Annotated in this window: 39 protein-coding genes and 1 pseudogene (1 of these 40 only partly in view); 24 read left to right on the forward strand and 16 right to left on the reverse strand. The window is 59.5% G+C overall.

Going from position 1 to position 41,610, the window contains the following annotated elements:
• Positions 1-1,597, reverse strand: the 5' portion of a protein-coding gene (kup, locus tag C1N62_RS17485; RefSeq protein WP_137764815.1) for a low affinity potassium transporter Kup. The gene continues 272 nt to the left of window position 1, outside the view; the window shows 1,597 of its 1,869 coding nt (coding positions 1-1,597); it begins with the start codon at positions 1,595-1,597; its stop codon lies off the left edge, out of view.
• Positions 1,598-1,860: 263 nt separating this feature from the next.
• Between kup and ravA the strand changes: the two genes are divergently transcribed.
• The 17 genes from ravA to glmS all read left to right on the forward strand — a co-directional run bounded on the left by ravA (position 1,861) and on the right by glmS (position 20,103).
• Entirely contained in the window at positions 1,861-3,369 is a 1,509-nt protein-coding gene (gene ravA, locus C1N62_RS17490) for an ATPase RavA (protein WP_137764816.1), read from the forward strand.
• A gap of 3 nt (positions 3,370-3,372) precedes the next feature.
• Positions 3,373-4,833, forward strand: coding sequence for an ATPase RavA stimulator ViaA (gene viaA / locus C1N62_RS17495; RefSeq protein WP_137764817.1), 1,461 nt, complete (start codon positions 3,373-3,375; stop codon positions 4,831-4,833).
• A gap of 81 nt (positions 4,834-4,914) precedes the next feature.
• On the forward strand, positions 4,915-5,376 hold the full coding sequence (gene asnC, locus C1N62_RS17500) for a transcriptional regulator AsnC (RefSeq protein WP_137764818.1): 462 nt from the start codon (positions 4,915-4,917) through the stop codon (positions 5,374-5,376).
• Positions 5,377-5,467: 91 nt separating this feature from the next.
• The gene (gene mioC, locus C1N62_RS17505; protein WP_137764819.1) at positions 5,468-5,911 is read left to right on the forward strand and encodes an FMN-binding protein MioC; all 444 of its coding nucleotides are present in this window, start codon (positions 5,468-5,470) and stop codon (positions 5,909-5,911) included.
• A gap of 387 nt (positions 5,912-6,298) precedes the next feature.
• Positions 6,299-8,188: a tRNA uridine-5-carboxymethylaminomethyl(34) synthesis enzyme MnmG gene (mnmG, locus tag C1N62_RS17510; RefSeq protein ID WP_137764820.1), complete on the forward strand. Its 1,890-nt coding sequence runs from the start codon at positions 6,299-6,301 to the stop codon at positions 8,186-8,188.
• A 120-nt stretch (positions 8,189-8,308) separates the two neighbouring features.
• Complete coding sequence (gene rsmG / locus C1N62_RS17515) at positions 8,309-8,929, forward strand: 16S rRNA (guanine(527)-N(7))-methyltransferase RsmG (RefSeq protein WP_137764821.1); 621 nt, start codon at positions 8,309-8,311, stop codon at positions 8,927-8,929.
• A gap of 635 nt (positions 8,930-9,564) precedes the next feature.
• A complete protein-coding gene (gene atpI / locus C1N62_RS17520; protein ID WP_137764822.1) occupies positions 9,565-9,948 on the forward strand; it encodes a F0F1 ATP synthase subunit I in 384 nt (127 codons plus the stop codon).
• A 38-nt stretch (positions 9,949-9,986) separates the two neighbouring features.
• Positions 9,987-10,769 (forward strand): F0F1 ATP synthase subunit A, encoded by a 783-nt coding sequence (atpB, locus tag C1N62_RS17525; protein ID WP_137764823.1) that lies wholly within the window; start codon positions 9,987-9,989, stop codon positions 10,767-10,769.
• Positions 10,770-10,818: 49 nt separating this feature from the next.
• Positions 10,819-11,058, forward strand: coding sequence for a F0F1 ATP synthase subunit C (atpE, locus tag C1N62_RS17530; protein ID WP_004093904.1), 240 nt, complete (start codon positions 10,819-10,821; stop codon positions 11,056-11,058).
• Between the two features lie 61 nt (positions 11,059-11,119).
• Entirely contained in the window at positions 11,120-11,590 is a 471-nt protein-coding gene (gene atpF, locus C1N62_RS17535) for a F0F1 ATP synthase subunit B (protein WP_137764824.1), read from the forward strand.
• 14 nt (positions 11,591-11,604) lie between these two features.
• Positions 11,605-12,138, forward strand: coding sequence for a F0F1 ATP synthase subunit delta (gene atpH / locus C1N62_RS17540; RefSeq protein ID WP_137764825.1), 534 nt, complete (start codon positions 11,605-11,607; stop codon positions 12,136-12,138).
• A 12-nt stretch (positions 12,139-12,150) separates the two neighbouring features.
• Positions 12,151-13,692, forward strand: coding sequence for a F0F1 ATP synthase subunit alpha (gene atpA, locus C1N62_RS17545; RefSeq protein WP_137764826.1), 1,542 nt, complete (start codon positions 12,151-12,153; stop codon positions 13,690-13,692).
• 62 nt (positions 13,693-13,754) lie between these two features.
• Positions 13,755-14,618, forward strand: a complete 864-nt coding sequence (gene atpG / locus C1N62_RS17550) for a F0F1 ATP synthase subunit gamma (protein WP_137764827.1) — start codon at positions 13,755-13,757, stop codon at positions 14,616-14,618.
• Between the two features lie 32 nt (positions 14,619-14,650).
• The gene (atpD, locus tag C1N62_RS17555; protein ID WP_137764828.1) at positions 14,651-16,033 is read left to right on the forward strand and encodes a F0F1 ATP synthase subunit beta; all 1,383 of its coding nucleotides are present in this window, start codon (positions 14,651-14,653) and stop codon (positions 16,031-16,033) included.
• Positions 16,034-16,062: 29 nt separating this feature from the next.
• Positions 16,063-16,476: a F0F1 ATP synthase subunit epsilon gene (locus C1N62_RS17560; RefSeq protein ID WP_168195903.1), complete on the forward strand. Its 414-nt coding sequence runs from the start codon at positions 16,063-16,065 to the stop codon at positions 16,474-16,476.
• A 255-nt stretch (positions 16,477-16,731) separates the two neighbouring features.
• The gene (glmU, locus tag C1N62_RS17565; protein WP_137764830.1) at positions 16,732-18,102 is read left to right on the forward strand and encodes a bifunctional UDP-N-acetylglucosamine diphosphorylase/glucosamine-1-phosphate N-acetyltransferase GlmU; all 1,371 of its coding nucleotides are present in this window, start codon (positions 16,732-16,734) and stop codon (positions 18,100-18,102) included.
• Positions 18,103-18,273: 171 nt separating this feature from the next.
• Entirely contained in the window at positions 18,274-20,103 is a 1,830-nt protein-coding gene (glmS, locus tag C1N62_RS17570) for a glutamine--fructose-6-phosphate transaminase (isomerizing) (protein WP_137764831.1), read from the forward strand.
• 24 nt (positions 20,104-20,127) lie between these two features.
• Here the strand turns inward: glmS and C1N62_RS17575 are convergent, their stop codons facing one another.
• From C1N62_RS17575 to C1N62_RS17595, 6 genes and pseudogenes are all read right to left on the reverse strand, one after another.
• Entirely contained in the window at positions 20,128-20,712 is a 585-nt protein-coding gene (locus tag C1N62_RS17575) for a molecular chaperone TorD family protein (protein WP_137764832.1), read from the reverse strand.
• A 10-nt stretch (positions 20,713-20,722) separates the two neighbouring features.
• Positions 20,723-21,292 (reverse strand): ATP-binding protein, encoded by a 570-nt coding sequence (locus C1N62_RS17580; RefSeq protein ID WP_240775710.1) that lies wholly within the window; start codon positions 21,290-21,292, stop codon positions 20,723-20,725.
• A gap of 114 nt (positions 21,293-21,406) precedes the next feature.
• Positions 21,407-21,595 (reverse strand): annotated as a pseudogene (locus C1N62_RS23630) (hypothetical protein); the annotation flags it as partial.
• A 6-nt stretch (positions 21,596-21,601) separates the two neighbouring features.
• On the reverse strand, positions 21,602-22,462 hold the full coding sequence (locus C1N62_RS17585; RefSeq protein ID WP_137764834.1) for a DmsC/YnfH family molybdoenzyme membrane anchor subunit: 861 nt from the start codon (positions 22,460-22,462) through the stop codon (positions 21,602-21,604).
• A complete protein-coding gene (locus C1N62_RS17590; protein WP_137764835.1) occupies positions 22,455-23,084 on the reverse strand; it encodes a DMSO/selenate family reductase complex B subunit in 630 nt (209 codons plus the stop codon). The genes C1N62_RS17585 and C1N62_RS17590 overlap by 8 nt, the downstream gene beginning before the upstream one ends.
• On the reverse strand, positions 23,081-25,459 hold the full coding sequence (locus C1N62_RS17595) for a DMSO/selenate family reductase complex A subunit (protein ID WP_137764836.1): 2,379 nt from the start codon (positions 25,457-25,459) through the stop codon (positions 23,081-23,083). Before C1N62_RS17595 ends, C1N62_RS17590 begins: the two co-directional genes overlap by 4 nt.
• 339 nt (positions 25,460-25,798) lie before the next feature.
• Between C1N62_RS17595 and pstS the strand changes: the two genes are divergently transcribed.
• The 5 genes from pstS (at position 25,799) to phoU (ending at position 30,393) form a co-directional block, all read left to right on the forward strand.
• A complete protein-coding gene (gene pstS / locus C1N62_RS17600; RefSeq protein ID WP_137764837.1) occupies positions 25,799-26,839 on the forward strand; it encodes a phosphate ABC transporter substrate-binding protein PstS in 1,041 nt (346 codons plus the stop codon).
• Between the two features lie 81 nt (positions 26,840-26,920).
• Positions 26,921-27,877, forward strand: a complete 957-nt coding sequence (pstC, locus tag C1N62_RS17605; protein ID WP_137764838.1) for a phosphate ABC transporter permease PstC — start codon at positions 26,921-26,923, stop codon at positions 27,875-27,877.
• Between the two features lies 1 nt (position 27,878).
• A complete protein-coding gene (gene pstA, locus C1N62_RS17610; protein ID WP_137764839.1) occupies positions 27,879-28,766 on the forward strand; it encodes a phosphate ABC transporter permease PstA in 888 nt (295 codons plus the stop codon).
• A gap of 59 nt (positions 28,767-28,825) precedes the next feature.
• Positions 28,826-29,602 carry a phosphate ABC transporter ATP-binding protein PstB gene (pstB, locus tag C1N62_RS17615; protein WP_137764840.1) on the forward strand — a complete coding sequence of 259 codons (777 nt, stop codon included), beginning with the start codon at positions 28,826-28,828 and terminating at the stop codon, positions 29,600-29,602.
• Between the two features lie 56 nt (positions 29,603-29,658).
• Positions 29,659-30,393 (forward strand): phosphate signaling complex protein PhoU, encoded by a 735-nt coding sequence (gene phoU / locus C1N62_RS17620; RefSeq protein WP_137764841.1) that lies wholly within the window; start codon positions 29,659-29,661, stop codon positions 30,391-30,393.
• A gap of 3 nt (positions 30,394-30,396) precedes the next feature.
• On the opposite strand, the gene C1N62_RS17625 is transcribed toward phoU, so the two are convergent.
• Positions 30,397-31,026, reverse strand: a complete 630-nt coding sequence (locus C1N62_RS17625) for a TetR family transcriptional regulator (protein WP_137764842.1) — start codon at positions 31,024-31,026, stop codon at positions 30,397-30,399.
• A 228-nt stretch (positions 31,027-31,254) separates the two neighbouring features.
• Between C1N62_RS17625 and C1N62_RS17630 the strand changes: the two genes are divergently transcribed.
• The gene (locus C1N62_RS17630; RefSeq protein WP_137764843.1) at positions 31,255-33,111 is read left to right on the forward strand and encodes a bifunctional sugar phosphate isomerase/epimerase/4-hydroxyphenylpyruvate dioxygenase family protein; all 1,857 of its coding nucleotides are present in this window, start codon (positions 31,255-31,257) and stop codon (positions 33,109-33,111) included.
• Here the strand turns inward: C1N62_RS17630 and yieH are convergent.
• On the reverse strand, positions 33,108-33,785 hold the full coding sequence (yieH, locus tag C1N62_RS17635) for a 6-phosphogluconate phosphatase (RefSeq protein WP_137764844.1): 678 nt from the start codon (positions 33,783-33,785) through the stop codon (positions 33,108-33,110). The two genes, C1N62_RS17630 and yieH, sit on opposite strands and share 4 nt — an antisense overlap.
• Positions 33,786-34,018: 233 nt before the next feature.
• Here yieH and C1N62_RS17640 point away from each other — a divergent pair, with 233 nt between their 5' ends.
• On the forward strand, positions 34,019-35,353 hold the full coding sequence (locus tag C1N62_RS17640) for an NCS2 family permease (protein ID WP_137764845.1): 1,335 nt from the start codon (positions 34,019-34,021) through the stop codon (positions 35,351-35,353).
• A gap of 54 nt (positions 35,354-35,407) precedes the next feature.
• On the opposite strand, the gene C1N62_RS17645 is transcribed toward C1N62_RS17640, so the two are convergent.
• From C1N62_RS17645 to rpmH, 7 genes are all read right to left on the reverse strand, one after another.
• A complete protein-coding gene (locus C1N62_RS17645; protein ID WP_137764846.1) occupies positions 35,408-35,977 on the reverse strand; it encodes an NADPH-dependent FMN reductase in 570 nt (189 codons plus the stop codon).
• 90 nt (positions 35,978-36,067) lie between these two features.
• Complete coding sequence (locus C1N62_RS17650) at positions 36,068-36,793, reverse strand: 4'-phosphopantetheinyl transferase superfamily protein (RefSeq protein ID WP_137764847.1); 726 nt, start codon at positions 36,791-36,793, stop codon at positions 36,068-36,070.
• Between the two features lie 285 nt (positions 36,794-37,078).
• Positions 37,079-38,443, reverse strand: a complete 1,365-nt coding sequence (gene mnmE, locus C1N62_RS17655) for a tRNA uridine-5-carboxymethylaminomethyl(34) synthesis GTPase MnmE (protein ID WP_137764848.1) — start codon at positions 38,441-38,443, stop codon at positions 37,079-37,081.
• A 90-nt stretch (positions 38,444-38,533) separates the two neighbouring features.
• The gene (yidC, locus tag C1N62_RS17660) at positions 38,534-40,174 is read right to left on the reverse strand and encodes a membrane protein insertase YidC (protein ID WP_137764849.1); all 1,641 of its coding nucleotides are present in this window, start codon (positions 40,172-40,174) and stop codon (positions 38,534-38,536) included.
• A gap of 2 nt (positions 40,175-40,176) precedes the next feature.
• Positions 40,177-40,434 (reverse strand): membrane protein insertion efficiency factor YidD, encoded by a 258-nt coding sequence (yidD, locus tag C1N62_RS17665; protein ID WP_137764850.1) that lies wholly within the window; start codon positions 40,432-40,434, stop codon positions 40,177-40,179.
• Complete coding sequence (rnpA, locus tag C1N62_RS17670) at positions 40,398-40,757, reverse strand: ribonuclease P protein component (protein ID WP_137764851.1); 360 nt, start codon at positions 40,755-40,757, stop codon at positions 40,398-40,400. The genes yidD and rnpA overlap by 37 nt, the downstream gene beginning before the upstream one ends.
• A gap of 18 nt (positions 40,758-40,775) precedes the next feature.
• Complete coding sequence (gene rpmH, locus C1N62_RS17675; RefSeq protein WP_004093983.1) at positions 40,776-40,916, reverse strand: 50S ribosomal protein L34; 141 nt, start codon at positions 40,914-40,916, stop codon at positions 40,776-40,778.
• Positions 40,917-41,610 lie beyond the last annotated feature (694 nt).

Here is a 41,610-nt window from a genome sequence, read left to right on the forward strand (position 1 = left end):
AGGTGGGCGAGAGCTGCTCAATGCTGACGCGACGGACGTTATGCACGAAGGGCGCGTCCTCGGTGCGCAGTGTCAGCAGCACCACACGCTCATGCAGCACCTTATTGTGCTTCAGGTTATGCAGCAGGGCGAAGGGGATGACATTGATGGCGCGCGACATATAGACCGCAGTGCCCGGCACCCGCACCGGCGGTGACTTCTCCAGCGAGGCGATCATCGCCTCCAGCGAGTTGCCGTGCTCATGCATCCGGCGCAGCAGGCGGAAGCGCTCGCTCTTCCAAGTGGTCATGATGACGAACATCACCAGCCCCAGCGTCAGCGGCAACCAGCCGCCGGAGAAGAGCTTGGCGGCATTGGCGGAGAACATCGGCACATCAATCACCAGCAGGATCACCAGTAGCGCGCCCACCAGCACCAGATTCCAGTTCCAGTTCTTGCGCGCCACCACACAGGAGAGGATGGAGGTCAGCACCATGGTGCCGGTCACGGCAATGCCGTAGGCCGCGGCCAGGTTACTGGAGTGCTGGAAGCTGGCAATCACAATTACCACCGCCACGTAGAGCGTCCAGTTGATCACCGGGATGTAGATCTGGCCGGACTCCATCTCCGAGGTATGGATGATGCGCATCGGCGGCAGGTAGCCCAACCGCACGGCCTGACGCGTCAGGGAGAAGACGCCGGAGATCACTGCCTGCGAGGCGATGACCGTCGCCAGCGTTGCCAGCACCAGCAACGGCACCAGCGCCCAATCCGGGGCCAACAGGAAGAAGGGGTTTTTGATCGCCGAGGGGTTCTGCAACAGCAGCGCGCCCTGACCAAAGTAGTTCAGCACCAGAGAGGGCAGTACCGCGATGAACCACGCCAAACGGATCGGTTTTTTGCCGAAGTGGCCCATATCGGCATACAGCGCCTCCACCCCAGTGATGGAGAGCACCACCGCGCCGAGCGCAAAGAAGGAGAGCGCCTTGTGATCAATAAAGAAGCTGACCGCCCAGGCCGGGTTCAGCGCCTGCAACACGTCCGGGTTGCCCATGATGCCGCGCACGCCCAGCGCCGCCAGCACCAAAAACCAGACCAGCATCACCGGGGCGAAGAACTTGCTGACGCTGCCGGTACCGTGCTTCTGGATCATAAACAGCAGTGTCAGCACCACAATCGAGCAGGGGACGATATACGCCTCCAGCGATGGCGCGGCGATCTCCAGCCCCTCAATCGCGGACATCACCGATACCGCCGGGGTGATCACGACCTCACCATAGAAGAAGCTGCCGCCAATCAGGCCCAGAATGACCACCGTGGCCGTCAGGCGGGCGGAGGTGTGCCGCCCGGCCAGTGACATCAGGGTCAAAATCCCCCCCTCCCCGGCGTTGTCGGCCCGCAGGACATAGGAGAGGTACTTCAGCGAGACGACCAGAATCAGCAACCAGAAGATCAGGGAGAGGAAGCCGAATACCACATCGGGACGCACATCAAAGCCGTAATGCTCAGAAAAACACTCCCTCAGGGTATAGAGGGGACTGGTACCGATGTCGCCGTAGACCACCCCAATGGCGGCCAGGGTCATGGCTGACAGTGACTTTTTATGCTCTGTGCTCATAACTCGTTTCTTTTGCTAGAACATCCATAAGCGATGCGTGCGCCAGTTCCAGAACGCCCACCAAAAAGCGCACAGTATGCATGAATTACCGCTAATGCCCATCGATAAATCGCGGCCTTTACTGCCAGAACCGCAGCGAGCGCCAACTCAATGAGGATAGAAAATTACTGCGAATCAACAAGCTACTGGCGCAAAAAATAACAGTGGATTAATCGCGGGCGGCAAACCAGAATGCCTTAACCGAAAGAAAATGAAGGGTAATTATGGTGCACACAACGGGACTGGCTGAACGCATCGCGCGGCTCAGCAATGCGCTTGAGAGCGGACTGTATGAACGTCAGGATGCCATCCGGCTCTGCCTGCTGGCGGCGCTGTGCGGCGAGAGCGTTTTCTTGCTGGGGCCGCCGGGCATCGCCAAGAGCCTGATCGCCCGCCGCCTGAAGTACGCCTTCCGCCATGCCCGCGCCTTTGAGTACCTGATGACCCGCTTCTCAACGCCGGAAGAGGTGTTCGGCCCGCTCTCCATTCAGGCGCTGAAAGATGAGGGGCGCTACCAGCGCCTGACGCGTGGCTACCTGCCAGAGGCGGAGATTGTCTTTCTCGATGAGATTTGGAAAGCCGGCCCCGCCATCCTCAATACCCTGCTGACTGCCATCAACGAGCGCCGCTTCCGCAATGGCGACGATGAGACTGCCATCCCGCTGCGCCTGCTGGTGGCCGCCTCGAATGAATTGCCGGAGGCTGACAGCAGCCTGGAAGCGCTCTATGACCGGATGCTGATCCGGCTGTGGCTCGACAAGGTGCAGGACAAACAGAACTTCCGCGCCCTGCTGACCCAACGCGCCAGCGAAAAAGAGAACCCAGTGCCGGAGAACCTCGCCATCACGGATGAGGAGTTCCACCAGTGGCAGCGGGAGATCCCGGCCATCAGCCTGCCGGACAGCTGCTTTGAGCTGATTTTCCAGCTGCGCGAGCGGCTGGATGCGCAGGAGGAGTCGCCCTATGTCTCTGACCGCCGTTGGAAGAAAGCCCTGCGCCTATTGCAGGCCAGCGCCTTCTTCAGTGGCCGGCAGGCCATCACCCCGGTCGATCTGGTGCTGCTCAAGGATTGCCTGTGGCATGACCTGAACGCCTACACCGCGTTCCAGCAACAGCTGGAGCAGTTGCTCACTACCCAGGCCTACCAGCAGCAGTCACTGATCCTGCAAATCCACCAGTTGCACCAACAGTGGCTACGCGAGCAACAGCAACTCAGCGATAGCAAGGCGATCAAGGTCAGCAAAAAAGCCGCCATCTTCAGCCGCACGCCGCACTACGTACTGGAGCTGGCGGGCGAAGAGAAGACGCTGACCCTGTTGCTGCACACCCCGCTGCACCTGCATGAGATCCAGGTGACCCACCTGCTGGTGGAGCGCGACGAGCTGGACAACTGGCTACAGAAGGGCGGCGCGATGCGTGGCAAACTCAACGGCATCGGCTTTGCCCAGACGGTGGAGCTGGAGGTGGATGAGAAGCTGCAACTGGCGGTACTGGATGTCAGCCGACAGCGTTCGGTGCTCTCACTGCCGGGCACGCAGTCAGCCGCCGTCTCACCGGAGATTTTGGCCCAGCTGGACACGCTAACTGAGAAACTGGCCCAGCAGCGGCGACTGTTTGCCTCGCACCAACCCTGCCTGTTTGTGCCAGCTGCCTGGCTGGCGAAAATTGAGGGGAGCCTGATGCAGGTGGCGGAGCAGATCAAGAAACAGCGCCAGACTTTCAGCGGGAAATAGCCGATGCTGAGCCTGCATACGCTGGATATGCTGCTATCGATCAACCAGAGCGAGCTGATTGAGGAGATCATCATCGGCCTGCTGGCCACGCCGCAACTCGCCCTGTTCTTCGAGAAATTCCCGCGGTTGAAACGGGCGCTGCTCAAGGATCTGCCCGCCTGGAAGCAGCGGCTGGCGCGGCGAGTCGATGAGGCCACGGTGCCGCCAGCGCTGACCAAGGAGTTCTACTTCTATCAGCGCAGCATGACCGAAAGCCCCGCCCAATTTTACCAACACCTGCCCGGCATCGTGCGCGATCTGCGGGCGATGGACTCCCCCTTCGCCCCAGAGGCAGAGGTGCTGCTGGAGGGGATAGATCCCAGCCAGAGCCACAGTGACGGCCTGCAAACCCTCTTTATACAACGCTGGCGCATGAGCCTGACCCTTCAGGCCATTACCCTGCACCACCAGTTGCTGGAGCAGGAGCGCGAGCAATTGCTGGCCGAGCTGCAACAGCGGCTGGCGATGAGTGGCGCGCTGGTGCCGCTGCTGGCGGAAAATGACAGCGCCGCGGGCCGGCTGTGGGACATGAGTCGTGGCGAGCTGTATGCCGGCAACTACCGGCAGCTGCTGGACTATGGCGCCTTCCTGCAACAGCAACCGGAGCTGAATCGGCTGGCAGAGCGGTTGGGCCGCAGTCAGGCAGCCAAAAGCGTACCGCAGGACAACGCTGCGATGGAGCCTTACCGCCAGCTGGTGCGGGAGCCAGCCACCGTGCCGGAGCAGGTCAGCGGCCTGCACCAAAGCGACGACATCCTGCGCCTGCTGCCGACCGAACTGGCGATGCTGGGGCTGAGCGAGCTGGAGTTTGAGTTCTATCGCCGGCTGCTGGAGAAGCGGCTGATGACCTACCGGCTCCAGGGCGACGCCTGGCAGGAGCGCACCATGATGCGGCCGGTCACCCACCACCACCATGAGGAGCAGCCGCGCGGGCCGTTTGTGGTCTGCGTCGATACCTCTGGCTCTATGGGCGGTTTCAATGAACAGTGCGCCAAGGCGTTCTGTCTGGCGCTGTTGCGCATCGCCCTGGCGGACAAGCGACGCTGCTTCGTGATGCTGTTCGCCACTGAGATCGTGCAGTATGAGCTGACGGACGCCAGCGGGATCGAGCAGGCGATCCGTTTCCTCGGCCAGCACTTCCGCGGCGGCACGGATCTGGCAGCCTGCCTCTCTGCCACGCTGAAAAAGCTGGAGGATCGCGAGTGGCACGATGCTGACGCGGTGGTGATCTCCGATTTCATCGCCCAACGTCTGCCGGATCCGCTGGTGGATAAAGTGCGAGGCCATCAGCAGAAACGGCAGCAACGCTTCCATGCCGTCGCGATGTCTGCCTATGGCAAGCCCGGCATCATGCGCATCTTCGACCACATCTGGCGCTTCGACACCAGCCTGAAGAGCCGACTGGTGCGGCGTCTGCACCGCTAGCCAGCGCCTGATAACCATAGCCCTGCCGGTCGAGATCCACTATCTTCTCCCCATTGCATGTCATCACGCAGAGGTGGAAAAGTGACAGAAGTGTACCAAATCGACAATCTTGATCGCGGCATCCTGAATGCCCTGATGGAGAACGCGCGCACGGCCTATGCGGAGCTGGCAAAGGTGTTCAACGTCAGCCCCGGCACCATCCATGTACGGGTAGAGAAGATGAAGCAGGCCGGCATCATCACCGGTGCCTGCATCCAGGTAAACCCCAAGCAGCTGGGCTATGACGTCTGCTGCTTCATCGGCATTATCCTCAAGAGCGCCAAAGATTACCCCTCGGCGCTGAAAAAGCTGGAGAGCCTGGAGGAGGTGGTGGAGGCGTACTACACCACCGGGCACTACAGCATCTTCATCAAGGTGATGTGCCGATCGATCGACGCACTCCAACAGGTACTTATCAACAAGATCCAAACCATCGATGAGATCCAGTCCACCGAGACGTTGATCTCCTTGCAGAACCCGATCATGCGTGCGATCGCCCCCTGACGAGAAAAAGTTCATACCCATATTGTCCACAGGTAGATCCCAACTGATTCACAGCGTACAATACGCCCTCTTTATATCAGGTGGGATCATTATGGCTGACATTACCCTGATCAGTGGCAGTACCCTTGGCAGTGCTGAATACGTCGCCGAACATTTGGCCGAAAAGTTGGAAGATGCCGGTTTCTCCACAGAGACCCTGCATGGCCCGGCACTTGATGAGCTGCCACCGGCGGGCATCTGGCTGCTGGTGAGTTCAACGCATGGCGCGGGTGATCTGCCTGATAACCTGCAACCCCTGCTGGAGGAGATCGAGGAGCAACAACCCGATCTTTCCCCGATCCGTTTTGGCGCAGTGGGTCTTGGCAGCAGCGAATATGACACCTTCTGTGGCGCGATCAAAACGCTGGAAACCGCATTGATCGCCCGCGGCGCCAAAAAGATCGGCGATCGCCTCGAGATCGACGTGACGGAGCATGAGATCCCCGAAGACCCCGCCGAAGCCTGGCTGATCGATTGGGTAAAATTACTCAAATAAGGTCAAAGATCACGCGATCAGTTGTGGATAACTACCGTTAAAAGCAGGGTAAAACCGGTAGTTATCCCGATAACAACCTGGCCTTCCAAAAGTGCCTGTGTATAAAACCGCGATCAGATCCCAGCTTATACGTTCCAGGATCACCGATCATTCACAGCTAATGATCGTCTATAACGCCCTGTATCCCATCAGGAATCGGGAGTTATGCACAGAGGATCGCGATCCTAATAAGAGATCTAATAAAGAGATCTTTAAATAAAAAAGATCTTCTTTTAATTACCTGCGATCCCAGGATCCTAAGTCGCTTGGTTGCAAGACCAAACTTAAGTAGAATCCCCCACCCCAGGGCAAACCACGATCATTCGCATAACCGCGAGGTGCAGTACCATGTTTTATCCAGACCATTTTGACGTCATCATCATCGGTGGTGGCCACGCCGGTACCGAGGCGGCCATGGCGGCTGCCCGTATGGGACGACAAACCCTATTGTTAACGCATAACATTGATACGCTTGGACAAATGTCCTGTAACCCAGCGATCGGTGGCATCGGAAAAGGACATCTGGTTAAAGAAGTGGACGCCCTCGGCGGGTTGATGGCCACGGCGATCGATCACGCTGGCATCCAGTTTAGGATACTAAACGCGAGCAAAGGCCCGGCCGTTCGCGCCACCCGCGCTCAGGCGGATCGCGTGCTCTATCGTCAGGCGGTACGCACTGCGCTGGAGAACCAGCCCAACCTGATGATCTTCCAGCAGGCGGTAGAAGATCTGATCGTCGAGAACGATCGGGTGGTGGGCGCCGTGACCCAGATGGGCCTCAAGTTCCGCGCGAAAGCGGTGGTGCTGACCGTGGGTACCTTCCTGGATGGCAAGATCCACATCGGCCTGGAGAACTACAGCGGTGGCCGTGCTGGCGATCCTCCGTCGATCCCGCTGGCCCGCCGCCTGCGTGAGCTGCCGCTGCGCGTGAACCGCCTCAAGACCGGCACACCACCGCGTATCGATGCGCGCACCATCGACTTCAGCGTGCTGGAAGCGCAGCATGGCGACCACCCGGCACCGGTGTTCTCGTTCATGGGCAATGCCTCCCAGCACCCACGCCAGATCCCGTGCTACATCACCCATACCAATGAGCAGACGCATGAGGTGATCCGAAACAACCTGGATCGCAGCCCGATGTACGCCGGGATCATCGAAGGGATCGGCCCGCGCTACTGCCCGTCGATCGAAGACAAGGTGATGCGCTTTGCCGATCGCAACGCCCACCAGATCTTCCTGGAGCCGGAAGGGCTGACCAGCAACGAAATTTATCCGAATGGCATCTCCACCAGCCTGCCGTTCGATGTCCAGATGCAGATTGTCCGCTCCATGCGTGGCATGGAGAATGCCCGTATCGTGCGTCCGGGTTACGCCATCGAGTATGATTTCTTCGATCCGCGTGACCTGAAGCCGACGCTGGAGAGCAAGTTCATCCACGGCCTGTTCTTCGCGGGCCAGATCAACGGCACCACCGGCTATGAAGAGGCGGCGGCGCAGGGCCTGCTGGCTGGCCTGAACGCCGGCCGTTACGCCAACGAGGATGAGGGCTGGTCACCACGCCGCGATCAGGCTTACCTCGGCGTGCTGGTTGATGACCTGAGCACCCTCGGCACCAAAGAGCCGTACCGCATGTTTACTTCGCGTGCCGAGTACCGCCTGATGCTGCGTGAGGACAATGCCGACCTGCGCCTGACGGAGAAGGGGCGTGAGCTGGGTCTGGTTGATGACACCCGCTGGGCGCGCTACTGCGAGAAAGTGGAGCAGATCGAACAGGAGCGCCAGCGTCTGCGCAGCCTGTGGGTGCACCCGCACGCCGAGCAGGTGGAGCAGGTCAATGCGCTGCTGAAAGCACCGCTCTCTCGTGAGGCCAGCGGTGAGGAGTTGCTGCGCCGCCCGGAGATGACCTACCAGCAGATGGTCTCCATGTCGGCGTTCGCCCCGGGGCTGAGCGATCCACAGGCGGCGGAGCAGGTTGAGATCCAGGTGAAGTATGAAGGCTACATCGCCCGCCAGCAGGATGAGATCGAGCGCCAACAGCGCAACGAGAACACTGTGCTGCCAGCGGATCTGGATTACCGTCAGGTCTCCGGCCTGTCGAATGAAGTGATCGCCAAGCTGAACGATCACAAACCCAGCTCCATCGGTCAGGCGTCACGCATCTCCGGCATTACGCCAGCCGCCATCTCCATCCTGCTTGTCTGGCTGAAGAAACAGGGCCTGCTGCGCCGCAGCGCCTGATTCTGCCCGCCGCCAGCCTGAAAGCTGGCGGCGGCCTCTTTGCCTTCGCTGCGCTCTGCACTATCATCAGTGGCAAGCTTCATCTCTTGCCATGCTCTACGCTTGCCAAAGGAATTTCCCGTGCTGCAAAAACTCGACTCGCTGCTTAATCAGGCCGGCATTGTGTTGCCCGATCAGCAGAAAAACCAGCTGCTGGCCTATGTGGGTATGCTGGATAAGTGGAACAAAGCCTATAACCTGACCTCAGTGCGTGACCCGGCAGAGATGTTGGTGCGCCACATCCTCGACAGTATCGTGGTCAACCCGCACCTTCAGGGAAGCCGCTTTATCGATGTCGGCACCGGGCCGGGGTTGCCTGGCATCCCGTTGGCGATTGTGCGCCCCGATTCCCACTTCACGTTGCTGGACAGCTTGGGCAAGCGCGTGCGCTTCCTGCGCCAGGTACAGCATGAGTTAGGACTTACTAACATTACGCCAGTGCAGAGCCGTGTCGAGGCGTTCCCAGCTGAGCCGCCGTTTGACGGCGTCATTAGCCGCGCATTCGCTTCACTGGATGATATGGTCTCCTGGTGCCACCATCTGCCTGCGGCGCAGCATGGGCGTTTCTACGCGCTTAAGGGCGTACGTCCAGATGATGAGTTGGCTGCCATCGAGGGCAGGGCAGGGGTGGAGCAGATTGTTCGCCTGACGGTGCCCGGTTTGGAAGGTGAGCGGCATCTGGTAATATTGAAGCCTGAATAATTTGAGCGATATCAAAAAAAGATAAATCATCTAACCGTTGCCGCCGTTAACATAAGCGTGCTAATTAAAAAAGTGACGGCGGTCTAATTAACGTACATTTCACAGTTTGATAGCAGTGCTATTTTTGACGGCCAAAAACTCGGACAAAATAAGCAAAAGTGGTAATGAGAGTCATTCTCAAATCACTGGGGGGAATGTAAATTTTTCGTTGCTTATTTTTAGGTTGAAATGTCAAAGAAAGGTTTAATTTAGGTATTTGCTTTGTATTTAAAGCGTAACGTAATAGCGCCTTGATTTCTATGGTTTTAAAAAAAGCCGCTTTTGCGCGTTCGACGGCGAAGCAAACCGACTCGGCGGATTCTGCCGCTATTTTGTGTGATCTTGAGCACACTTATATGAATAGTCCGGTGATAATCAGACAATTATTATCTTCGCCATAGGCAATAGTTTCCTTAGGAAAATAGCCACACAGGCGTGGATTTAAATAATTGTTCACCTTTTCGCTACTTATCGATTGAATTCGCTTGAGTGAACCGTATAATTTGCTCGGTTTTTGCTGCTTGACTCTGCCATCCAATGGCAGTTTTATACGACACTCAGCATACCTCCACTGAGTTACGGAGAGAACAAACGTCATGTCTGCATCCCTTTACAGCGGGAAGGTTGCCAGAAAACTGCTGTTGGTGCAGTTACTGACCTTTGTTCTGCTCAGTGCCGTATTCGGGCTAAAAGGCCTGGAATGGAGTGTTTCTGCTTTAGCCGGCGGGTTATCCGCCTGGTTACCGAACGCACTGTTTATGCTGTTTGCGTGGCGCCACCAGGCGGATACGCCACTCTCTGGACGCGTCGCCTGGTCGTTCGCCATCGGAGAGGCGTTGAAGGTTGTCATCACCATTGTGTTGTTGATAATCGCCCTGGGAGTGCTCAAGGCGGTGTTTATCCCGCTGGGTGTAACCTATCTATCGGTGTTGTTCACGCAGATATTGGCACCAGCCGTGATTAACAGTTACCGCGCATAGCGGTTTTTGTATCTAACTACAAAAGGGTAAGAGGCATCATGTCTGCATCAGGAGAAATCTCTACTCCTCAAGAGTATATCGGTCACCATCTGACTCAACTTCAGGTGGGGACGGGATTCTGGTCGATAAACATCGATTCGATGTTTTTCTCCGTGGTCCTCGGTCTGCTCTTTCTGGTTATTTTCCGTAAAGTAGCAAAAAACGCCACCAGTGGCGTCCCTGGCAAACTGCAAACAGCAATTGAGCTGGTTGTCGGGTTTGTCGATAGCAGCGTGCGTGACATGTATCACGGCAAGAGCAAAGTGATTGCACCGCTCGCACTGACCGTCTTCGTCTGGGTCTTCCTGATGAACATGATGGATCTGCTGCCTATCGACTTGCTGCCTTATATCGGTGAACACGTCCTCGGGCTTCCTGCCCTGCGCGTGGTGCCTACCGCTGATGTGAACGTCACATTGTCGATGGCGCTGGGCGTATTCATTCTGATCCTGTTCTACAGCATCAAAATGAAAGGGGTTGGCGGCTTCGTTAAAGAGTTGACGATGCAGCCGTTCAACCATCCGGTATTCATTCCAATCAACTTGATTTTGGAAGGTGTCAGCCTGCTGTCCAAGCCTGTTTCTCTGGGTCTGCGACTGTTTGGCAACATGTATGCGGGTGAGTTGATCTTCATCCTGATTGCCGGATTGCTGCCGTGGTGGTCACAGTGGGTTCTGAGTGTGCCGTGGGCCATTTTCCACATCCTGATCATTACGCTGCAAGCCTTTATTTTCATGGTTCTGACGATTGTTTATCTGTCGATGGCTTCTGAAGAACACTGATTTTTCTTTCAACAATACTGCGTTTAACTGAAACAAACTGGAGACTGTCATGGAAAACCTGAGTATGGATCTGCTGTACATGGCTGCCGCTGTGATGATGGGCCTGGCGGCAATCGGTGCTGCGATCGGTATCGGCATCCTGGGTGGTAAATTCTTGGAAGGCGCTGCTCGTCAGCCTGACCTGATTCCTCTGCTGCGTACACAATTCTTCATCGTTATGGGTCTGGTTGACGCCATCCCGATGATTGCGGTTGGTCTGGGCCTGTACGTGATGTTTGCTGTCGCGTAGTAGAGATTTTTCTCTACAGTGAAACCACACAAACTATTAACTTTAAAAGAGGCATTGTGCTGTGAATCTTAACGCAACAATCCTCGGCCAGGCCATCGCGTTCGTCCTGTTTGTCTGGTTCTGTATGAAGTATGTATGGCCGCCAATTATGGCTGCCATCGAGAAGCGTCAGAAAGAGATTGCTGACGGTCTCGCTTCAGCAGAACGTGCCAAAAAAGATCTGGACCTCGCGCAAGCCGATGCGACCGACCAGCTGAAAAAAGCCAAGGCAGACGCCCAGGTAATCATTGAGCAAGCCAACAAGCGTGGCTCTCAGATTGTCGAAGATGCAAAAGCCGAAGCAGAGCAGGAACGTAACAGAATCGTGGCGCAAGCACAGGCTGAGATCGAAGCCGAACGTAAGCGCGCTCGTGAAGAGTTGCGTAAGCAAGTCGCTGTACTGGCAATTGCTGGCGCCGAGAAGATCATTGAACGTTCCGTGGATGAAGCTGCTAACAGCGACATCGTTGATAAACTGGTCGCTGAACTGTAAGGAGGGAGGGGCCGATGTCTGAATTTGTCACGGTAGCTCGCCCCTACGCCAAAGCAGCATTTGACTTTGCCGTTGAGCACCAATGTATCGACCGCTGGCAGCAGATGCTGGCGTTTGCCGCAGAAGTGACGCGCAACGAACAGATTAAAGCATTGCTTTCCGGTGCTGTTGCACCGGAAACGCTGTCTGAAACGTTCTTTGCCGTATGTGGTGATCAACTCGACGACGCCGGTCGCAACCTGATTAAGGTCATGGCCGACAACAAACGTTTATCCGTCCTTCCTGAAGTGTTAGAGCAGTTTATTGCACTGCGCGCCTCCCTCGAGGCGACGGTCGAAGTCGAAGTGATTTCCGCCACCACACTGAATGACGCCCAGCAGGCAAACATTGCCGCTGCGATGGAAAAACGTCTGTCACGCAAAGTTAAGCTGAATTGCAAAATTGATAAGTCTGTATTGGCCGGCGTAGTAATCCGCGCAGGCGACATGGTGATTGATGGCAGCGTACGCGGCCGTCTCGAACGCCTCGCAGACGTCTTGCAGTCTTAAGGGGACTGGAGCATGCAACTGAATTCCACCGAAATCAGCGAACTGATCAAGCAGCGCATTGCTCAGTTCAATGTAGTGAGCGAAGCTCACAATGAAGGTACTATTGTTTCCGTCAGCGACGGGATCATCCGCGTACACGGTCTGGCCGACGTTATGCAGGGCGAGATGATCGCACTGCCGGGCAACCGTTACGCTATCGCACTGAACCTGGAGCGCGACTCCGTTGGTGCCGTGGTCATGGGCCCGTATGCGGACCTGGCTGAAGGCATGAAGGTGAAGTGCACCGGCCGTATCCTGGAAGTACCGGTTGGCCGTGGCCTGCTGGGCCGTGTGGTCAACACCCTGGGTGCGCCAATCGACGGTAAAGGCCCGATTGAAAATGACGGTTTCTCCCCGGTTGAAGTTATCGCCCCTGGCGTTATCGACCGTCAATCCGTTGATGAGCCGGTACAGACTGGTTATAAGTCCGTTGATGCCATGATTCCAATCGGCCGTGGCCAGCGTGAGCTGATCATCGGCGACCGTCAGACCGGTAAAACCGCGCTGGCGATCGATGCGATCATCAACCAACGTGACTCCGGCATCAAATGCGTCTACGTCGCCATCGGCCAGAAAGCGTCCACCATCTCCAACGTGGTGCGTAAACTGGAAGAGCACGGCGCGCTGGCTAACACCATCGTGGTTGTGGCTACCGCATCTGAATCCGCTGCACTGCAATACCTGGCACCGTACGCCGGTTGCTCCATGGGCGAATACTTCCGTGACCGCGGTGAAGATGCGCTGATCGTATACGATGACCTGTCCAAGCAGGCCGTTGCTTACCGTCAGATCTCCCTGCTGCTGCGTCGTCCGCCGGGCCGTGAAGCCTATCCGGGTGACGTGTTCTACCTCCACTCCCGTCTGCTGGAGCGTGCTGCGCGTGTTAACGCCGACTACGTTGAAGCATTCACCAAGGGTGAAGTGAAAGGTAAAACCGGCTCCCTGACCGCGCTGCCGCTGATCGAGACTCAGGCTGGTGACGTTTCCGCGTTCGTTCCGACCAACGTAATCTCCATTACCGATGGTCAGATCTTCCTGGAATCCAACCTGTTCAACTCCGGCATCCGTCCTGCGGTTAACCCAGGGATCTCCGTATCCCGTGTGGGTGGCGCAGCACAGACCAAGATCATCAAGAAACTGTCCGGTGGTATCCGTACCGCGCTGGCACAGTATCGTGAACTGGCAGCCTTCTCCCAGTTCGCCTCTGATCTGGATGAAGCAACGCGTAAGCAGCTGAACCACGGCCAGAAAGTAACTGAACTGCTGAAGCAGAAACAGTACGCGCCGATGTCCGTTGCCCAACAAGCCCTGGTGCTGTTTGCGGCCGAGCGTGGCTTCCTGGAAGACGTTGAAGTGCCTAAAGTGGTTGCTTTTGAAGCTGCCCTGCTGGCCTTCGCTGACCGCGAGCACGCTGATCTGCTGAACGAAATCAACCAAACTGGCAACTTTAACAACGAGATTGAAGGCAAGCTGAAAAGCCTGCTGGAAACCTTCAAAGCAACCCAGTCCTGGTAACGCCTGAACGGTCCTGCTGTTCTTCTGAGCAGCAGGCCGTCTGGCAATGAGGAGAAGCAGAGATGGCCGGCGCAAAAGAGATACGTAGTAAGATCGGAAGCGTACAAAACACGCAGAAGATCACTAAAGCGATGGAGATGGTCGCCGCCTCCAAAATGCGTAAATCGCAGGAGCGCATGGCAGCCAGCCGTCCTTATGCAGAGACCATGCGCAAAGTGATTGGTCACCTTGCGCTGGGTAATCTGGAATACAAACACCCCTACCTGGACGACCGCGATGTGAAGCGCGTTGGGTATCTGGTGGTGTCTACTGACCGTGGTCTGTGCGGCGGCTTGAACACTAACCTGTTCAAGAAAGTGCTGTCAGAGATGAAAGGTTGGTCCGAAAAAGGCGTACAAGCCGATCTCGCTGTGATTGGTTCGAAAGCAGCCTCTTTCTTCGGCGCTGTAGGCGGCAACATTGTTGCCCAGGTGACCGGTCTGGGCGACAAGCCCTCCCTGTCCGATCTGATCGGGCCGGTGAAAGTGATGCTGCAAGCCTACGACGAAGGTCGTCTGGACAAGCTGTACATCGTCAGTAACAAGTTTATCAATACGATGTCCCAGGTTCCGCAAGTTCTTCAGTTGCTGCCGCTGCCGCCCGCGGAAGAGGGCACGCTGGAGAAGAAATCGTGGGATTACCTGTATGAACCCGATCCTAAGTCGTTGCTGGATACCCTGCTGCGTCGCTATGTGGAATCGCAAGTTTATCAGGGCGTCGTGGAAAACCTGGCCAGCGAGCAGGCCGCACGAATGGTCGCGATGAAAGCCGCAACCGACAACGGCGGTAGCCTGATCAAAGAGCTTCAGTTGGTATACAACAAAGCCCGTCAGGCCAGCATCACTCAAGAACTTACCGAGATCGTCTCGGGGGCCGCTGCGGTTTAAGCTAGGTTTACGAATTACGTAGAGGATTCAAGATGGCTACTGGAAAGATTATCCAGGTAATCGGCGCCGTAGTGGACGTCGAGTTCCCTCAGGATGCCGTACCGAACGTGTACGAAGCACTTGAGGTTGAAAACGGCGCTTCCAAACTGGTGCTGGAAGTTCAGCAACAGCTGGGCGGCGGCGTTGTGCGTTGTATCGCAATGGGTAGTTCCGACGGTCTGCGTCGCGGGTTGAAAGTCACCAACCTGGGCCACCCGATCGAAGTACCGGTTGGTAAAGCAACCCTGGGCCGTATCATGAACGTATTGGGTGAACCAATCGACATGAAGGGCGACATCGGCGAAGAAGAGCGTTGGGCTATCCACCGTTCTGCTCCGAGCTACGAAGAGCTCTCCAGCTCCCAGGATCTGCTGGAAACCGGCATCAAGGTTATCGACCTGATGTGTCCGTTCGCTAAGGGCGGTAAAGTCGGTCTGTTCGGTGGTGCGGGTGTAGGTAAAACCGTAAACATGATGGAGCTGATCCGTAACATCGCGATCGAGCACTCCGGTTACTCCGTGTTTGCAGGCGTGGGCGAGCGTACCCGTGAAGGTAACGACTTCTACCACGAGATGACCGACTCCAACGTTATCGACAAAGTATCCCTGGTGTATGGCCAGATGAACGAGCCGCCGGGTAACCGTCTGCGCGTGGCACTGACCGGCCTGACCATGGCTGAGAAGTTCCGTGACGAAGGTCGTGACGTTCTGCTGTTCGTTGACAACATCTACCGTTACACCCTGGCCGGTACTGAAGTATCCGCACTGCTCGGCCGTATGCCGTCTGCAGTAGGTTACCAGCCGACCCTGGCTGAAGAGATGGGCGTTCTGCAAGAGCGTATCACCTCTACCAAGACCGGTTCTATCACCTCCGTACAGGCCGTTTACGTCCCTGCGGATGACTTGACTGACCCGTCTCCGGCAACCACCTTCGCCCACTTGGACGCAACCGTGGTACTGAGCCGTCAAATCGCCTCTCTGGGTATCTACCCGGCGGTTGACCCGCTCGACTCCACCAGCCGTCAGCTGGATCCGCTGGTAGTTGGTCAGGAGCACTACGATGTGGCTCGTGGCGTGCAGTCCCTGCTGCAACGCTACCAGGAACTGAAAGACATCATCGCGATTCTGGGTATGGACGAGCTGTCTGAAGAAGACAAGCTGGTTGTAGCCCGTTCTCGTAAGATTCAGCGCTTCCTGTCCCAGCCGTTCTTCGTGGCAGAAGTATTTACCGGTGCACCGGGCAAATACGTCTCCCTGAAAGACACCATCGCGGGCTTCAAAGGCATCATGAACGGCGACTACGATCACCTGCCAGAGCAAGCGTTCTACATGGTTGGTTCCATCGACGAAGCCGTGGAAAAAGCCAAGAAACTGTAACGCTTTCATAGGAGGCTGACATGGCTGAAATGACTTACCATCTGGATGTGGTCAGTGCGGAAAAGGGTATGTTTTCCGGTCTGGTCCAGAAAATTCAGGTGACGGGTAGCGAAGGTGAGCTGGGTATCTTCCCGGGCCACGCGCCGCTGCTCACTGCCATTAAGCCTGGCATGGTGCGTATTGTTAAGCAGCACGGTGAAGAGGAGTATATCTACCTCTCCGGCGGCATCCTCGAGGTGCAACCGAACAGCGTAACCGTGCTGGCTGACACCGCCATTCGTGGGCAGGATCTTGACGAAGCTCGCGCGCTGGAAGCTAAGCGCAAGGCGGAAGAACATATCCATAGCTCTCACGGTGACGTCGACTATGCTCAGGCATCGGCGGAACTGGCCAAAGCGATCGCAAAATTGCGCGTCATCGAGTTGACCAGAAAAGCAATGTAATGCATTACGGAAGCGGCCTACGGGCCGCTTTTTTTTCGCCTTTAAAAAAGCGCCCCCTGCCCTCTTCTTTCCGATTATTCCTGAAAAAAATCCCCCGCTTTACCGACACTTTGCGGCAAAATTCGTTATTGTTATCGTCAGGCGTGCAAGCCTTGCGCAGCGCGGCTTGTGCAGCATTTTCACTGAAAAATATGTAGTAATTCTGTCACCGAACAGGTTTACTTTTGACTTCTCAATAAGGCTACCAGATTGCTTATGTCGAACAGCTCACTGAGCGTGGTTATCCTTGCCGCTGGCAAGGGAACGCGCATGTATTCCGATCTTCCCAAAGTCCTTCATCCCCTGGCCGGCAAGCCAATGGTTCAACATGTGATTGATGCGGCAACGAAACTGGGCGCGGCACGGGTTCATCTGGTGTATGGGCATGGCGGCAACCTGTTGCAGGAGAAACTGCACCACGCGCCGCTGAATTGGGTGTTGCAGGCTGAGCAGCTGGGCACCGGCCACGCCATGCAGCAGGCCGCGCCGCACTTCGCCGATGAGGAAGAAGTGCTGATGCTCTACGGCGATGTGCCACTGATCTCGGTGGCGACGCTGCAAAACCTGCTGCGCGCCAAGCCTGAGGGCGGCATCGGCCTGTTGACGGTCAAGCTAACCGACCCCACCGGCTATGGCCGCATCGTGCGGGAGAATGGCCGCGTGACGGGCATCGTGGAGCAGAAAGACGCCACCCCGGCGCAGCAGGCGATTGATGAGGTGAACACCGGCATTCTGGTGGCCAAGGGCGCTGACCTGAAACGCTGGCTGGCGAAGCTGGAGAACAACAACGCCCAGGGCGAGTACTACCTGACAGACATCATCGGGCTGGCCCACGCGGAGGGGCGACTGATCGAGACCGTCCACCCGGCACGCCTGAGCGAAGTGGAGGGGGTGAACAACCGCCTGCAACTGGCGCGGCTGGAGCGGGTCTATCAGGCGGAACAGGCGGAACAGCTGCTACTGGCCGGCGTGATGCTGCTGGACCCGGCGCGCTTTGACCTGCGCGGCACGCTGGAGCATGGCCGTGACGTGGTGATTGACGCCAACGTGATCGTCGAAGGTCAGGTAAAACTGGGCAACCGGGTGAAGATTGGCGCGGGCTGCGTGCTGAAGAACTGTGAAATTGGCGATGATTGCGACATCAGCCCCTACACGGTCATTGAGGATTCGACGCTGGCCAACGCCTGCACCATTGGGCCATTTGCCCGCCTGCGTCCCGGCAGTGAGCTGGCGGAGAGCGTCCACGTCGGCAATTTCGTTGAGGTGAAGAATGCCCACCTCGGTCAGGGCACCAAGGCGGGCCACCTCTCCTACCTGGGCGACGCGGAGATTGGCGCGAACGTCAACATTGGCGCGGGCACCATCACCTGCAACTATGACGGCGCGAACAAACATAAGACGGTGATCGGCGATAATGTTTTCGTTGGCTCCGACACCCAATTGGTCGCACCGGTCAGCGTGGGCAACAACGTCACCCTGGCGGCGGGCACCACCGTCACGCGCAATGTACCGGACAACGGTCTGGTCTTGAGCCGCGTGCCGCAGGTGCACAAACCGGAGTGGCAGCGCCCGGTGAAAAAACGCTGATCCCCCCTGCCTCGGGTGCGCCCGAGGCGGTTTTGGCCTGTGTACTGCCTGAAGTGCACAGGCCAAAACATAATAATCCCCACTCTACAGGCTCGGGGAACCCGGCAACGCCGGGAAATCAGGTCGAAGACATCGTAGGCCATTGAGTGGCCTTAATAGGAATTAACATCCATGTGTGGAATTGTTGGCGCAGTAGCGCAACGTGATATCGCTGAAATCCTGGTCGAGGGATTGCGTCGTCTGGAGTACCGCGGGTATGACTCCGCAGGGCTGGCTGTCGTAGACAGCGAAGGCCGCATGGCGCGAGTGCGCCGGGTCGGCAAAGTACAGAAGTTGGCCGAGGCGGTGGACGCAGAGCCGCTGACCGGCGGCACCGGCATCGCCCACACCCGTTGGGCGACGCATGGCGAGCCGTCTGAATCCAATGCCCACCCGCACGTCTCTGACTACGTCAGCGTGGTGCACAACGGCATTATTGAGAACCATGAGCCGCTGCGTGAGCTGCTGATGGAGCGCGGCTACCGCTTCGTGTCCGAAACTGACACCGAGGTGATCGCGCATCTGGTGCATTGGGAGCTGCAACAGGGCGGTTCGCTGATGCAGGTGGTCCAGCGCGTGATCCCGCAACTGCGCGGTGCCTACGGCACCGTGGTGATGGACAGCCGCGACCCGAGCGTGCTGGTGGCCGCCCGTTCCGGCAGCCCGCTGGTGATTGGCCGTGGCGTGGGTGAAAACTTCATCGCCTCTGACCAGTTGGCCCTGCTGCCCGTAACCCGCCGCTTCCAGTTCCTGGAGGAGGGCGACGTGGTGGAAGTGACCCGCCGCAGCGTGACCATCGTCGACAAGCAGGGCAAACCGGCGACCCGCCCGGAGATTGAGTCCAGCGTGCAGTATGACGCCGGCGACAAGGGCGCCTATCGCCACTACATGCAGAAAGAGATCTACGAGCAGCCGCAGGCGATCAAAAACACCCTGGCGGGCCGCTTCAGCCACGGTCAGATCGACCTGAGCGAGCTTGGCCCGCAGGCCGACGACCTGCTGGCACAGGTGCAGCATGTGCAGATCATTGCCTGTGGCACCTCCTATCACTCTGGGATGGTGGCGCGCTACTGGTTCGAGTCGCTGGCTGGCGTGCCTTGCGACGTGGAGATCGCCTCCGAGTTCCGCTACCGCAAATCGGCGGTACGCCCCGGCAGCCTGATCATCACCCTCTCCCAGTCCGGCGAAACCGCCGACACGCTGGCGGCGCTGCGCCTCTCCAAAGAGCTGGGCTACCTTGGCTCGCTGGCGGTGTGCAACGTGGCTGGCTCCTCGCTGGTGCGTGAGTCCGATCTGGCGCTGATGACCAAGGCTGGCACCGAGATTGGCGTGGCCTCTACCAAAGCCTTCACCACCCAGCTGACCGTGCTGCTGATGCTGGTGGCGCGTCTGGGCCGCCTGAAAGGGATGAACGAGAGCGTGGAGCACGAGGTGGTGCACGCGTTGCAGGCGCTGCCGGCGCGCATTGAGCAGATGCTGTCACTCGACAAGTCCATTGAGCCGCTGGCAGAAGGCTTCTCTGACAAGCACCATGCGCTGTTCCTTGGCCGTGGCGATCAATACCCGATCGCGATGGAGGGCGCGCTGAAGCTGAAAGAGATCTCCTACATCCACGCCGAAGCTTACGCGGCCGGTGAGCTGAAGCATGGCCCGCTGGCGCTGATTGACGCCGATATGCCGGTGATTGTGGTGGCACCGAACAACGAGCTGCTGGAGAAGCTGAAGTCCAACATTGAAGAGGTGCGCGCACGCGGCGGCCTGCTCTATGTCTTCGCCGATCAGGATGCCGGTTTTGCCGACAGCGAAGGGATGAAGATTATTCCGCTGCCGCACGTGGAAGAGATTGTCGCCCCGATCTTCTACACCGTACCGTTGCAGTTGCTGGCCTACCACGTCGCGCTGATCAAGGGCACGGACGTTGACCAGCCGCGTAACCTGGCAAAATCCGTGACCGTTGAGTAATCCGCAACGCGAAAAAAAGCCGGCTCAAGCCGGCTTTTTTGATCCTGCCATCAGGGTCTGGAGGGTGAGGTGCGTCAGTTCCGCCAGCGCCAGATAGAACCCCTCCCCACCATGCTGCCGCAGGCGGCAGATAAACAGCGGTAACCAATGCAGGTGATCGCGCAGCAACTCCAATAGCGCAGCCTCGCGCCCTTCGGCGGCCAGCACCGCTGCCTGAAACAGCAGCAGCCCCAGATGATCCTCCGGTTCCGGGCTTGCCGTATGCAGGCGCAGCCCCTCACGTTGCAAGAAACCGCGCAGGGCGAGCGTGGAGTCGCCACGCAGCACCCCCTCCGCATCCAGATAAACAGATCCCCACGGCGGCGCGGGTAGGGCTTCCGGCCCGGCAAACAGCCGTTGCCAGTCGCTCGCCACGGTGGCGGCAGTGGGCGTCAGGTGGGGCAACAGCGCCTCCAGCGCGGGATCATCGCCACCCGGCCACACCGCGCGCCATGCCGGTTCGGCAAAAAAGTGCCGCACCGCATTGACCTCCGGGCTATCGGACGGCAGGTAGAAACAGCAACCCAGCGCATTCAGGACGTGCGGCAGGGTGATTGATGTATCAGACATGGTGTTCTCATCAGGTGGCATGACGCATCCCGTGGGCGTGGCGTCGGCAAAGTGGACAAAGCGCCTCCTCCGGCGATCTGTGCCGAAAAGATTGGCGGCACTGGCGGCAACGGCAGGTATGGAGCGAATGGGTTTCTGGGCTGGTAGCTGCCGCCCAAGGCTGTAGGGCGATCGACTGGTTGAAGCAGACCGACAGGCAGGCACGGCAACCGGTGCAGCGTTGGGTATTGATCTGTAACGTCTTATCGGTGAACTGGATCGCCTGTTCCGGGCAGATGCGCCCGCAGGCACCGCACAGCGAGCACGTCGCCAGATCCAGCGTCACCTTAAACCAAGCGATGGCCGGAAAGGCGTCGCGCAAGGCCCGCTGTCCGCCGACGATCCGTCCCACCGATCCCGTTTTTTTCGCCCACCAGCGCGAGGGTGGCGGATCGGCCGTTTCCGGCGGGTAGATCACCTGCCAGCTCGGTTCGCCGATCTGTTTTAGCAGAAGATTTAACCGGGCAACCGGCAGCAGCCAGCGGCTCGCCATGTCCGGGATCGCGATCTGCCGGATGCCGTATTGATCGTGCCAAAGCAATAATTCTTCCCTCGATGCCACCCTCGGATCACCCTGGCTAAACAGGCAGTTATCTTTGTATCGCCTTTCTATTGGGGATAGGGAGTCAATGGCGTCGGTGGGACATACCACGACACAGTGGCTGCAATAAATACAGCGATCGGCGTCCAGTCGCGGGGTGTTTCCAATCAGGGTGATGGCTGCCACCGGGCAGTGCTGTATGCAGGCGTCGCACTCCCCGTGGCGGGTCTGATGGCGGATGCAGCGATCCCCGATGCCGGGTGGCATCGGGGAGGCTGACGCCAGTAACGAGCGTAAGCGCATGGCAAATCAGTGCAGGGTGAAGAAGGCGTAGCGGGAGGCGACATGCGCCAGCATCACCAGCCCGGCGGCCATCGACAGCAGGATGCGTGACGGCGACTGCGCGCGCGGATTGTTGCGGTAGAGCATCCACAGCAGCATGGTCAGGCCGCCCAGCAGCAGGATCCAGCTCAACAACCGCAGGGCCGCGCCATGCTGGAAGGCCAGCTGCATATCGAACGGCAGCGTCACTGGCTGGCTGGCCAACCGCTGCGCCATCTGGTGCAGGTAATCCGGCATCACCAGCAGTTGGCAAGCGGCGCTCGCGGCGGTCAGCAGCAGGGTCGTGACCAACAGGCGGCGCACCAGTGGGGCGCTAAGCACCGCCCGGCTGGCGAACAGCAGCGCCAGCACTGCCCCCAGCGCAATCACGGCGCTATAGAAGGAGACGTGCGTATGGATGTGCATCCACCCGATCACCGTGCTGTGGAAGTAGATCTCCGCCATGCAGTAGACGTCCGCCAGCCCGACCAGCCCACCAATCGCCAACAGGGCGGGCTGGATGCGGCGGGTCAGCAGCGCCAGCAGCGTTACCAGACACATAATGCCGAGGTAGAGGCTGGCAAACAGGATCTCCCGGCTGAGCCACGAGGTGCCGACGTGGCGCAGGGCGTGGAAGGCGTTCAGCGGATAGCCGAGGTGCGCCACCGATGCCAGCAGGCCGGTGCCGGCCATCAGGCACACCATCAACAGCAGTGGCCGTAAGGTGGTGAAGTGCTGTTCCTGCGCCAACTCCTGCGCCATCCAATAGCTGTACCAGGCGCCGAACAGGGTCAGCCCCACCGAGGCCTGCACCAGCAGGGTGAAGATCAGTAATGGCCACTCACTCATGGCGCGGCTCCTCCTGTTGTGCGCCGAGATGGGCGCGGATCACCAGATTGGGCTGCGTCAGCGCCGGGTCAGGCAGCCCCCGCACGCCGTTCAGGTTGCCATATTTGGCGCGCAGCTCCTCAATGGGGCCGAATTTAATGGCCCCCAGCGGGCAGGTGGCGACGCAGACCGGCGACTGCCCCTGTGCCAGCAAATCGACGCAAAAATCGCATTTCGACATCTGGCCGCTTTCGGCATTGAACTGCGGCGCGCCGTAGGGGCACGACCATGCGCAGTAACCGCAGCCGACGCACTTGTCGGTATTGACGCGCACGATGCCGTCGCCGGGGCGCTTGTGCATGGCAGTGGTGGGGCAGTTTTTGGTGCAGGCGGGGTCGCTGCAATGGTTGCAGGAGATGGAGAGCGTATAGGCGTAGACGTTCTGTTGCAGCCCGCCGTGGCCGGTCGCGACGAAGCCGCCGCCCTCTACCTCATACACGCGCCGGAAACGCCGCCTCACCTCCAGGTTGTTTTTGTCCTTGCAGGCAACCTGGCAGGCTTTGCAGCCTGAACAGCGGGAGGAGTCGATGAAAAATCCCAACTGCCGGTCGCTGACCGGCGGGAAGTCCTGAAATGTACTCATGCTCTGTTTACCTCGACCAGCATGGTCTGGTGGGAGTTGCCTTTCGCCAGCGGCGTGATGCGCGCTGAACTCAATACATTCGGGCAGCCGCCGCGATCGATGCCCTGTGCATCGGGTTGCCACCAAGCGCCAGCCTGCATCGCCACCACGCCGGGCATGATGCGCATGGTCAGGTGCGCCGGGATCACCACCACCCCGCGGTCATTGGCGATGCGTACCTGATCGCCCGGCTGGATGCCACGGGTGGCGGCGTCCTGCGGGTTGATCCACAGCACCTGCTCCTGTACCTCTTGCATCCAAGGGTTGGGGTACTGGGTGGAGTTGGCGCGGTTCTTCCCTTTCCAGGTGATCAGTTGCAGCGGGTAGTGCGTGCGCAGCGCATCCTCCGGGCCTTCGTGGGCGGGCACATAGTGGGAGAGCGCCGGGATCTCCGGGTGCTGCATCTCATACAGCCGCTGCGAGAAGATCTCAATCTTGCCCGACGGGGTAGGGAAGGGGTGCGCCTCTGGGTCGGCAATGTTCTCTGCGAAGGCGACGTAAGGCTCGCTTTTGAACAGGTGGCGACGCTGCACGCAGAGCTGCTCAAAGGTGGGGAAGTTCTCTTCCGGCATCGCCTGACGGGTGGTTTCAACAATATGCGCGATCCACTCCTGCTCAGTGCGGCCCTCGCTGAACTGCCGCTCGACGCCCAGTTTCTCCGCCACCTCACGCAGCCACTCGTAGTCAGAGCGCCGTTCAAAGTCCGGGGCCACCAGCTTCTCTGACAGAATGATGTAGTTGCCGGTGCCCCAGGTCTCGCCGATGTTCCAGCGCTCCATAAAGCTGGTTTCTGGCAGCAGCAGATCGGCGTAGCGCGCGCTCGGGGTGAGGTAGAGATCGCTGACGACGATGAACTCAATCTTGGACTCATCCTCCAGCACCCTTACCGCCTGATGGAGATCGGGGTTCTGGTTGGCGAGGTAGTTACTGCCGAGTGAGAAGAGCGCGCGGATATTGCTCTCCAGCTGCTCCGCCCCTTTCAGCCCCATCTCCGGGGTGATCTGGCTGGCATCCTCGGCGGCCTGTACCCAGTTCATGATGGAGATTTTGGCCTGCACCGGGTTATCCAGGCTGGTGGCATCGGCCATGAACTTGCGGTTGCCGATGCCGCCGTAGCCAGCGGCCCAGCCGCCATGCACACCGACGTTGCCGGTCAGGGTGGCAAGCAGCGTGGAGCCGCGCGCCGTGCGCTCGCCGCAGTTGTGGCGCTGCGGCCCCCAGCCCTGAATCAGCGCGGCAGGTTTGGTGGTGGCGTACTCCCGTGCCAGATGGCGAATTGTCTGCGCCGGGACGCGTGTGATCTTTTCCGCCCATTCCGGCGTCTTCTCAATGCCATCTTTCAGTCCAAACAGGTAGGCCATCAGGGACTCATTCGGCGGCACGCCCTCTGGCATGGAAGCCTCATCAAACCCGAGGGTGTAGCGCGCAATGAACGCCGTGTCGTGCAGGTTCTCGCTGATGATGACGTGCATCATGGCGTCCATCATCGCGTTGTCGGTGGTCGGCAGCAGCGGGATCCACTCATCGGCCAGCGAGGCGGCGGTGTCGGAGTAGCGCGGATCAACGACCACAAAGCGCGTGCCGTTGGCCTTCATCTGCTGGTAGTAGTGGTTAGTGTGGCCGAAGACCGTCTCATTCGGGTTGTGTCCCCACAGGATCACCAGTTTGGTGTCCGCCAGCGTGTCGAGCGAACTGCCGCTGGCGTGGGTGCCGTAGGTGTAGGGCGTGGCGGCCGCGGTGTTGCCCATGCTGACCGAGTGGTAGTGCTCGAGGTAGCCGCCGGTCAGGTTGAACAGCCGACGCAGCATCTTGTCACCCGAGAACGCGCCGCCGCTGACGGCGGTGTTGGTGTGGGCAAAGCGCGCCGCTGGGCCATACTGTTCAGTGATGCGCTTCAGATTGTCGGCGATCAGGGTAGTCGCTTCGTCCCAGCTGATGCGCTCGAATTTGCCCTCGCCACGCCGTCCGACCCGTTTCATCGGGTACTTGAGGCGATCGGGATGATAGACAAACTTGCGGTAGCCGCGGCCGCGCACGCAGGCGCGCATGATTGGCATCTCCGGGTCCAGCTCGTTATCCGGGCGGGTGGTAATGCGCGTCACCATGCCCTGCGAAACATGGGCGCGGATGTCGCATTTGCCGCCGCAATCGAAGGTGCTACAGGTCGGTACGACACGGGTGGCAGGGGCAGGGGAGGCGAGGCCCGTCGCTGGCGCGGCGGTGACCTTGTTGCCGGCGATAAAAGGCACCGCCAGCAGGGCGCTGCCTGCCTGCACGAAACGTCGCCGGCTGAGCGCCAGGCCGCCCTTCAGGCCAGATGGCTTGTGTGTGGTCATAAGCTGCTTCCAAAAAAGGAAAGAGCTTAGCCATCACGCTGGTGTGGGGTGTTGATGGCAATCAAACCAAGCCGGAGTGCCGCCGGTGAAAGGGCAGAAAAGTGGGTGGCGGCGATACATTGATTTATCTAATGAATTTCTGGAGATTGTATTATTTTTAATTAATATCTTTGCCGCGCCCCGCCTAAGCCGGGTAATGGGGCTGATTGAAAATCATCCGTCACAAAACTGTCATACTAACTACATTTTACTGTCACCAAACTGTCCTATTTTCCCTCCTGCAGCGATTCACATACTCAAAAAACGGCCTAAGCCGGATTGCCATCCCCAGGAGAGATTATGAAACTGATGCGTACCACCGTCGCCGGTATTGTGGCAGCGACCTTTTCGTTCACGACAATGTCCGCCTTCGCCGCAGCCAGCCTGACCGGCGCCGGCGGCACCTTCCCGGCTCCGGTGTATGCCAAGTGGGCCGATAGCTACCAGAAAGAGACCGGCAACCAGGTGAACTACCAGGGGATCGGCTCGTCAGGTGGCGTGAAGCAGATCATTGCCAAGACCGTAGATTTCGGTGCCTCTGATGCCCCGATGGCGGAAGACAAGCTGAACAGCAGCGGTCTGTTCCAGTTCCCGACCGTGATTGGCGGCGTGGTGCTGGCGGTGAACCTGCCGGGCCTGAAATCGGGCGACCTGATGCTGGATGGCGCCACCCTGGGTGACATCTACCTGGGCAAAATCAAGAAGTGGAACGATCCGGCCATCAGCAAACTGAACCCCGGCGTGAAACTGCCAGACCAGAACATCGCCGTGGTGCGCCGCGCTGACGGTTCCGGCACCTCCTTCGTCTTCACCAGCTACCTGGCGAAGGTGAATGGCGAGTGGAAAGAGAAAGTGGGCGCGGGCAACACCGTGAACTGGCCGACCGGTCTGGGCGGCAAGGGCAATGACGGCGTTGCCGCCTTCGTCCAGCGTCTGCCGGGTTCCATCGGTTACGTTGAGTATGCCTACGCTAAGCAGAACAAACTGGCCTACACCAAGCTGGTGAACGCCGATGGTCAGGCTGTCTCCCCGACGGAAGAAGCGTTCAGCGCGGCCGCCAAGGGCGCAGACTGGAGCACCTCCTTCGCGCAGGATCTGACCAACCAGAAGGGTGGTGACGCCTGGCCGATCACCTCCACCACCTTCATCCTGATCTACAAGAACCAGCCGAATGCCCAACAGGGTGCCGAAGTGCTGAAGTTCTTCGACTGGGCATACAAGAACGGCAACCAGATCGCCAACGATCTTGACTACGCTACCCTGCCGGAGCAGGTAGTCACGCAGATCCGCGCTTCCTGGAAAGAGAGCATCAAAGACAGCAGCGGAAAAGCCCTGTACTGATCCGGCTACCGCGGCCCGGCTTCGCCGGGTTACCAAGCCCGGCCTGCGGCCGGGCCATCTTGTTAATGAGAAGAGCGTCGTATGGCTGAGTACAAGCCGGCTATTAAGCCACCGAGCAAAAACGGTGACATCCTGTTTGGGGCGCTGGTCAAGCTGGCCGCCCTGATCACCCTGATGCTGCTCGGCGGCATCATCGTCTCGCTGATCATCTCCTCCTGGCCAAGCATCCAAAAATTTGGGTTCGCCTTCCTCTGGACCAAGGAGTGGGACGCGCCTGCCGAGCAGTTCGGCGCGCTGGTGCCGATCTACGGTACGGTCGTGACCTCCGTGATCGCCCTGATTATCGCGGTGCCGGTGAGTTTCGGCATCGCCCTGTTCCTGACGGAACTGGCCCCCAACTGGCTGAAGCGCCCGCTGGGTATCGCCATTGAGCTGCTGGCGGCCATCCCCAGTATCGTGTACGGCATGTGGGGCCTGTTCGTGTTCGCCCCGCTGTTTGCCACCTATTTCCAGGAGCCGGTGGGCAACGTGCTCTCCAGCATCCCGTTTGTCGGCGTGCTCTTCTCCGGCCCGGCCTTCGGTATCGGTATTCTGGCCGCTGGCGTGATCCTCGCCATCATGATCATCCCGTACATCGCGGCGGTGATGCGTGACGTCTTCGAGCAGACCCCAGTGATGATGAAAGAGTCGGCCTACGGCATCGGCTGCACCACCTGGGAAGTGATCTGGCGCATCGTGCTGCCCTACACCAAAAACGGCGTGATAGGCGGCGTGATGCTGGGGCTGGGGCGTGCGCTTGGTGAAACCATGGCGGTGACCTTCATCATCGGCAACACCTACCAACTCGACAGCCTGTCGCTCTACATGCCGGGCAACAGCATCACTTCGGCACTGGCCAACGAATTCGCGGAAGCGGAATCCGGCGTGCACACCGCCGCGCTGATGGAGCTGGGCCTGATCCTGTTCGTGATTACCTTTATTGTCCTGGCGCTGTCGAAAGTGATGGTGATGCGTCTGGCGAAGAATGAGGGCCGCTAGCATGGCGACGATGGACATACAACAAAGCGCGGCGCTGCGTGAGTCACGCCGCAAAAAACAGGCATGGCGCCGCCAGAAGAACCGCTTCGCGCTGTTCCTCTCCATGAGCACCATGGCCTTCGGCCTGTTCTGGCTCTGCTGGATCCTGTTTACCACGCTGGTGCGCGGGTTTGACGGCATGTCGATGGCACTGTTCACCGAGATGACGCCGCCGCCGAACACCGCCGGCGGCGGGCTGCTGAACGCCATTATCGGCAGCGGCCTGCTGATTGGCTGGGCGACGCTGGTGGGCACGCCGCTGGGCGTGATGGCGGGCATCTACCTGGCCGAGTATGGGCGCAAATCCTGGCTGGCTGAGGTGATCCGCTTCATCAACGACATCCTGCTCTCCGCGCCCTCGATCGTGGTCGGCCTGTTCGTCTATACGCTGGTGGTGGCACAGATGGGCCACTTCTCCGGCTTGGCGGGCATTTTGGCGCTGGCGCTGTTGCAGATCCCGATTGTTATCCGCACCACTGAAAACATGCTGAAGCTGGTGCCGGACAGCCTGCGCGAGGCGGCTTACGCCCTCGGCACGCCGAAATGGAAGATGATCTCGGCCATTACACTGAAGGCCTCGGTCTCCGGCATCATCACCGGCGTCCTGCTGGCGGTGGCGCGCATCGCTGGCGAAACCGCCCCGCTACTCTTCACGTCGCTCTCCAACCAGTTCTGGAGCACCGACCTGATGCAGCCGATCGCCAACCTGCCGGTCACCATCTTTAAGTTCGCCATGAGCCCGTTCGCGGAGTGGCAGGAGCTGGCATGGGCCGGTGTCCTGTTGATTACCCTCTGCGTCCTGCTGCTGAACATTGTGGCGCGCGTGATTTTCGCCAAGCAGAAGCACTGATTGGCCACCCTATTCGCCCGGCGCGCCAAGGCGGCGCCGGCAAACTGAGAGACAGAGAGATGAGCATCGCAACTGACGCCACCGCAGGCAAAATCCAGGTCCGTGACCTCAACTTCTACTACGGCAAATTCCACGCGCTGAAAAACATCTCGCTGGATATCGCCCAGAACAAGGTGACGGCGTTTATCGGCCCCTCGGGCTGCGGCAAATCGACCCTGCTGCGCACCTTCAACAAGATGTACCAGCTCTACCCAGACCAGCGCGCCGAGGGCGGCATCCTGCTGGATGGCGAAAACATCCTGACCGACAAGCAGGACATCGCCCTGCTGCGCGCCAAGGTGGGCATGGTGTTCCAGAAGCCGACCCCGTTCCCGATGTCGATCTATGACAACATCGCCTTCGGCGTGCGCCTGTTTGAAAACCTCTCCCGCGCGGACATGGACGAGCGCGTGCAGTGGGCGCTGACCAAGGCGGCGCTGTGGAATGAGTCGAAAGACAAGCTGCACCAGAGCGGCTACAGCCTCTCCGGCGGCCAGCAGCAGCGCCTGTGCATCGCGCGTGGCATCGCCATCCGCCCGGAAGTGCTGCTGCTCGATGAGCCATGCTCGGCCCTTGACCCCATCTCCACCGGCAAGATTGAGGAGCTGATCACCGAGCTGAAGCAGGACTACACCGTGGTGATCGTGACGCACAACATGCAGCAGGCGGCACGTTGCTCAGACCACACCGCTTTTATGTACCTGGGTGAGTTGATCGAATTCAGTGATACTGACACCCTGTTCACGTCTCCGGCGCAGAGACAGACCGAAGACTACATTACCGGCCGCTACGGCTGATCCCGCGCCAGGTACAGGGTTGCGCGTCACCTTTTGCAGGTTAACAGGACTAGCACATGGACAATCTGAATCTCAATAAACACATTTCCGGCCAGTTCAACGCCGAGCTGGAGCACATCCGCACCCAGGTTCTGACCATGGGCGGGCTGGTGGAGCAGCAACTGACCGATGCCATCACCGCCATGCACAATCAGGATGGCGATCTCGCCCAGCGCGTGATTGAGGGCGACCGCCAGGTGAACATGATGGAGGTGGCCATCGATGAGGCGTGCGTGCGCATCATCGCTAAGCGCCAGCCCACCGCCAGCGACCTGCGTCTGGTGATGGCGATCATCAAGACCATCTCGGAGCTGGAGCGCATCGGCGACGTGGCGGACAAAATCTGCCGCACCGCGCTGGAGAAGTTCTCCCACCAGCACCAGCCGCTGCTGGTCAGCCTGGAGTCGCTGGGCCGCCACACCGTGCAGATGCTGCATGACGTGCTGGATGCCTTTGCGCGCATGGATCTGGATGAGGCGATCCGCATCTACCGCGAGGATAAAAAGGTCGATCAGGAGTACGAAGGGATCGTGCGCCAGCTGATGACCTACATGATGGAAGATTCGCGCACCATTCCGAGCGTGCTGACCGCGCTGTTCTGCGCCCGCTCGATTGAGCGCATCGGCGACCGCTGCCAGAACATCTGCGAATTTATCTTCTACTTCGTGAAAGGGCAGGATTTCCGCCACTTGGGCGGCGATGCGCTGGATGTGCTGCTGGCCGGCGACAAGGACAATACGCCGGCAGATTGATGCCTACAGGGTGACGAACCGTAGCGTCACCTGCACCGCCATCCGGCGGAAGTGGGCGATGTAGTTCTCATCCTGCGAGTTGCCTTCGAACAGCGTGTCGAAGGTGTACTGGTTGGCAGCCTGATGGAAGCTCAGGCTGCTGATCAGGCGGTGCACGTCGCGCGCCGCCACATCCGCCTTGAACAGCCCACTTGCCTTGCCCCTACTCAAAATATCTTCCAGCACCGTCAGCGCGCTGCGGTTCAACGCCTTGATCTGCGTCGACTGGCGGATGTAGCGCCCGCGCATCATGTTCTCCATGCAGATGATGCGGATGAAGTCGGCGTTCTGCACATGGAAGTTAAAGCTCGCCTCCACCAGCCGCACCAGCGCCTCCGCTGGCGGCAGCGTGGCGAGGTTCAGCCCCACCTCATGCTGGCGGATCTGGCTGTAGACGTGCTCCAGCACGTTGATATAGAGCGTCTCTTTGTTCTTGAAATGGTACACCACCATCCGTTTGGTGGTGCCCGCCTGCTCGGCGATCTTCTCCATCCGCGCGCCATTCAGCCCTGACTCGGCAAACTCGGTCAGCGCGCTGTGAAAAATGCGGTTTTTCAATCCCACCGGATCATTTTTACGTCCGACGACGGGCATCTCTTGGCTGCTCAGACTCGGCTCCTCGCGTGGTCATTAACACTCTTTTCTCTGGGGAGAAAGAGTAACGATTCTGGCCGGGCGATACAAACGAAACGCCCGTCGCCGTACGTCGCCTTGACTAAACGAACCCTCTGGTTCAAAACTTAATGCATATGCTGCGGCCTTCCACCCCTGATGCGCGCCAGCCGGTTTTGGTTCCTATTCGTATGAAAAAAGGGGAAATCTATGCTTCGCTCTATCGCCACGGTGTCAGTGTCCGGTTCATTGCCGGAAAAAATGCAGGCCATTGCTGACGCCGGTTTTGATGGCATTGAGATCTTTGAGAACGACCTGCTCTACTATCCCGGCAAACCGGCGGAGATCCGCCAGCGCGCGGCGGATTTGGGGCTGGCGATCACCCTGTTCCAGCCGTTCCGTAACTTTGAGGGCAACCCGCGCGACCAGTTGCCAAACCACCTGGAGCGGGCGCGGCGCAAGTTTGAACTGATGCATGAGCTGGGCTGCGACACCATGCTGGTGTGCAGCAACGTCTCGCCGGAAAGCAGCGCCGAGCGCGAGGTGCAGGTGGCCGATCTGGCGCGGCTGGCGGCGCTGGCGCAGGAGCACCAGATCGCCCTCGGCTATGAGGCACTGGCTTGGGGGGCGCACGTCAACCACTACCAGCAGGCGTGGGATCGGGTGCGTGAGGTGGACAGCCCGGCGATGGGCATCGTGCTCGACAGCTTCCATGTGCTGTCGCTGGGAGACAACCTCGACCGGCTGGGAGAGGTGCCGCTCGAGAAGATCACCTTCGTGCAGATGGCCGACGCGCCGCTGCTGAAGATGGATACGCTGGAGTGGAGCCGCCACTTCCGCTGCTTCCCCGGACAGGGCGGGCTGCCGCTGGAGAAATTTGCCACCCAGTTGACGCAGCGCGGCTACCGTGGGCCGTGGTCGCTGGAGATCTTCAATGACACCTTCCGCGCCGAACCGGCCGCGCCCACCGCGCGGGATGGCTACCGTTCGCTGCTCTATTTAGAGGAGCAGACCCGCCGTGCGCTGGAGCAGGCGGGCGAGCCAGCGCCCGACGAGCTGTTCACCGCCCCCGCCGCGCCGGGCTACCACGGCGTGGAGTTCATCGAGTTCACCGTGAATGAGCGTGAGGCCGCGCCGCTGGCGCAGGGCCTGACGCAACTGGGGCTGGAGAAGCGCGGCGAGCACCGCTCGAAAGCCGTTTCCCTCTACCAGAATGGCGCGGCGAGCGTCATCATCAACCGCCAGCCGCACAGCATGGCCGCCGACTGGCACGAGCGCCACGGGCTGTCGATGTGCGCGCTGGCGCTGCGGGTGGATCAGGCGGCCCCGCTGTTGCAGCGGGCGCAGGCGTTTGGCTACGCCCTCTTCCCGCCAGAATGCGGCCCCAATGAGCGCCCCATTCCGGCGCTCTGCGCGCCGGATGGCAGCCTGATCTATCTGGTGGAAGAGGATGGCTGGTCACAGGATTTCCAGTTGGAGAGCGCGCCAGCGGCGGGCTGGCAGGGCATTGACCATCTGGCGCTGGCGATCCCAGCCGCCATGCGCCAGAACTGGGTGATGTTCCTGCGCAGCGTGCTCGGCTTTACGCTGGATGAGACGCAGGAGCTAAACGACCCGTTTGGCATTGTGCGCAGCCAGGTGGCGCATGACCCGGAGAACCGGGTACGCCTGCCGCTCAACATCTCCCAGAGCGAGGAGACGCTGATCGCCCGCGCCGTGGCCTCCTACCGCGGGGCGGGCCTGCAACATGCGGCCTTCGCCACCACAGAGATCTTTGCCGCCGTTGAGGCCGCCCGCGCCCGTGGCCTGACCCTGCTGCCGGTGCCGGAAAACTACTATGAGGATCTGGCGGCGCGCTTTGGCCTGTCCGCTGAATTCCTGCAACAGTTGGAGGCGCACCAAGTGCTGTATGACCGCGATGACGAAGGCGGCGAGTTGCTGCACGCCTACACCCGGCCCGCGGCGGAGGGGCGTTTCTTCTTCGAATTGCTTGAGCGCCGTGGCGGCTACCGGCAGTACGGTGCCGCCAATGCTGGCGTGCGGCTGACCATGCAGCAGCAGCCCTAGCGCGTCAGGCGGTAGCCCTGCTGGCGCCACAGGCCCGGCAGGGCGTGCATATCGTGGAACGGCGTCACCAGCGGGTGGTCAATCACCGGGTTACGCGGATCGGCGCAGTAGTAGAAGACCGGGATGCCAGCGGCAATCCCGGCTTGCGCGCCATACAGCGAGTCCTCCACCAGAATGCAGCGACTGATGTCCACGCCCATCTGGCGCGCGGCGTGGTGTAACAGCGCCGGATCGGGTTTCCAGCGCTGCACGTCATAGCCGCTGAACAGGCGGTGGCGATCGCCATCCACAAAGAACGGCAGCAGGCCGGTCAGGCCGAGGGAGTGCTGCATCTTGCTCACCGGGCCATTTGACACCACACAGATCGGCGCGCTGATCTGCGCCAGCAGCGGGGCCACGCCGTCAATCGCCACCAGCTCCTGTTCAAACAGCTGCGCGATGGTCTGGCGGTAGAACGCCTCCATCTCGCTGACCTTCGGCTCCATGCCGTGGCGGCGGCAGACCTGATCGATAATCTCGTAGAGTTTGATGCCCTTGTAGCGCGTCATCGCCTCCTCCAGCGGCAGCGTGATGCCATAGTGGGCGAACATCAGCACAAAGCCCCGGCAGCAGAGCGTTTCGCTGTCTACCAGCGTACCGTCGCAATCAAAAAACACGCACTCAATGTCTTTCATCCCTCTCTCCTTCAGTTGGCCGGATGCCAGCGGGAAATAACAGCACTTTTCCGGCGCGCGGCGCAATCGAAACCTATACTCGCCTGTGGGCACTTCGCGTTTTTTTGCACGGCGAAAACGATAACATGCGGGGAAAATCCGCGAAAAAAAGTGTGAGCTGCGCGTCAAAATTCCTATTTTTTGTTATAGGATAGCCCCCGACCATCCCTTTTCCCTCTTCGGAAATCAGATAAATGAGCAAACCACAACCCACCCCGGCTGCGGAGAACGGCCTGCTTGAGCGCGTGTTTAAGCTGAAGCAGCATGGCACAACGGCGCGTACGGAAGTGATCGCCGGCCTGACCACCTTCTTGACGATGGTGTATATCGTTTTTGTTAACCCACAGATCCTCGGGGTTGCGGGCATGGATGTCCGGGCAGTCTTCGTTACCACCTGCCTGATCGCGGCGTTTGGCACCATCTTTATGGGGCTGCTGGCGAACCTGCCGGTGGCGCTGGCACCCGCCATGGGCCTGAACGCCTTCTTCGCCTTTGTGGTGGTGGGTGCGATGGGCATCTCCTGGCAAGTGGCAATGGGCGCAATCTTCTGGGGCGCGGTCGGCTTCTTCCTGCTGACCCTGTTCCGCATCCGCTACTGGATGATCGCCAATATCCCGGTCAGCCTGCGGGTGGGCATCACCAGCGGCATCGGGCTGTTCATCGGCATGATGGGGCTGAAAAACGCCGGCATCATCGTGGCGAACACTGATACCATCGCCGCCATCGGCGATCTCTCCTCCCACGGCGTGCTGCTGGGCATCCTCGGCTTCTTTATCATCGCCATTCTGGCGTCGCGCAATATCCACGCGGCGGTGCTGATCTCGATTGTTGTGACCACGCTGATTGGCTGGGCGCTGGGCGATGTGCAGTACAATGGCATCTTCGCCCTGCCGCCGAGCATCACCACCGTGGTGGGCCAGGTGGATCTGGCGGGCGCACTGAACGTCGGGCTGGCGGGGGTGATCTTCTCCTTCATGCTGGTGAACCTGTTTGACTCCTCCGGCACCCTGATCGGCGTGACCGACAAGGCTGGCCTGGCTGACGCGCAGGGCAAGTTCCCGCGCATGAAACCGGCGCTGTTCGTTGACAGCATCAGCTCGGTGGCGGGCGCCTTCGTTGGCACCTCCTCCGTGACCGCTTACATCGAGAGCACCTCCGGCGTCTCCGTCGGTGGCCGTACCGGCCTGACGGCGGTGGTGGTCGGCATCCTGTTCCTGCTGGTGATCTTCATCTCCCCGCTGGCAGGCATGGTGCCGGGCTACGCGGCGGCTGGCGCGCTGATCTACGTGGGCGTGCTGATGACCTCCAGCCTGGCGCGCGTCTCCTGGAACGACCTGACCGAGGCCGTCCCGGCCTTCGTCACCGCCGTGATGATGCCGTTCAGCTTCTCCATCACCGAAGGCATCGCGCTGGGCTTCATCTCCTACTGCGTGATGAAGATTGGCACCGGCCGGCTGAAAGAGCTGAACCCGTGCGTGATCGTGGTGGCGCTGCTGTTCGTGCTGAAAATCGCCTTTATCGACCATTAAGATCGGTAGAGGCAAAAAGGCCGCCCTCGGGCGGCCTTTTTTTATGGCGGGCGTTTAGCCGCTCACCTTGCGAATGAACTGGCCAAAGGCGGTCAGCTGGCCGCCAAGGAAGTCGAGTGTGCTCTGGTCAATCACCTCGCCAATCTGCTCATCAACCTTGTTCTGGATCACCCCGCCCATAAACTCCGGCTTATTCAACACCAGCGCATCGAGGTAGACCAGAATCTGGCGCAGATGGTACTGGCAGCGCGCGCCGCCGATGCCGCCCATCGAGCTGGTCTGGAGGGCGACCGGCTTTTTCGCCAGCGGCTGCTGCGGCAGGCGCGAGAGCCAGTCAATCGCGTTCTTTAGCCCGCCCGGCACCGAGTAGTTGTACTCCGGCGTCACGATAATCACGCCATCCGCCTTCTGGATCTGCGCGGCGATCTCCTCCACCCGCTGCGGAAACCCCTCATCCTGCTGGATATCGGCATCATAGATCGGGATGCCAGCGATGGAAGGCAGCGCACTGATGGTCATGCCCTCTGGGGCCAGTTTGGGCAGGGTACGCGCCACCATCGCGTTGTAAGAGCCTTTGCGCAGGCTGCCAAGCAGGGTGACGATATGCAGCGGTCGATCAGACATCCGGGACTCCTTAGCACTTCAACAGGGATTGGCCGGGGGCCGCGCCCCCAGAGGAATTTTACCCGTTAAGCGTAGCAGATCGCCGGTGGGCTATTTGGTCGGCGGCAGGCTGAGTAGCTTCATGAAGTGGGAGGAGAGGACGTGGGGCGCGGCGATGCTCTCTGGCAGCTGGCTGAAGCCGCTGTCAGGCTGGAAGCGCCACTGTACCATGCGGCCAAGGGTGGGGGATTGCGCGCAGGCCCAGGCAAACAGCGAGTCGCTGTCGCTGACCACCTGCACATCCGGCAGGACGCTGGAGCGCAACCGGCCCGAGGCCGGGTGCAGGCGCAGGGTGTCGAGGCCGCTGTTGCCGAGGCCAGAGAGCTTCAGGATGCTCTGGCGGATGCACCAAAGCTGGGTGGCGGCCTCCAGTGGCTCGGTCTGCTCCGTGACCCACGCCTGCTCGGCGGAGCTGAGGTGCTCATTGTGCAGCTGCATCACCTGGCTGCTGCGCGCGCGAATCACTTCCATATCCAGCCCGACTTTGCCCTCGCTGCTAAGCATCACGCCCAGCGTATTGCCCGCGTAGGCAAGGCTGAAATCGGGCAGGTTGGCGTCAGCGAAACAGGGGCGGCCATTCGGCGGGGTGATGATTTTGGGCAGGAAGGGAATGCCGTAGAAGTAGGCCATCATCTCCGCCAGCAGTACCCGCCCATGCAGATAGCGCTGTCGGCGCTTGGCGGAAAACGTGGTGGCGGTGGCCACCAGATCCGGGTTCAGCCGCCGCAGGTCCGGTTCTTGGTCGGACAGGATCCACTTCGCATAATGGCACGCCATCGGTCACTCCCTGATAATGGTTCGCACGTAATATTTTTATCTGACTAAGAATAACACCAAGAGTTTCACGGCAACACCACGTGCCGCCGCCCGGCCACCGAATTAACCTAACTTTACGTTTGAAGAGGGCTGGCCGTTTTTCCCACCCTGGCGGGGTGCCCATCATACGGATTTCATGCCCGCGGATTCCTAAATAGTCCTTAGTGATTTCCTTACGAAACAATGTGTAGCGCACGGTCAGGCCGACGGCGGACATAAAAAAACCCGCCGGAGGGCGGGTTTCGTTTACTTGCCGATACAGAAGCTGGAGAAGATGCGGCCGAGCAGGTCGTCCGAGGTGAACTCCCCGGTGATCTCGCTGAGCGCCTGTTGCGCCAGCCGTAGCTCCTCGGCCAGCAGCTCGCCGGCCCAGGCGCCGAGCAGCTGATCCTTGCCCTGCACCAAGTGCGCGGCGGCCTGCTCCAGCGCCTGCAAGTGGCGGCGGCGCGCCAGGAAGCCGCCTTCCATATTGTTGTTGAAGCCCATGCTGGCTTTCAGGTGCTCACGCAGCACCTCCACGCCGTCGCCGGTGCGCGCCGAGAGGCGAATCACCGCGTGGCCGTTGATGTCGCTGGCACCCAGCGCCTCGCCGGTGACATCCGCCTTATTGCGCACCACGGTGATCGGCAGCCGCGCTGGCAGGCGCGCCATGAACTCTGGCCAGATGGCCGAAGGCTCCACGGCGTCGGTGGTGGTGCCATCCACCATAAACAGCACGCTATCCGCCTGCTCGATCTCTTTCCAGGCACGCTCAATGCCGATGCGCTCCACCTCGTCGCTGGCGTCACGCAGGCCAGCGGTGTCGATGATGTGCAGCGGCATCCCGTCGATATGGATATGCTCACGCAGCACGTCGCGGGTGGTGCCCGCGATGTCAGTGACGATCGCCGCCTCGCGCCCCGCCAGCGCGTTCAGCAAGCTGGATTTGCCAGCGTTCGGACGGCCAGCAATCACCACCTTCATCCCTTCACGCAGCAGGCTGCCCTGACGCGCCTCGGCGCGCACGGCCTCCAGATCGCCCATCACCGCGTTGAGCTGTTGCTCAATCCGGCCGTCAGAGAGGAAGTCGATCTCCTCGTCCGGGAAGTCGATGGCCGCCTCAACGTAGATGCGCAGGTGGGTCAGCGCTTCCACCAGCTGGTGCACGCGGTTGGAGAACGCGCCCTGCAAGGAGTTCATCGCCGAACGTGCCGCCTGCTCGGAGCTGGCGTCAATCAGGTCGGCAATTGCCTCAGCCTGCGCCAGATCGAGTTTGTCATTGAGGAAGGCCCGCTCGGAGAACTCCCCCGGCCGCGCGATGCGCACGCCCGGCAGCGCCAGAATGCGTTTCAGCAGCAGGTCGAGGATCACTGGCCCGCCGTGGCCCTGCAACTCCAGCACATCCTCACCGGTAAACGAGTTAGGCCCCGGGAACCAGAGCGCAATGCCTTGGTCCAGCGTGGCACCCTCCGCGTCGCGGAAGGGGAGGTAGTCGGCGTAGCGCGGCTTCGGCAGTTTGCCGAGCACCACCTGTGCGACGTCGCGGGCGGCGCGGCCGGAAATACGCAGGATACCGACGCCGCCGCGTCCCGGTGGCGTCGCCTGCGCAACGATAGTGTCGGAGGTACTCATCACAATCTCTTTATGGGCGTTGGTTACGGGATAAAAAAGAAGGCGGTCAATTGACCGCCTTCATCTGCTTTCCGTTGCGTGTGGTGCGGATTAGCTCTTCTTCACGCGGCTATGCAGGCCACGCTTCTCCAGACCACGGTAGATCAGTTGCTGCTGGAGAATGGTCACCAGGTTGCTGACGATATAGTACAGCACCAGACCAGACGGGAACCACAGGAAGAACACGGTGAAGATGACCGGCATGAAGGTCATGATCTTCTGCTGCATCGGGTCGGTCACGGTGGTCGGCGACATCTTCTGGATGAAGAACATCGTCACGCCCATCAGGATCGGCAGGATGTAGTACGGGTCCTGTGCGGAGAGGTCATGGATCCACAGCGCGAACGGCGCATGGCGCAGCTCCACGGAGCCCATCAGCATGTAGTAGAGCGCCAGGAAGATCGGCATCTGGATAACCAGCGGCAGGCAGCCGCCCAGCGGGTTAACCTTCTCGGTCTTGTACAGCGCCATCATCTCCTGGCTCATACGCTGCTTGTCGTCACCCAGACGCTCACGCATGGCCTGGATTTTCGGTTGCAGCATACGCATTTTCGCCATCGAGGTGTACTGCGCCTTGGTCAGCGGGTACATGATGCCACGCACGATGAAGGTGATGACGATGATGGAGAAGCCCCAGTTGCCGATGAAGTTGTGCAGGAACTTCAGCAACTTGAACAGCGGTTGGGAAATGAACCACAGCCAGCCGTAGTCCACGGTCAGGTCAAGGTGCGGTGCCACGGCAGCCATCTTGTCCTGCAGCTCTGGGCCAACCCACAGGGTCGCGGCCACGCTCTGCTGCGCGCCCGGCTGTACCACGAACGGTGCGCCCTTGAAGCCAATCGCGGCCAGGTCACTGCCCATGCTGGTGGAGTAGAAGGTGTTGCTGTCTTTCGCCGCTGGCACCCAGGCCGTGGCGAAGTACTGTTGCAGCATCGCAACCCAGCCACCCTGAGTGTTGATGTTCAGGTTCTCATCTTTGATGTCGCCGAAGCTGTACTTCTTGTACTTCTCATCGGTAGAAGAGAAGGCCGCGCCACGGTAGGTGTGCAGGGCGAAGTTGTTGCTGCCGGTATCGCGGTGCTTCGGCAGGTCAACGGTCTGCTTCAGCTGGCCGAACAGGGTCATCTCCTGCGGCGCGGTGCTGGCGTTGTTGATGTGGTAGTCGACGTTCACCGCATACTGGCCGCGCTTCAGCACGAAGGTCTTGGTGTAGACCACGCCATTGTCGGCAGTGTAGGTCATCGGCACACGCAGCTCTTCCTGGCCGTCAGCCAGGGTAAAGGTATCCTGGGCGGTCTGGAACAGCGGGCGCGGGCCATTGTTCGGGTTGTCCGGGCCATTTTTGCCGGTCAGGCCGCTCTGCGCCTGATAGACAAAGGAGGAGGAGGTTTCCAGCAGCTGGAATGGCTTGTCTGAACCCAGGCTGTCCGGGTAGGCCGGCAGCAGCGCTTGTTCGATGTCACCGCCACGGGTATTGATCGTCAGCGACAATACGTCGGTCTTAACGGTAATCAGTTTACCCTGTCCGCTGGCGGGAAGCGCCTGGCTGGAAGCATCACCGGCTACTGTGTTGGAAGTCTGTTGCGTGGTCTGGTTGGCCGGTTGCGGAGCGTGGTCCGTTTGCCAGGCCTGCCAGATCATGAAAGACACAAACAGCAGAGCGATGAGAAAGAGATTGCGTTGCGAATCCATCGTTAGTGTTCTCTGTTATTGTCGGTTTTCGGCGGCACCGGATCGTCGCCACCTGGGTTCAAGGGGTGGCATTTTAATACGCGTTTGATTGTCAACCAACTGCCTTTTAACATGCCGAAACGGCGCACTGCCTCAATACCGTAGTGAGAACATGTGGGCCTGAAGCGGCAATGCGGCCCAAGCAATGGACTGATAAAGAGCTGATAACCGCGTATCAGCCCAATCAGGATGCGCGAGCCTGGCGACAGTGGCGGCGCCATAATTTCTCCAACGCTTCCGTCAGTGCCCGGTTATCGAGATCTTGAATACCTTTTTTGGCGACCACCACAAAATCCATCGGCGGCAGCTCATGCTGGTGCAAACGGAAGCTCTCACGCGTGAGGCGCTTGATCCGGTTACGCTCATGGGCGCGTTTGACGTTCTTTTTGGCGACGGTAAGACCGATGCGGGGATGCCCCAGCGTGTTCAGGCGGCCGAGAATAGTGATTTGCGGCGTGCCAGCCCGTTGTGGCTGCTGGAAGACGAAAGTGAAGTGAGTGGGAGTTAACAAACGTAACTCCCTGGGAAATGCGAGCTTAACCACTAAAAGGGTTAGCTTTTATTACTTAGAAACAGTCAGACGAGTACGGCCTTTCGCACGACGGCGGGCCAGAACTTGACGACCATTTTTGGTGGCCATACGAGCACGGAAACCGTGGCTACGGTTGCGCTTCAGTACGGACGGTTGGAAAGTGCGTTTCATAGCGATTTCTACCTAAACTTAAATAATTACTGATCAGTAAACGCGTTTGGCTATTCGGCGTGAGAACGACCGACGCCTCAATCGCAACATATAAAGAAGCGGGATTGTATTAATTGTACAGTCCTGAGTCAATTCACATCGCTTAGCCTGCCCGGTTGTTTACCAAGTGGCCCGTGGTCACCACCGAATCCCATCTGGTTTAGACCATCAGGAACACAGGCATCACACGTAGGGCGAAGATTATACGGACTCCCCGCCAAAGCGCAAGGATCGCGGGCTGATCCTCCGATCCCGGTCGCGATCCGTCAGGGCGCGGCTGCCGGGCCATTTCAGACAATTCTATTTTATTCACAGGCCCGGTCGGATCGGCGGAATTTTCGTCACAATCGGATACACTTATTTGCGCCTCCGGATCCGGTCTTGTCCACGTCAGCCCACAAGAAAGCCACAGGGAAAATAAAACCTGTGGATAAAAAGGATCTAATCTGTGAGGAAGGGGAGGATCTCTTTCCCGGATTGCGTTATGATCCGCCATTCCGATCGCGATCCCACTGCCGGATTGGGGCGGACACAAACCGTCAAAATCGGTTCGCACGCTGTTGCGTCTGCAAAAACTGGCGTGTGTCAAAAATCATGAATTTAAAACGTATCCTGATCCTTTTCTTTTGTTGATCTTGTTCGAGTGGAGTCCGCC

This window comes from Nissabacter sp. SGAir0207, assembly GCF_005491205.1.
Lineage (GTDB): Bacteria > Pseudomonadota > Gammaproteobacteria > Enterobacterales > Enterobacteriaceae > Chimaeribacter.

Excerpts from the sequence above, each read along its gene's own strand:
- ravA (WP_137764816.1), top strand. The coding sequence starts at position 1,861 with ATGGTGCACACAACGGGACTGGCTGAACGCATCGCGCGGCTCAGCAAT.
- viaA (WP_137764817.1), top strand. The coding sequence starts at position 3,373 with ATGCTGAGCCTGCATACGCTGGATATGCTGCTATCGATCAACCAGAGC.
- mioC (WP_137764819.1), top strand. The coding sequence starts at position 5,468 with ATGGCTGACATTACCCTGATCAGTGGCAGTACCCTTGGCAGTGCTGAA.
- mnmG (WP_137764820.1), top strand. The coding sequence starts at position 6,299 with ATGTTTTATCCAGACCATTTTGACGTCATCATCATCGGTGGTGGCCAC.
- atpI (WP_137764822.1), top strand. The coding sequence starts at position 9,565 with ATGTCTGCATCCCTTTACAGCGGGAAGGTTGCCAGAAAACTGCTGTTG.
- atpB (WP_137764823.1), top strand. The coding sequence starts at position 9,987 with ATGTCTGCATCAGGAGAAATCTCTACTCCTCAAGAGTATATCGGTCAC.
- atpE (WP_004093904.1), top strand. The coding sequence starts at position 10,819 with ATGGAAAACCTGAGTATGGATCTGCTGTACATGGCTGCCGCTGTGATG.
- atpH (WP_137764825.1), top strand. The coding sequence starts at position 11,605 with ATGTCTGAATTTGTCACGGTAGCTCGCCCCTACGCCAAAGCAGCATTT.
- atpA (WP_137764826.1), top strand. The coding sequence starts at position 12,151 with ATGCAACTGAATTCCACCGAAATCAGCGAACTGATCAAGCAGCGCATT.
- atpG (WP_137764827.1), top strand. The coding sequence starts at position 13,755 with ATGGCCGGCGCAAAAGAGATACGTAGTAAGATCGGAAGCGTACAAAAC.
- atpD (WP_137764828.1), top strand. The coding sequence starts at position 14,651 with ATGGCTACTGGAAAGATTATCCAGGTAATCGGCGCCGTAGTGGACGTC.
- C1N62_RS17560 (WP_168195903.1), top strand. The coding sequence starts at position 16,063 with ATGACTTACCATCTGGATGTGGTCAGTGCGGAAAAGGGTATGTTTTCC.
- glmU (WP_137764830.1), top strand. The coding sequence starts at position 16,732 with ATGTCGAACAGCTCACTGAGCGTGGTTATCCTTGCCGCTGGCAAGGGA.
- glmS (WP_137764831.1), top strand. The coding sequence starts at position 18,274 with ATGTGTGGAATTGTTGGCGCAGTAGCGCAACGTGATATCGCTGAAATC.
- C1N62_RS17575 (WP_137764832.1), bottom strand. The coding sequence starts at position 20,712 with ATGTCTGATACATCAATCACCCTGCCGCACGTCCTGAATGCGCTGGGT.
- C1N62_RS17585 (WP_137764834.1), bottom strand. The coding sequence starts at position 22,462 with ATGAGTGAGTGGCCATTACTGATCTTCACCCTGCTGGTGCAGGCCTCG.
- C1N62_RS17590 (WP_137764835.1), bottom strand. The coding sequence starts at position 23,084 with ATGAGTACATTTCAGGACTTCCCGCCGGTCAGCGACCGGCAGTTGGGA.
- C1N62_RS17595 (WP_137764836.1), bottom strand. The coding sequence starts at position 25,459 with ATGACCACACACAAGCCATCTGGCCTGAAGGGCGGCCTGGCGCTCAGC.
- pstS (WP_137764837.1), top strand. The coding sequence starts at position 25,799 with ATGAAACTGATGCGTACCACCGTCGCCGGTATTGTGGCAGCGACCTTT.
- pstC (WP_137764838.1), top strand. The coding sequence starts at position 26,921 with ATGGCTGAGTACAAGCCGGCTATTAAGCCACCGAGCAAAAACGGTGAC.
- pstA (WP_137764839.1), top strand. The coding sequence starts at position 27,879 with ATGGCGACGATGGACATACAACAAAGCGCGGCGCTGCGTGAGTCACGC.
- pstB (WP_137764840.1), top strand. The coding sequence starts at position 28,826 with ATGAGCATCGCAACTGACGCCACCGCAGGCAAAATCCAGGTCCGTGAC.
- phoU (WP_137764841.1), top strand. The coding sequence starts at position 29,659 with ATGGACAATCTGAATCTCAATAAACACATTTCCGGCCAGTTCAACGCC.
- C1N62_RS17625 (WP_137764842.1), bottom strand. The coding sequence starts at position 31,026 with ATGCCCGTCGTCGGACGTAAAAATGATCCGGTGGGATTGAAAAACCGC.
- C1N62_RS17630 (WP_137764843.1), top strand. The coding sequence starts at position 31,255 with ATGCTTCGCTCTATCGCCACGGTGTCAGTGTCCGGTTCATTGCCGGAA.
- yieH (WP_137764844.1), bottom strand. The coding sequence starts at position 33,785 with ATGAAAGACATTGAGTGCGTGTTTTTTGATTGCGACGGTACGCTGGTA.
- C1N62_RS17640 (WP_137764845.1), top strand. The coding sequence starts at position 34,019 with ATGAGCAAACCACAACCCACCCCGGCTGCGGAGAACGGCCTGCTTGAG.
- C1N62_RS17645 (WP_137764846.1), bottom strand. The coding sequence starts at position 35,977 with ATGTCTGATCGACCGCTGCATATCGTCACCCTGCTTGGCAGCCTGCGC.
- C1N62_RS17650 (WP_137764847.1), bottom strand. The coding sequence starts at position 36,793 with ATGGCGTGCCATTATGCGAAGTGGATCCTGTCCGACCAAGAACCGGAC.
- mnmE (WP_137764848.1), bottom strand. The coding sequence starts at position 38,443 with ATGAGTACCTCCGACACTATCGTTGCGCAGGCGACGCCACCGGGACGC.
- yidC (WP_137764849.1), bottom strand. The coding sequence starts at position 40,174 with ATGGATTCGCAACGCAATCTCTTTCTCATCGCTCTGCTGTTTGTGTCT.
- yidD (WP_137764850.1), bottom strand. The coding sequence starts at position 40,434 with ATGGCGCCGCCACTGTCGCCAGGCTCGCGCATCCTGATTGGGCTGATA.
- rpmH (WP_004093983.1), bottom strand. The coding sequence starts at position 40,916 with ATGAAACGCACTTTCCAACCGTCCGTACTGAAGCGCAACCGTAGCCAC.